Below are 57,671 nucleotides of genomic sequence, written 5' to 3' on the forward strand. Positions count from 1 at the left end.
CAGCGTACCGTTAAGCACTTGTGCGTTCACATTCAATGCGCTGGAAATTTGATTTTGGCTGTAAACCATAGATTCAACGTACTGCAATCTCGCTGGCAGTGTATGCGTGCCGGAATACTTCTCGCCCCAAGTCGATACAAGCTGATCTACGGCACTAGAAACATTTCCGTAATTTGGATTTTGAACGGTAATTGTATTCTCATTCTTCAACCCAGGCAGATCAATGCTAATATCTAACAGTTTTCTTGCCGCCATAACCAAATTAGGCTGATTATCTGCAAAATCCTGATTTGCAAGCTGTATTGCGCCTGGATAAGTGCGATTCGTGATTGAATCAATGATTGAAATATCTACGGGTGACGTTGTGAGTGATTTTTTGTCCCGTTCAACTACGATAAATTTACCATTGGACTGAATGCCTTCTTTGGGAACAAAACTACTGATTTGATCCCCTTGTACAGCCAAAACCTCATTGCGATTATAAGTCAGGCCTGCGATCCCAGTATCAATATCATTGGGGCCGTTTGTTGCAGCATAGGAAATACTCGAAAAGGCGAACACTTGTAAACTCATTAATAGACTTACGAGTACTTTTGCTCCCTTCACATGTTTTGAATTCCTCATACAGATCTACCCCTTTTTATGTATAGTATAGTGCTATAGTACTATACTGATTTTATCGGTATTTTAGCGCGAAATTATTAGATTTACATGACAAAGAACTCCGTAATTTTTATAACACAAGATATTTCTAGCATATTCCCCGATGGCTTTGCCCTATCGCTCAGGTAGGTTTCAATCCACTGACGTTTCTTTAAAAAACCGTCTTGTCAATTGATTGTCCACTAGGGCATAATGTTCACCTCCATACACTTTTTCTAAATTGTTACATAGGCTAACGGAAAGAAGCATCTTGGAGGGTTATTATGAGGTATCGTTGTCCCTTATGCGGCAATTGGCGATCTGACCATACAATCATCGCTGTATTGCGTCCATCTCTAAGATTAACAATTTATTGTCTGAAGCACGTGAGGTAGGTATGTTAGTCGTTTATAGTCTTACGCATGCAGGGAAAGCTTCCGATATAAATCATCAATTAAGCCCTTCCCTGATTGATCCAATTGTGAAATCGAACGTAGATAAATTCTACAAAACCGATTTAGAGAGCATTTTACAAAAGAATAATATTCAAACTGTCATTGTAACGGGTTACTCAGCTAATGGAGCGGTACTTCACACAGCTACTGCTGCCGCATTCCGTGGATATTATGTTGAGGTTCCTGTTGATGGAATATCTGCTGCGAACCCGTATGCAGAACAATATACAGCATGGCATATGCTTAATAGTCCGGGAACACGCAACCGAGCAGTATTAACGAATACTGCTTTCATAACACTTGTCCCAAGTTTATGTTAGATGGTACGACAAGAGCTTGGAACATAATTAAAAGCCGCGTTTTCCGCGCCAACAAAAATCCCCCTGCTGCAACACGCGCGGTGTTACCGACAGGGGGAACGACTGATTCTCCAATGGAACAAGATTAGAATTTCGTTGTTGGTTCCTTCACTTTATCGAAGACGATGATGCCGTCGAACTGCTCTTTCGGAACGAATCGCATTGACATAGGCATGATAATCTCAGAGGTCATGCCATCCTCCGCTGCATAGATCGGCTTAAACATCCATGAGTTGCTCTGGTTCGGGGATTTGTGCTTGGATAGATCGGTAAAAGCAATTTTATAGCCGCTGCGCATCATCAGCTCCTCCAGACTTCCTTTCGGCATCGGCTTGATATCGAAGTTCTTTTGCGTCGTAATGGTGCTGGCCTTGCCGCTGTTCATATATAGTCCGACCACATAAGCTTTATCCTTCAGCTTCTTATGGAGCAGTTCGCCCATGCTGGTAAAGCTGCCGATCCATTTCCCTTGCTCTTTCGTCTGAATCTTGGATGTATTCTTCGCCAGATGATCATTATGTGCCCATAAAATCACTTTCTTACCAGGGTACATCACCTTCATTAACCACTCGACGTTGTCGGCCATGATCCGGTCGCGGAATTCATAGCTTTCCTTCGTATCGTACATTCCCATCTCGATGAACTTGATCCGATCTTCGAGCGTCTTGACCGCAATATCCACCATATGCGGGTTGGCTGGGTAAGCTGCGGCGAGTTCTTTCTTATGCTTTTGGATGAATTGGATCAATGCCATATATTTCGGTTCGTACGCTTCCTTGACCTTCTTGATCTCCGCCTTCGCCTCCGGATGGCTATCGTCCATGCCGTATTGGTTTAGCACTTTATACAAATCCGTCATTGCTTGCATTTCGAAGTTGAAATACTGCTCGCCTTGCTCTTTGTCCACCTTGGCAATCCAACCGGCAATAAACTGCGTGAGATAACCCGAAGTGAATTGCATGTCATAACCCGCAAGATAGAGTGGATTTTTGGTTCCCTGCTGCTTCTTAATGTAATCGAATAAATTCAGCGTCTCCTTGGAATGCCAGATCGGGAAAATCGAACGCTGCATCATCTCTGCCGAGGTCAATGTGCCGGCATTCTCGCTCGTCATGAAGGCATCCCCAAGTCCTGATTCAAATGCGATCACGTCAAAACCGAGCTCTTCGTGCAAATACTTGATCAGTCTCGTCTTCATGCTGCTGTATTCCGCAACACGGTGGAAGTTCTCGCCGAGGCTCACGACCGTCTTATCCTTCAATATCGGCTTCAAGAACGCCAAATCCTTGTAGTCTGAAGACGTGAGCGATGTAATCTCTCGTACATTCTCATTCATTCCGGCGTTCTTTTGTGGTGCTGCTGCTGATGCGTTGACTGGGGATAGAATAAGCGTAAATGCCAGTCCCAGAGCTATCAATCCCTTTAATCGTTGTACTGCTTGCATGCTGAATATTTCCTCCTTAGAAGTCCATTAACGTTACTCTCTTATCTGCAGGAACATCGTAACAGGAATTTCTAAGGAAAGTATAAAGTTGGAGTAAAAATCTTCAATGGGAATGACAAAGACTTGACCAATCCGAAGAAGTAATAGGTATGGACTTTGGTTAGAGATGTTTTGCATACTATTTTATGATTAATAATTGTTGGGAGGAGCACTCAGTCTTGTCTCTGGTCTCTGGTCTATTGCTAATGATTTCATTAACAAGAAATTGTACAATATCTCTACCATATCCTCGTGATTGATGTTCTATCGAAACCGCAACGATGGAGTCCTCCACATAAGTAAACCAAAAGAGCTTCAACCCACTTCAGTGAAAAGTTGAAGCTCTCTCTAGATACTTCTACATGCTGAAGTTTTCATCAAACCGGCTGCATCACCTGCATAAACCTTCCCATCCGCTCCAGCGCTTTTTCCAAATCGACGAGCGAGGTTGCATATGAGCAGCGAATAAAGCCCTCACCGCCTGATCCGAATACATGTCCGGGTACGACCGCCACCTTCGCTTCCTTCAGCAGCCGAAGAGCAAACTGCTCAGAAGACATACCAGTAGAAGTAATTGAAGGGAAGGCATAGAAAGCTCCCTCAGGCTCGTGACAGGCCAGCCCTATTGCATTCAATCCGGCCACAAACAGCTTGCGGCGTTCATTGTAGCTCGCCATCATCTCATCTTTGGCTACCATGCCATGACGCAATGATTCGAGCGCAGCAATCTGTGCAATAGTAGGAGCACACATGGTCGTGTATTGGTGGATTTTCAGCATGCCGGTAATCAGCTCACGCGGACCGCACGCATAGCCTACCCGCCAGCCTGTCATTGCAAAAGCTTTGGAAAAACCGCTGATGACAATCGTGCGCTCCTTCATGCCCGGCATGGAGGCGATACTGACATGCTTTCTCCCATAAGTCAGTTCGGCATAAACTTCATCCGAAATGACAACCAGATTATGTTTGATAATGAGCTCAACAATCGGCAACCAATCCTGCTCTGTCATAACTGTTCCGGTCGGATTACACGGATAATTGATTATCAAAGCCTTTGAATGAGGCGAAATTGCCGCTTGCAGCGCTTGAGGAGTCAGCTTGAACTGCTCTTCAGCAGTAGCCATCACCTCCACAATTTCACCTCCGTGCAGATGGGTAATTGGTTCATAGGCAATATAGCTTGGCGCCGGAATTAGTACCTCGTCACCAGGATCGATCACTGCCCGCAGAGCTAGGTCGACAGCTTGACTGCTTCCCACTGTCACGACAATTTCTTGCTCGGGATCATAGGAAAGTGCGAAGCTGTTGGAAAAGTAAGTAGATAGCTCCTCACGCAGCTCCATCAAGCCGGCGTTCGAAGTGTATTTCGTCTTCCCTTCATGCAATGCCTGAATGCAAGCTCCACGTACCTGTTCCGGTGTAACGAAATCAGGCTCTCCTACCCCAAGGGCGATTGTATCTCCGCCTGCTGCATTCAGATCAAAAAAAGCGCGAATTCCCGATGGCCGAATATCCCTAACGCGTGAGGATAAAAATCGCCCCGTACCCTCTTCACTATACATATTGCACCATCCCCCATTCCAGTTTTCGCTCATGGAGCGAGCTGGCAATAATGCGGTCCAGCAGCTGTGAAAAGGTTATACCCACAGCAGCTGCACTTTTCGGAAGCAGGCTGCTCGCGGTCATTCCCGGCAATGTGTTCACTTCCAGCACGTAAGGCGTATCCTGACATAGAATCATATCGACCCTTGCATAGACTTTACATTGCAGCAGCCGGTAGCTAGCCAGTGCCGCCTCATGCACACGCTTCTCAATAACTGGAGGAAGAACGATCACATTCTCTTCAGCACCACCGGCTTCATATTTTGCTTTGTAGTCGAACCACTCCGAACGAGCGGAGCGAATGCCGATAATTGGCAATACCTCGCCATCCATTATCGAGCAGGTGAGTTCCTGTCCTTTAATATACGGCTCAATCAAGATCGCTTGATCCAAACTGCAAGCCTCCTGAACAGCCGGCAGCAGCTCCTTCTCATTTTGTACAAGCTGAATGCCGATACTTGATCCCCCTGTATTCGGTTTTACAATAACCGGGTAGCCCAGTCGCTCCACCATCTGTGGATCATAATCGTCCATGCCCTGCCAGCAAAGGCCAGCAGGCGTATGCACACCCGCTGCCTTCAGCAGCATCTTGCTCAGCTGCTTATTCATGCATAAGCTGCTTGCCAGGACACCGCTGCCTGTGTACGGAATGCCCAGCGTCTCCAGCGCTCCCTGTACCGTGCCGTCTTCGCCATATTGTCCATGCAGAGCCAAAAGTGCAAAATCGATGCTAGCCTGCTGGACCTGCAAGATTAAATCCACTCGCTGCTCGATCACAATTGGAACCACTTCATAGCGGCAGCGATCCAAATGATTGATCATCTCTTGACCTGTCTTCAGAGAAACCTCACGCTCAGAGGATATACCGCCCATAATAACGCCAATTTTCATCATAACACCTCTTTTTCTTAAAATCGTTGTGTGATACGGATTGTTCTTCGGACCACTGTAGCTCCAAGGGTACAGACTAACCGCTGGCGTTGGCCAGAACAATTCCGTCTTCAATTGACTCATTTCTAAATCGTTATGTTTTAAGAAAGCTACGCACCTGTTTGCCGATGATTTGAATACCCCGCTTGATATTTTCATCAGATACTCGTGAAAAACCAAGTCGCAATGTATTCGTCCCTTCGCCTTCTTGAATAAAAAACCTGTCTCCCGGTGTGAAAATTACACCTTGCTCTATGCAGGCATCAAGCAGCTGGTGTGTATCTATGCCAGGTGGAAAGGTGAGAAACAAATGCAAGCCCCCGTCGCCAGACAGCTGCGCCTCAGGAAGATGTGCTTCACAGCAAGCCTTTGTCAGCTCATATTTGCGCTTATACTCCGTACGTGCTTTTTTTACATACTTATCGAAATTTCCGTTAAACAAATATTGATATAAAATCGATTGATCGATTGTTGATGTATGAATAGTGCGTGCACGCTTAATGCTTACCAGAGTGTCGATCAGCTCTTGGTCTCCAAGCACCCAACCTACTCGCAAGCCAGGAAACAGCACCTTGGAGAAGCTGCCGATATAGATAACTCCGTTCCCTTGCCCTGCTGTCGCTATTAAAGGTGCAACATGCGCTCCCGAGTAGCGCAGCTCCTCATTGAATCCATCCTCGATCACCGGAATCTGATAACGCATCATTAGTTTCATAACGGTGCTGCGCTTTTCCGGCGACATGACGATGCCTGTCGGATTGTGATAGGAAGGAGTTAAATAGGCCAGATCAAAGCTCTTGGTCTGCAGTACCGCCTCTAGCTGCTTCACATCAATTCCGTCATGCTCCATCGGAATGCCGGTAATCTCAAATCCTTGCAGCTTCAAATTTTTGATCGCTGTATGATGTGTCGGATTTTCACAAATTGCCGCTCCGCGGCGTGCAGAAGGGCGTAATGCCGACAGTACAATGTCAAAGCCTTCTGTAAACCCGCTTGTAATCAGCATATCCTTGCCGCTTATATCGACGCCCTTGTTCTCCATATAATGCATCAGGTAATCGATCAGTGGCTTGTAGCCCTTGGCGTAGCCGTAGTTGAGCAGCACCTGCCCTTCGATTGCCATCCGGTCCATAAAGGCTCGCCTTACATTTCCGAGATCGAACAGTTGCTCATCCGGAGCGATGCTTGTGAACGAGATGCTTCTTTTTTTGGCACGAATGCCCTGTTTCATCATATCCAGCTCTACAGCCGATACAGCATATTCATTCATTCTTGACTTCCAGTCGATCTGCCCGGCAGCAGAGCTGTCAGTTTCTCCGTTATTTACAGCTGACTGGCCCACCATTGCAGCCACATAGTTGCCCTTGCCGGGAATAGCATACGTAAATCCGTCATCCTCCAAGCCTTCATAGGCTGCAATGACTGTATTGCGGCTCACCTTAAGCAGACCACTCATTTCTCGTGTGGAGGGCAGCTTCTGATCCGCTTGAAGCGCCCCTTTTATAATTAAACGTTTGACGAATTCTTTCACTTGTATCGCGACCGGACGGTCACTAACGAACTTGAAATCCTGGAACATTCTTCATCGCCCCCATATATAATGTGGCATAGAAAACGAGAGAAAAAAAGAACCACCCTACTTGATTTTTCATCCTTTGGTGGTTCTTCCACATTATTTCCTCTGTACGGCCTCATATCCTTACCTCGCATCATAAGTTCTTGTCCTCCGACATCAAAAGAAGAAGCGCCCCTAGGTTAATAAACCTGTTGGGGCGCTTCCTTATCCTGCAACCTTTTTTCTATCTTATTTTACCGGTCCGGCTTCATCAAATATTGCACTATTTTTTGCTCCTCCGGCCCTTGGCCGCTGAAAATGGCTTGATAACAAACCTTACCGTCAAACCAGAAGTAGCTGACTAGTCTAAGATCATTAGGTCCTTTAGGTTTGCCATCCAGATTGTAAGGTTCAGTACGAAGTACTTCTTTCCCCTGCAGAGTTAGGGCCGTGAGCTTAACATTATTACCTTCACCGTCAATTTTCGTAAAAGAAACCTGGCCTTTCTTTTTCATCTCCTGATACATATCCCCGTTTAACATCTGCTTAAATGAAACGTCTCGGATGCCGGAATCAGCTTTATTTTTCTGTTTGTGATCGCCTCGGCTATAAGTGACATTAAACAGTTTGCGCATGGAATCCTCATCATTCTCTACATGATTGAAATTCGCTTTACGGGAAACATAGGAACTGCTGGCGGCAAAATCCCCGGGCAGCTTGCGCGGAAAAGCGGCTTTAAAACCAACCAGCTTCTGAGCACGTCGGATATCCTCGGTATCATACAAATCGGTCAAGACTTTGCCATGATACTCATTGTCTTCATGAAGTTTGTTCAGCTCCGCATCGGGTAATTTCATGGAAGCGATCATTTGCTCCATTTCGTTGCTAGACAAGATGTAGGAGCTTAATTCATAGCTTATGCCTTGATCCTTCCAGATATAATAATATCTTTCAGGCTGTCCCTTCCAGGTGGTCATGCGAATCGTAATTTTATAGCCTTCATCTATGCCGGCTAAGGATAGGGATTCTTTCTCTATAACTTTCCCGCTATCCTTCTGATCGGTTCTGTCTTGCTCTCCCTTGAAAATTTGATCATATTGTTTCTGAAGATCAGTGCCTGGCTTGATTCTCAAGCTGAAGTTGCCACTACTTTTGCTTATTTTAGTCTCGTACGATAGGTGGACACTCGATGGCGAAGCATCGAACTGAATGCTCAAATCGCTAAAACCATAGCCCTCTGGCAGCAAGGATGGAACTTTAAATTTAAACGGTGCCACCTTCGCCCCTTTTTCAAGGTTATCATATACCCGAAATTCTTCATTCGGAAATAGCATTTCATTCCCGCCGTCTTCGGCATGAACCCAAGCGGAAGCTCCCGCTCCGGATGCTCGTGCATTGGTCAGCGTTGCCGTACCGATCAAGAGTACGAGAATGACCGCCATCATTGAAAATTTATAAGAACCCTTTTTAAAAGATTGGATCATTCTAATTCTCCTCATCATCTCTTTTTGATCGTTCGAACCCTTGAAATAAAGAAGATGCGCCTGGCTTCTTTCCGCAGCATACCGTCTCAGAAATCCGATAATCGTCATACCGTAAGGCACAGCCTCTTCTTCCCCAAGCGCCTCCAGGACACAGGCATCACAGGCCAGCTCCCGGTCGGCTTTCATCTGCCGCAGCATGAACCATACGAATGGATTCATCCAGTGAACACCAAACACCAGACCGCCGACCATATTCCAGATCGTATCCTTTCGTTTGTAGTGGGCCAGCTCATGCGCGATCACGTGCTTGAGCAGTTGTTCATTGATTGCTTCTGAAATAAGCGATTTCGGCAAATAGACCGCTGGACGGAAAACTCCAGTAATATACGGACTCTGAGCGGATGGATCCACGTAAATCCCCACAGGGCGTTTCATGGAAAATAAGTTTCGGCATTCTTCCGCAATCTTCAATATCGCAGTACTGTCAACAGGACTGAGATGTTTTTGTTTTCTTTGGAATCGCAGCCAGTAGGTCAGGTTATATCCGAGCAAGACGCCCGCACCCGTCAGCCAAACTACAGCCAGTACGCGAACAGCCGGATGGCTTTCTCTCTCTATGCCCGCTGTGATATGTTCTTCTGTATCTTTCATGGTCAAAAAAGGCTGCAAAACAGTATTCTTCTCAGCTTCATTCGTTGTATAATAGGGCTGATATGTGTTTTTTATTTGGCTGTGTTCGGATATCGCGTCAGGCTTGTTCAACTGATACGAAACCCCTAATACAGCATTTTTTATGTCTGTCCATGCCGGAACTGCATTGAACAAGCTTACCGGACTTTGCGGCAGTACCGGCAGCATGAGCCTCAACAATACAATTAGCCATAGTGCATGCCTCAAACGCGCATGGATGCGTCTGCGGAACAGATGCTGAACTGCCAGCACCACGACTGCAACTGCGCTTGCCATCAGCGTCGAGGCAACAAACCAATTGAAGAGATGTTCAGCTATATCCATGGTATAACCTCATTTGGTTAAATTTCACGCTTTTAGAGGTTGTTCAAAAAGTCCCCCTTTGATCACGAAGTAGCACTGAAAGTTTATTCGACATCGAATCTTGAATTCAGCCGGGCCTTCCGGTGCTCACGTACCAACTACGTACGCTCCGCTCCTCACGCCCTAGCTTAATCCAACCTTCTCGGTGCTGAAAGTCTGACTTTTTGAACACGTACTTTTAAGGCTGTGATTAGTCTTTTGAATCTTTTGTTTCTTTTCCTTGCTTCTCCAGCAAAATTTGCTGCAATCGCTCGATCTCCTGATCCGACAGCTGGGTCTCCTCCAAAAAATTGGTCATCATCAATCCGGCTGCGCCGTTAAAGACCCGGTTTAGAAAAGAACGGCTTTCCGCGCGCACGCACTCTTGCTCTGAAATTAACGGATAATACAGATAACTTCTGCCCGATTTCTGGTAGCCCAGCGCTTTTTTCTTCATTAACCGGTTAATAAAGGTTCTGACCGTCTGATCGCTCCAGTCCGTACCCTCCGGCAAATGCTGCACAATTTGCTCGGCTGTCATCGGGTTTTCCCGCCAAATGACCTTCATGATTTCCCACTCAGATTCCGAAATCTTGGGCATTTTCTCCATTGTTTGTCCCTCCCTTACTAACTTGGTGTTAAACTATTACAATTGTAAATATAACCTAATTGAAAACCTATTACAACTGTAAATTTAAGATGGAGTTCCATGCCTTCACCATAATTGCCTAATGGAATCTATTTTAATAATGTGAGTGTATTAGAGAGGAAGAAATAGAGGCCTTCGTAATCGAAAATATTAAAGAGTTTGTTCATTATTTTGATGAAAATGTAAGTTATTAGTTCTCACTGAAATTGAGGCTTTTGGGATGCGTTATTGTATCGTCAGCATATTAACTCAGACATCGCAGGATACCTAAAGGTGTAGCTGGATATAGAAAAAGAAATCCCGTCCTCCTGACGGGAGAACGGGATCTTCATCACTCCTCTTCCACCGATTAATCAACACGGACGCGCTGACCTGCCGGATTGATCCGTTCGGTGAAGAGGACTTTGACCACAAAATAGATTTTATTTTAATATTAATTCGCCATGGATTGTTCATAGTTTTGCGTCCACTTTTTAGGCAAATATTTATTGATCGTACGAATTCCCTCATCGTTGATTGCATAGTACATACATAATTCCCCGTTAGCATCCAGCTCGTAATGAACCTCGTCAATCAGTCCGTTTGCCTGCAACGACAGCATATGATCCAGAAAGTTTGCTCTTGTAAATTGACGTTCTCCACCATATTCGCTTTTCAAAGCGTCCATTGCATCATCAATATTAGCTTGCTGCACAGTGGACATGAAAAGCAGCACCCGGGAGCGAATCGGCAACAATGGCATTTGCTTACGCCTCCTTCTTTTTGAACAGATCCATTGGATTCATCGAAACTAAAAGCGCTCCAAGTGTAATAATAACTGCGCCGGCAATTATTGTAGGAGTCAACGAACTACCGAGGAAGATAGCGGCAAAGACAACCCCCCACAGTACATAGGTAATGTTGAGCGACATTCCGACTGCAACGCCAACCATACTATTGGCCATATACCATGTCAGGAAAGAGATTGCCGTAAACAGGGCCGCAGCCGTGATAATGAGCATAGGCGACACGGAGCCAAGTACGGAAGTAAAGAGATCTGTCGCGCTGAAGATAGGTATCAGCACAGCAATGTAAACGATTCCGGAAACGCCCTCGCGAATGGTAATGGCGATATTGGAATCAAGCATAGACATCCCGAAAGTAGCAAATACGCCTTCCAGTCCCCAGCCAAGTGCAGCCACCAGAGCAAAAATAATGCCTAGTGTGAAATTGTCCACGCCCCCATCAGGCTTGACATAGGAAATGAGCGCCGCCCCGATAACACAGATGAACATGCCGAGGGCCACCCGTTTATCAATCTTCTGCTTCAGGAACATTCGCGCGAAAATAGCACCAAACATCGGACAAAGCGCCGAAATGGGGATAGCCGCCGCTCCAGCCATATCAATCCCAACCAAATAGGCCCCGTTGGCGATTGGGCCGCCAAACACCGCGGCAATTGCGACCATCAACCCCGGTATTGTTACCAGGCTGCGGCCGATTTCTTTGATCTTCCCTTTCTTGAAGTTCCAGATCAAAAGCCAGATCGCCGCCAAAGCATCATTGATCGCCGATGCCACTATGGGCGCCGCAAACGCTCCTATGACCCCCAGAAAAGGCTCCTTCATCATGGCTAGGGCAACGACGGTACTGTAAAGGCCGAACGTTAACCCGGAAATCAGCCCGTAAGCGATTCCATTTCTTCGGAAACGACTGTTCATCTTTTGTTTCAGCATGCCGGCCGTAGCCATGGGAGCTGCCACTGTTTCCTTCATCATCCATACACCTCTGTTTAAGTAGATTTATCTTAGTAGATGTATCTTCATTGTATAACAAAGCGGCCATTGCGCCTTTTACTAACCGTACCTCTTGTTGGACTCCCTGAATTACTTTTTCTCCATTCTTGTACTATTCGTACTTTTAGGACGATAAAGCCAATAAAATAACCCCAAAAAACTTATAAATTCTATAATGTCAAAAAAGCCTCCCACCGTAATCGGGGGAGACTTCTGGAACTCTATTTCGTGTTTGTTTCTTTGACTAGGACGCTTTTTTTGTATTCCTTCGGCGTCATATCCATTTGCTTGTAGAATACCCGGTTGAAATAAGACGGATCGGTAAAGCCGCATTCTGTGGAGATGCGATAGGCGGGATACCCGGTAGTCTCAAGAAGCTTGCAGGCATGTGTAATCTTGAGCTTATTCACATAATCCGTATAAGTAACGCCGAGCTCCCTTTTGAATATGCGGCTAAAATATTGGGCATTCATGTACACATGACTCGCCACCATTTGCAGGGTCAGCTTATCTTTGTAATTCTGCTGAATATAATCGACTGCTTCTTTAATAAAGCGCTGACATTCTTGAGCCGATTCTATCTGATAAGTTTCTATTAAATAATTATCTTCTGATTGAGAGGCCTTCTCCAGCCCCTTACGAATCATTTGCCGCAATTTTTCCGGCTTGACCGGCTTAAGCAAATATTCGTGTACCTGCAGACTGATTGCCGCCTGTGCATAGAAGAAATCCGAGCTGGCAGACAATATCGTCACGCATGCGTCAGGGAGAAAACGGCGAATTTCCTGTAACGAGGATATTCCATCCATTTCAGGTAGCATGATATCCATAAAAATAATATCCGGCCGATATTGCTTGGCGAGCTTAATCGCTTGCATACCCGTATCACAAATTAGAAGCTTATCTTCAGCACCCAGGATTTCCTGCGCGATGGATTGAAGAAATTCCAGTTCTATCGGTTCATCTTCAACAAACATAACTACGCTCATTGCATCACCTCGCAATTGGTTGGGTGGGGATGCGGATGTTAACTGTGCTCCCGCTGTAATCGGATTTCACGATCGATAACCCATACTCTTCTCCGAAATAACGCTTCAAACGGCTATCGGTACTACGGAAGCCCACGCCGATCTTGCTGTCCGGCTGATGAATGAGCTTTAGTACCTCTGGCGAGAACCCGTTACCGTTGTCAATAACAGAAATGGTGATATCATTTCTGTACTTTTCGGCAATCAGACGAACGGTTCCCCCGTCCCGCTTAGGGGTAATTCCATGAATTACTGCATTTTCCACGATAGGCTGAATCACCATATTCGGAATGCGATAAGCCTTTATTTCATTAGGAACAATGATTTCATACTGCAGACGATTCTTGAAACGCGCCTTTTGTATATACAAATACTTCTCAATGTTATCCATTTCGGATGCGATGGTATGAAGCTGATCATCCTGTTTAACATTGTATCGGAGCAAGTCGGACAGGCAATAGATCAATTCCTCCGTTGTATGGGAGTGTTCGAAATAGGCGATGCGGGCAATGGAATTTAAAGTATTGAACAGAAAATGCGGATTGATGACTAGAGACATATTTTTTGCTTCTAAGTCAATCACTTTCTTCTCCAGTATTTCCTTTTCCGCAGATAGACGATTGATAATCCTTGTGTTGTCCTGCGAGCTTTCGGCGATGTCGAGCGCAATATTCCTTGCGATATGATGGCAAAGCTGCTCGTGAATATCTGCTTTTTCCTTGTCAATGGTTGGAAAAGCTGATATCGCCTTCGCGACAACTTCCAAATCTAGCCCCTTCATTTCGGCCAATTCCGCCGTGTTAATCAGATACTTCTGAAATTCCCTCTCCTGGGAGTACGCCTGCATCCCCGATATGAAGCCAACAACCTCATCTTTGACCATAATAGGTAGCAAAATATTCTCCAGGCCGTAACAGCAAACAAATCGCCCCTGTTCGCCGGAAATAAAGCGCTTCAAATAATCCGCGCAAGGTCGCGTAGGATTCTCCCAACAAAAATGCCTGCAGAAATCAGGGGACGGATTGAACTCCAGCAAAACGTCTCCATTGTGATCGTGCAGAAGCAGCGAGAACTTGGAAAGAGACAGGATGCCGCTGTATCGTGCGTATACTTTGGTTGCGATCGGACTATCGGTTTTCAGCATAATCTCGTTGCACCTTTCACCGAGAATGAACGGGAAAATAGACATTACATGCTAAATTTTTCACAATATATCATCTCTATTATAGCAATTTTCAACCTGTTTGGAAATAGTACTTCCCTCCTCCTCAAAGCCTTATTTATAGAAATACACCACTTCGACAAGCTTTCGAAAAGCGGATTCTTGCAGACAAAAATAAAAAGGCCAAAACCCGTTTTACTGAGTTTTGGCCTTTTTCAGAACATGAATAAAAATTATTGCTTAGCAGCGGGAAGAATGTTTTCCACTTCACTGTGAGGACGAGGAATCACATGTACAGATAACAGTTCCCCTACACGCTGTGCGGCTGCGGCACCAGCGTCCGTTGCCGCTTTCACTGCTCCTACATCGCCTCGTACCATTACGGTGACAAGTCCGCCGCCTACCATCTCTTTACCGATCAAGGTGACATTGGCCGCTTTGACCATAGCGTCCGCTGCTTCGATAGAACCTACCAAACCTTTTGTTTCAATTAAACCCAATGCTTCCGATTTCATGTTACATTCCTCCTAAAAGTTTTGTGAGACTAAAGCGCTAGCTCACCGAACAAAACTTGCTTCGGAAGCATAGCCTTATTTTAAGATTATAGAATTTATAAGTTTTAAGCGGAGCTTAAGTAATTCTATAATCGCAAGGAAAACATCCGCTAAATGCGGTCTGTCTTCTTAGAAAGTACATCGATAGACGTTTTTCTTATAATTTGTTGAATTATTGCTTAGCAGGCGGAAGGATGTTTTCCACTTCGCTGTGGGGACGTGGAATAACATGTACCGACACGAGTTCCCCAACATTCTTCGCGGCCGCGGCGCCGGCATCCGTCGCCGCCTTCACCGCTCCTACATCCCCCCGTACCATCACAGTAACAAGGCCGCCACCTGCCATCTCTTTGCCGATCAGGGTGACATTGGCCGCTTTGACCATAGCGTCCGCTGCTTCGATAGAACCTACCAAACCTTTTGTTTCAACCAAACCAAGAGCTTCCGATCTCATGTTCATTTCCTCCTAACAATTTTTTATGATTTTTATAACAGACGCCGACGTTAGATCCATCGCGTTGGCCTCTTCAACGTCGATATGACAGTCGAGAGCGGCGTCACTGCTAACTCTGATTGCGACCTGATTGTACCCTCCGCCCCGGAGACCATCAAATTGAATACTGACCATTTCTCCGTCGGTTACGCCAAAGAAAAGGGCATCATCAGGCGTCATATGAATGTGGCGCTGTGCAACCATCAAGCCGCAGGTAATATATACGCTTCCCTTAGGCCCGACCAACGTGACGCCCGGTGTGCCTTCAAGCTCCCCGGACAAACGCACTGGAGCTTTCACGCCCAACTTAAAACAGTCTCCCCGCATAATTTCTACCTGGGTCTGTTTCCGCACTGGGCCGAGAACCCGCACTTTTTCGATGGCCCCCTTGGGCCCGCAGACCGTAACGGTCTCATTACATGCATACTGTCCGGGTTGGGACAAATCACGCATTTTGGATAGCGTATATCCGGCTCCGAAGAGCGTATCCACATCAGCCTGGGAAAGATGCACATGGCGGTTTGAAACCCCTAAAGGGATGGAGCGCGGCACCTTTTCCGCCTTTCCAGCACCGGATACAACCTCCATTAACAATGAAAGTACTTGATCATAGTTCCCCACTAACAGTCACCGCTTTTCTGCAAAATAGACACCAGCTCATCGACCAGATTCAACAGCAGCGCATCCTCCTGTTGCTTCGGCGGCTGCGGAGTTGGAACAGAATAAGGGCTTTGTGCCGTACAGTCCTTAATGCCATAAGCCACACGCTTGATATTAATCAAGTGCTGTGGTCCCACATTATCTGAAGTGGCGCTGCCGCCCCAGGTTCCACATCCCAAAGTGAAGGCCGGTGCAAGCCCGGTGCTTGCACCCACACCGCCCTGCGTGGAGCCCGTATTCACCAAAATGCGGAATACAGGTTTTTGCGCAAACTCCATGACCATATCGTGATTCTGCGTATGGATGGAGAAGCTATGTCCTATGCCGCCGTTACGCAGCAGCCCCACACTTAGATCGCAAGCCTCACGCCAGTCCTGTACGGTGTAAAACGCCAATACGGTAGTTAGCTTTTCGTAGGACAGCGGGAATTTCTCTCCCACGCCCTGCTGTTCGCCTAACAGCACCTTGACACCTGTTGGAATTTGAATACCGGCCGCTTCCGCGATCACCTGAGGTGAACGTCCCACCAGTCTTGAATTCATGGCATGGCCTTTTACAAACAGCTTTGCCGCGACTTTAGCAGTTTCCTCCTGATTCATAAAGTAACCGCCCTGACGCTCAAACTCCGCGATCACCTGAGAACGGATGCATTCCTCCACGATAACAGCCTGTTCAGATGCACAGATTGTACCGTAATCGAAGGTTTTGCTGGCAATGATATTTGCCACCGCCTTTGGAATATCAGCGGTACGCTCAATATAGGCCGGTACATTGCCAGGTCCCACCCCCAGCGCCGGCTTACCCGCACTGTAGGCAGATTTCACCATCGCCGAGCCGCCCGTTGCGATAATCATGGCGATTTCATCGCACTTCATCAGTTCCTGCGTCGCCGGCATAGAAGGCTTGGTGACGCAGCCAATGATTCCTTCGGGAGCACCTGCCTCGACAGCAGCGGCATGCATCAATTCCGCGGCCCGCATGATGGATTTCTTTGCCGAAGGATGCGGCGAAAAGATAATTCCATTGCGAGCCTTTATCGCAATGATAGACTTGAAAATCGTAGTGGATGTCGGATTGGTTGATGGAATAATACCCATGAGCAGTCCGACAGGCTCGGCAATCTCTATTAATTGATTCGTCTTATCCTCACGGATAACCCCAATCGTTTTCGTATCCCGGATGGATTCATACAGCTCCGTGGAAGCCAGACGATTTTTGAAGATTTTATCCTCAATCTTGCCAAATCCGGTTTCCTCAACGGCCAGCGCAGCCAGTTCGGCAGCGTTGACCTCCGCAGTCCGCACCATGTTTTGTACAATTCTGTCAATCTGTTCAGCATCATACCCGGCAAGGATATCAGTGGCCGCTTTTCCTGCACGGGCCAAGTCCCGGGTTTCCTGAATCGATTGCAAGTCGTAATCATAATTTTCCAAGTGAAACATCCTCCTCTCGCTTACTGCTTACTGTTGATAATACTGGCGGAACCGCTTGAGCAGTTTCACTTTGTTTGCCTTGGAAATTGTCGTCATGCTCATCCCATACGCGGGACTGCACTCTCTGGCCAGTCCGCGCAGCTTCAAGACTGTCATCGTTTCCAGTAGCTCCATTGCTTTGTCAAGCCCAGATTCCTTTACCAGCACATCAATCTGGTGCTTGAATGGACTGTCTAGCTTTGCCGGATCTCCATTGTCCATTTCCGGACTGGCGTCTTCAGCCGCAAGATCCTGATCGGGATCGGCCGCCATTACAGGGAAGCCTTCTTCGCCACCGCGATTGATTGAGGCATTGGGCGCCGCGTCCATTGGAACATCAGACACTGTGTCCGGTTCCGGAGTCTGCTCCGGCATCTGTTCTGCCACCTGAGTATGCTGCACTTGCATCGCGAGCTCGTCCTTCTCCTTGGTAATGTTCGAAACGCTGCGCCGACCGATGATGCTCGCTATGTCGTTGTGGGGTCTTGGAATGACATGCCGGCTGATGAGCACATCACTGCCCAATTGTTGCGCCGCGGAGGCACCTGCTTCCACGGATGCTTGAACAGCGCCGACATCGCCGGTTACCGCGATCGTGACTAGCCCGCCACCCACATTGCACTTTTCTATCAGTTCTACCTGAGCCGATTTGAGCATGATGTCCAGACATTCAATCGCCGGAAGAAGTCCCCGCGTTTCAATTAATCCAAGCGCCTGCATGCTACCACCTCCTGTTACTGCAGCTTCCGATCAGGACCGCCCGCCGGAGAAGTCATATAAAACATTCTCGCGCAGTCCGTCGATCCCTTGGTCGCTTTTACCCCTTTGGGGATGAAGAGTACATCTCCCTCATGAGCAGTGAAGGTTCTCTTGTTCAAAGTGACATCGAGCGAACCTTCCAACACGATATAAGTTTCTTCGTGGTCCGTCTCCTGCTCGAAGCTATCGTGATCGACAGTCAGAAACCCTGCGCTCATCGGACAATCCGGTTTCCCGATTACCTCTTGACGATATACCTTGGCACCGTATGTTCCCGTTTCGTAAGCTTCCATTTTTACCGTTCGACCCCGCACAAGTTTCAAGCCAGTCGGATCCGTCTCCGCCTGATAAGGTGGCTCAAGAGTCGTTCCCAACAGCTTTTCAACCAGTCCTTTTTCCGATAAAATCTTGAAAAATGTAAAAATAGCATTCATGTCGAGATCATTCTGAGTTTCGCAGCCTGCGGCCTCGGAACTCATAGTCCCATAAGGCTCATTGGTAAACTCTAACCCCAGCTCTATTGCCCTATCTCGGGCCGCCGGTGTCACAATCGTGTTACTGTCAATGCAGCACCGCTTCTGTCCGGAAGCCACCCATTCTTCCACATCCGCAGCGCATATCAGTTTTTTCACAGTTCTCGCCCCCTCTCGCTGCATTCGATTTCTGTTCGAATATTTATTCGAACACGCAGTTCGCGTCGATGATGCCGACGACGACGGCATCCACAGGAACATCGTCTGTTTGCAGCATTTTTCGGGCCGAAGAGCCAGTGCAGACAATCACTCGATCGCCTATGCCAGCGCCGATCGTATCGACGACAATCAAACGGCGCCCGTCGTCGCTTCCGCCAATCACCTCGGCCAGCATCATTTTCATTCCCACAAGGGAATCTGCTTTACGGGTAGACCAGATATTGTGGATCAATTCAGCCGCAATCATCGCATTCCTTCCTCCCCGCTTTTCCGCTCCTCTGCTTAATCTCGGCGATGGCATCCTCTACGGAAGCCGTGTCACCAAAAATGGCGAGAAGAATCATGTTCTGCGGGCAGCTGCCGCGAATATCCTCCACTGTCACGCCCACCACTTTTTCAGCTACATCAGCGGCCCATATCATATCAATCAGTCTCCCCTGCACTAGTCCAACCGCGTCGCATTGGGGAACTTCCCGACTACTGGGCGCTCCTCTGCGACGAAGCAAAATGTCTAGCGTCCCCTTGGAAGGAGATTTGATAATCCGAAATTCCACTCACATCGCCTCCCGCGTACAATTCAGAGCAATGCCCAGCGGCGTGACAAACAGAGGGTTGCTAGGCTTATAGGTAGGAATACCAGTCTTCTGCTCAATGATCGTCTCCATACCGGACAGACAGCAGGTTCCGCCTACCAAGTACAATTCCTTGACCTCATGGCCCACAACATGGCGGTTGATGATGGAGGAAACCTTATCGATGACCGGACGGAGCAACGGCAGCAATTCTTGGTGATGGGCAGGGTCGCGCTTGAAGCAATCCGCCTCAGAAAAACTCATCTGGTATGCCCCGGCAACCACCAAAGAAAAGTGGGTACCTCCCGTTGCTTCGTCGGCGACATAGACAACCTTGCCATCCTTCAGAATCGTAATGCCGGTCGTTCCGCCACCAATGTCTACAATGGCTCCGTCGGATATTTGCAGCACGGCATTAGCCGCCGTAGGTTCATCCAGTAAAGCCGTAACTTCAAAACCCGCACCCTGAATCACATGCTTGATGGCGCCAGCATCCAGTAAATCGGTTCCCGGAGGAATCGCCGAAGCCGCATATTCTAGTTCTACACCTAATTGCTGCTCCAACTGCGCTTTAAGCTCCCTCACGATCTGAATTGCTCCTAAGTAGTCCACCACCATTCCATCGCGGACAACATCTGCGTAGCGGTAAGCTCCCGCCACCGGCTTCCGAGAGTCATTGAGCACCGTAAGCACCACACAGGCCGTTCCCAGATCCACACCGGTATAGTAGAACGAAGACCGTCCTGGAATCGGTTTCTGGATGACAGCTTCAAATTGCTTTACCAGTTGATCGCAGTATGCAAAGGGTTTTGTCTCAGGCATGTTCTACCTCCTGTAGTTTTGCAAATAAGTGAGCTCAATGTGTTAATCATATAGTTGATTTCAGGAATAATCGGTTCCTCCGGCTTTACTTGGGGCCTCCCTTCTGCGGCTTCCAACACCGCAAACCCAAGCTCGCGCAAAACGCTGCGCAGACGGTGGAGCAAAGCAATTTCTCTGCCCTTTTCCAATTGAATGTGAAACTCTGTTACCTCAAAGCAATCTCCCGCATCCTCAAAAAGAACATCGGCAGTAATGCCGGTACAACCCTGGAAAGATAAATCGGCAGTGGATGTGCCGCCTCCTTCCCCTTTCTGGAGGGCAGAAAACAGCCTTGACAGCTCTAGCACCTTCTGGGCCAGCAGCACATCCTGCTCCAGCAGCTCCTGCCCGGTTAACAAGAACAGGGCTGAGACGGACTGCATCTGACAGCGCAGCTTCCCACGCCGCCAATCCGGCTTTTCTGCCTGTCGCTCCGGATTCGGGAGTGACTCTTGCTTTTGTTCCTGATTTTGCTCTTGCGTCCCATAGGACACGGCGATCTGGCGATCCGTCAAAAATTGGCGCGCCTCCGGCGTCAATCGGCTTCCATGCTCCACCATGTATGATGTAAAAGGCTCTAGCCTGTACACATTGCGCAATTCCATTTCGGTAATAAATTTCATGGTATCAACTCCACTCTTATTACCCGAACAAATAACGTTTCAATTCCCCGATTCCCCTTCCCACGGGAAGACTAATGCGGAAAAAGGGTTCGGTTATCCCGCTACGTTTTAAAACTTGTACACAGTAATTCTCATTTTCCAGCGCAAGATCGGCTTTGGTTATTACACCGATAACCGGCTTCGTGAAAAAAGATGCAAAGCCGGGCGAGTATACTTCCTGATGCCGGGACTGGTCCATCATAATCAAAATTTGGCTCGCGTTCTGCGCCGTTGCAATCAAATGGCTGTACATCCAGGTATTCTCGACATACGCGCCCGGCGTATCGATCGTCTTCGGCCCGTAGATAACATCCTGCGTCCGCCGTAGCGGGCGATCCGTACCGTCAAGCGCATGGGCCAGCGTCGTTTTTCCACAACCTGTAGGGCCGATCAGCAAAATACGTTTTTTCATGTCCGTGTAATTTCCGCCGTCGCAAAGCCCAAACTATCGCCCAACGTCTTAATGATGGCTCGTAACGCCGTTTCCACACTGGCTATATCCCCAGTAAGAAGCACCGAACCGGTAAAGCGATCCAGAAAGCCGATTTCCACAACTGCCACCTTGGTGGCGATATCCGCGGCAATAATGGAGGTTTCAGTGGGCGACAGTGTTAAAATGCCGATAGCCCCCGCTTCATCGATGCCCAGTCTTTCATACATGTCAGGCACGGGTGAAGCAATGATATGGGCCAGCGTCACTTGTTTGCCCGGCACCGACTCCTGAATAATCCGCCCGAGATCAGGCCCAGCAGGCTGCTGCATAAGCGTCCTCCTAAAAATTTTGCGAGTTTGTAAAGCGCTGGCTTTACCCAAGCGTAAACGGCTTTGTCGTCTTTGACAGGTGAAGCATACGTTTCGCGGAGAAATCTAAGGTTAAAGTATGGTGACAAACTTATACTTTCTTAGATTTGAACAAAACTGGCTTCGGAAGCATAATCTTAATGTTTGATTACCCGAACCGGGAAATCGTATTGGCTTATTTGACGTTCAATACGCTCCAGATCGGCTTCATTAAGGCTTAAATCGCGTTCAACGGTGTAAACCATATCCAATTGCCTGTATTTGTTAATCCCCAGCTTGTGATAAGGGAGCAAATCGATGCCTTGAAAATTCCGGTATTCCTTAAAGGGAAGCAGAAACTCCACCGTTTTGCGGATCGTGTCCTCATCATCATTGAGCCCCTTCATTAGCGGCATCCGCACCTCTACGTTATGTTTGCGAGTGATCAGTTCCCGCAAGTTTTCGAGAATGCGCTCGTTGCGTACACCAGTCAGTTGATAATGGCGGTCTGAATCCATATGTTTCAAATCGTACAATATCAGATCGGTATATTCGGCCATGGCCAAAATCGCTTCCGGTTTGGTATGCCCAGAGGTTTCAATGGCCGTATGGATTCCGGCGCGCTTGCATTCCTTAAGCAAATTGACCGCAAATTCAGACTGCGCACATACTTCGCCGCCGCCCAACGTGACGCCGCCGCCGGACGTAGTGTAGAACAGCATATCTTGCTCTACAATTTCCACAATTTCCGATACCGTCATATTCATCCCGACGATAGAGAGTGCCCGTGCGGGGCAAACCTTCTCACATTCCCGGCAGCCAATGCACTCGATCTTCCGGTCAACCACATGCTGCGGCTTGGACGGATCCTGCGAGCCGGAAGTGGCAAAACGGTGGATTTCCCGGGGACACGCCGCAACACATGCGCCGCAATCGTTGCACAGATCCCGTTGGTACATCACCTGATATTTCTTTTCCAGACCCTCCGGGTTAGCACACCACTGACAGCGCAGGGGACATCCCTTGAAGAAAACAAGCGTCCGGATACCGGGTCCGTCGTATATGGAATATTTTTGAATGTTGAAAATACGTGCCTGCCTTTCCGGCATACCTGACTCCATAGCTGTGGCTCCTTCCTTTGCCGCATATCTAAATGCCTGAATGTCTCTTCCCCGGCGTACAGCACCGGAGAAGAGGCACGGGGCTATTTTAGAAATGCTCAATCATTGTTCTGCTGATGATCTCATCCTGTACTTCTTTACACAACTCCACAAAGTATGCGCTATAGCCAGCGACCCGAATGATTAAATCACGGTATTGATCAGGATTTTGCTGCGCTTTAATCAGCGTTTCATTATCCACATAACTGAACTGCATTTGGCCGTTTCCGAGAATGGAGGCTGTCCTGAGCAGATTAATCAGTCCGTTCTCTCCTTCAGGTGTTTCCAGCAAACCGCGCAAAAGCTTGAAGTTATGCACCATACCAATATTCATGGCCTCGACATCTATCTTGCTCACCGATTTGATGATAGCCGTCGGTCCTTTTTTGTCATGGCCCTGGGTAGGGCTGATACCGTCGGACAGCGGCAACCAAGCTTTGCGCCCATTGGCGGTAGCACCGGTCATCTCACCGAAAGGCGTATTGTTCGAAATAGAGAGCGTACCATGGCTGAAGGTAGAATACAGCGTTTTAAATTTGCGGTGATAGTTCTCAGTCCACCCGGTGATATCGGCGGCGATGCGATCGGCATAATCGTCGTCGTTGCCGAATTTTGGCGCGTCCAGACAATCCTTGTAGATCTGCTCATAACCTTCGAAATCGGCAAGCAACGCGTCACGGATTTGTTCGAGCGAATATTTTTTGTCATCGTAAACCAGCTTCTTGATGGCAGCCATCGAATCGGCGTAAGTTGCCAGACCGGACCAGATCAAACCAGGTCCCCAGTTATACATGGCGCCACCGGCGGATACGTCGCGACCACTATCCATCGTGCCTTCATACATAATCGACATAAGCGGCTTCGGCGCATAATCGCGGTGAACGCGCTGGCTGATTACAGTACCCACTGCGGAAAGCTCGGTGATGTATTCTACCTGCTTCTTAACCGCCGCTTCAAATTCCTCATAGGTCTTGAAGTTGCGCAAATCGCCCATGTCCAATCCTGGCTCGCTTCCGTGCCAAAGCATTTTGCCACGGTTAAGGACGAACTCAATGGCAATCGGCCACTGGGTGTATCCGGTGGAGGTCCACTGATACAAGCGTCCAGATTTTTGCGGCTCTACACAGCCCATCAGACAGTAATCGCGGGCATCTTCGATACTGCAGCCCTTCATCAGCATCATCTTGATGTGGGAATCGTCGAAATGGCAGGCCGGGAAGCCCAAACCCGCACGGACAACATCCACAATCTTCTTCAAGTATTTCTGAGGAGAACTATTGTGGATACGGCAAGCGAGCGAAGGCTGATAAACGCCGACATGACGTACTGCATCCATGAGCAGATAAGTCAAGTCGTTGGTGGCGTCGCCGCCCTCTCGTTTTTGCCCGCCAACACACATATTTACGAACGGTTGATAGCCGGCAAAAAACTTGGAGCCGCCCGCGCTAGAAACCCACATCATTTCCGAGCATTTGATCAGGAAACAACCTGCAATCTCGAATGCTTCAAACTCTGTCAGACGGCCGGCTTTTCTGTCCGCCTCATAGAAAGGATACATATATTGGTCCACACGACCGACAGACATGCCTGTCTGATTTTCTTCCACTACGAGCAAAGATTCTACGGTCCAGACCGATTGCATTGCCTCATGGAATGTAGTCGGCGCATGAGCCGGCACGCGAGCGTTGACCTCGCCGATTTTTTGCAACTCTGCCTTGCGCTTCGGAGTTGTTTCTTTAGCAGCCAGCTGGTATGCGTATTCAGACATCCGTTTGGCATACGCCATCACGCCTTCAGTCGTATCCAGCACGGATTTATAGTAATAGATTTTGTCGATGTCTTCAGGGTTTTGCATGGACAGCTTCGCAAGATGCTCCTTGGCTTCCCGCTGGATATCCAGCATCCCTTTCTTCATAAGAATGACATCGTAACCTGGGTTGGAGTCTCCGCCGCCGTTGATCTGATGATAGGAAAGATCGCTGACGAACGCTTCGCCGGAAAATTCCCAAAGACCGGCATCCCGGTATTGCTGTTCACATACTTCATCAACCGATTTGGCTTCCCAGAACGGGAACAGCTCCTCGTGCATGAGCCGTTTGTCTTCCTCGGAGATGTAGAACGGATCCTGAGGACGGTTGTGAATGGTGTCGAGCTCATCCCGGGTCCAGCGCCAAGCAATGTCAGGCGAGAAGGCGCCCGCGCGCGGCGCACCGCAAGGATGACCAACGATCAACTCGTTGTCCTGGATGAGCAGCGGAGCCTCTTCACACGCTTTACGGAAAGCCTTAGCACGCAGCATAATCGCTGGCAGACCTGAATTTTCCTTGTACACCTGAGTAAAGGCTCTGGCACGGTAGGTTGTAATACTTGGCGTAGCGGTCAAATAATGTTCTTTCAAAGCCCGCAAACGCTTGGTCATTCCTTCCGGGTATGCGCACTCTTCCTTACGAAGCTGGCCGGAGCCGTCTGCTGCCAGCGGCTGAGCTCCCTTATCCGAAAGTTCTTTTGATATTCCCTGGAACAGCTTCATGATGGCTTCTCGTTCTTGTGGAGCCATGGCCTTCGTTGCTTTGGCAAATTTGCTTGAAAACTCATGAATATCCAATATTTTTCCCTCGCAATCTTGTTAAATTTATATTATTTAAAGTGCGTGTTCAAAAAGGTCGTTTTTCAGCACCGAGAAAGTTGGATGAAGCTAGGGCCTGAGGAGCGGAGTGTACGTTTTGGGTACATGAGCACCGGAAGGCCCGGCTGAATTCAAGATTCGATGCCGAGTCCACTTCATGATTCACTTCGTGATCAAAAGCGGACTTTTTGAACTACCTCTTAAAAGCTTTTACGGTAAATGCGCTCCAACTCTTCTTCCGTTGGCTGACGAGGATTGGTTGGCGTACAGCGGTCAGCCATTGCGGTCCGCGCCATGCGGGACAGCGCCTCATCAAAAGCATCCTGATCAACGCCAAGCTCACGGATTCCGTGTTCGATACCGATGGATCGTTTCAACTTTCCAATTGCCTGGATCAGACATACGGTTCCTTCACGGGCGGTTCGGGCCGGCAAGTGCAGCAGCGAAGCGAGCCTAGCATAACGTTCACAAACCCTGTCTATGACTTTTCCGCCCAAGTTGGCGTTATACTCCATTACTGCCTCTAGAAGCAGTGAATTCACCCGTCCGTGAGCAATGTGAAACGTTCCGCCAAAGGCGTGGGACATACTATGAACGATACCAAGACCGGCGTTAGTAAACGCCATTCCCGCCATACAGGATGCATTCTGCACCCGATCCCGCGCCTCTGCATCTGCTGGATCATGGTAAAGCGTTTCCAGATGAGCAAATACCAATTGAACGGCCTTCTCGGCTAACGCATCGGTAAAGTCGGTCGCTTTGGTAGAGACATAAGCCTCCAGCGCATGGGTCAGAACATCCATTCCGGTGTCCACCACTATTTTGTTTGGCAATTGCTTGGTAAGGGTGGAATCGAGAATCGCTATGTCCGGTGCGATAAAATCGTCCACTATGACGATTTTGTCTCCGTCCACCGTAATCACCGAAAAGTCGGTCACTTCCGATCCGGTGCCGCTGGTGGAAGGAATGGCGACAAACAATGGTTTGATAAAAGGCGCGTCTTTCTCCTGTGCATATTGCCGGGCGAAGTACAGAACGCCCTTCGCTGTATCAATGACGGAGCCGCCTCCCAGCGCCAGTAACACATCAGCGCCGCTTTCCCAATACACTTGAAGCGCTTCGGCCACAATACTCACGCCCGGATCGGGCTTAACACCGGTAAACACTACAGTGGAGATTCCTCCGCTTTGCAGTAGATCAACCACCTGCCCTAGATAACCCAGCTTCTCCATCATCTGATCGGAAACGATACAGGCTTTCGTGCCTTGAATTTCCACCAGTCTCTTCAGTGATTGTTCGCCTGAATATACCTTCGATTTAATAACAAAGATGTCGTTTATCACGGTCACCTCCCTTGAATTTCTGTTGATAACCTGCCCCTAAGAAGGAAGGGCATAGCGGGCTATGATCTTTTCAATGTCTGGGTGTGGGTTAGGAATAACGTTTGAACTGTACACCTCTGCCCCCATCGCCTGTACAGCGGCGACGCCAGTATCTACTGCAGCCCTTACAGCCCCTACATCTCCGCGAACAAGGACAGATATATAACCGGACGCCACGTTTTCGTAACCGATCAAATCTACATCGGCCGCTTTGCACATGGCATCCGCCGCTTCCATGACGAATACAATTCCAAAGGTTTCAATGAAACCCAGTGCATCATGCTTGCTCATGACCTCTCTCCCTTCCCGGCAATTATGCGTGAATTGCATGCGCTTTCACAATTCCTGCAATAGAACTGAGCGGACGCGGCATCACATTATGGGCAGTGACTTTGCCAATCTTCGCTGCCGCTTCAGCGCCAGCCTCTACTGCCGAACGAACCGCCGCGACATCACCTTTTACCATTATCGTTACGAGCGTGGAACCAACATTCTCGTACGATACCAGAACAACATCTGCTGCTTTAAGCATAGCGTCCGCCGCTTGGATGGCAGGAACCATGCCCAATGTTTCCACAAGCCCGAGAGCTTCTTCTCCCCGGTATTCCATTCGAACCTCACCTCACCTGGGTATTTGTATTTGTGAATTTGCTGTAATACAGATACTCAACTCCTACTAGCAGGTTAACATAGGTTCTCCCCGTGATTATGGAGGATTCGGTAGCTGATTTTAGGATTCTAATGCCCCCTTTACCGACAATCTGGTACAAAAACGTCTTTCTTGCACGACAAGTACCAGAACGTCCTCAAGCTCGTCCATTTCATTGAATTTCTCCTCCTATCTTGCTATAATTGTGGAAAAATCTGTGCGGCGAGTGTATACATTGTTAAAGCATGTATATGGAATGCCGAGAAAAGGCCATCATGAAACCTCTAACCGACTTTTTATCCAAACAAATGAATATGGAAGACCTGGTGCAGCAAAAACTCCGTCTTTTTTTTGAAGATGAGAGTATTGTTTTTGACAAATCTCGTTTTGCGGGCGGGTTGACCAATTATAACTACATTATGAATATCCACGGAAAAGAGTATGTGATTCGCAAGCCCGGTAACCTGACTGATCAAATGATCGACCGCAGGATAGAGCGTGTGAACAACGGCATCGCTTCGGAGTTTGGCGTGAATTCGGAATGTATATATTTTGATGAGGAAAGCGGCATTAAGATCAGCAAATATATTCCCGATAGCACAACGCTTGCCGCGGCTGGCCCCTCGGCTTTGCAAAGTTTGCAGGCCGTTTCTTCTTTACTGAAGAAGATTCACGGTAGTCCCAAGCACTTCCCTAACAAGTTTGATTGGCTCAGTGAACTTGCCAAATATGAAACCATTGTCACGCAGATCAACGGTGAATTGTTTTTTGACTACGCATCCTTAAAAGAGCAATTGCTTCGTTTCATGCAAGACCATCTCAAAAATGTCATTTCCGTACCTTGCCATAATGATACGGTTCCGGAGAATTTTCTCGTAGATAGGGACGGCAGCGTATATTTGATAGATTGGGAATATTCCGGAATGAACGATCCGGCCTTTGATATTGCCGCGTATATCATTGAATCGCGTTTGACAGCAGAGGCGATTGACCAATTGTTTGAAGCATATTACGGAAATACATTTACACAGGATGATCTGATGAAGGTCAAATGTTACATGATGGCCCAGGATTTGTTATGGACGGTATGGGCCCTGCTGCGTCATTATACGGGGGATGATTACCTGGATTACTGTTCGCTGCGCTATAACCGCCTGCGTCGGAATATTCAAGTATTAAGCATGCGACCGGATTACCCTATTGCCAACATGGTGATGCCCTAGTACTAGCCGTCGCTTGCGCTGGAATGAGAAACTTTCGGATGTTTATCCAGTCCCTTTAAAAACGATTGACCGGTTAGATAATATACAAAAACCTGTACTTTCTTATCTAAAAGGATAAAAAAGTACAGGTTTTTTGTAAGCCTATAAACACGTTTATGGTTAACATGAAGCCCTTCGCGTTTCAGGGCCACTGGCATCAAAGTAAGGATGTAAGCCGGTTAGTTGCAATGATCTGAATCCCTCAGCCACTTGACTCGGAGTAACACCCATTTTTATAGCGACAGTATTTGTGGCTAGTGCATTAAAAATGTTGTGTGTACCAAGTAGCGGTATATAAAATTTCAGTTAAGTGATAAAACAAGATTCTATAGAGTTTTTCATATGATTAACGAGTGCTGTCACCTCGGAATCCAGTCCTTCCCACTTATCAACATACTCTCCTCGGTAGGCTTTTCTGGCTAAGTCGAGTAAAGTCGAATATTCTTTGGGTAACCGAGGTAAAGCCCATTTTGCAGCCACATCTTTTGGAGAAATTTCACCGATAGACACTGTCTGCCACATTCGAGCCAGGGTTAAAATTACATTACGCTCATCACCTTTGATACCCTCAATCAACCCAGGCAAAGACTCCTTAATCGCTCTTCGAATATCTGTCATCGGAACGGGGTCAAGTATATCTGAAGCATCAGGACCAAATAGAGAAATGCTATTCTTTCTCGCTTGTGCTAAAACAATAGCTAAATCAGGGTCATAGGTTGGTTCCTGGATTTGTCCTTTCTCAAACTCACTCCTGAGCCACTCACCATAGGTAAATTCATTTCTTGGTGGATATAGCCAAGGTACAACATCGCTATGGTTTATAACCGTGACTTCAAGTGGTCTCACAGAATCTGTATTTCCTATCTTTCCAGAAATAAGCATTAGTCTGTCTGTTAGTTGTTTTCGAGTTACTTCAGGTAAACTATGATTCACGACCACTAGGACATCTACATCACTGTTAATGCGTAAGCCACCATTTACTGCAGAACCAAATAGATAAACCCCGACTATCGAACTTCCAAGCAACCCCTCTACGATTTTTAATGCTTGCATCGCTTGTTTTGGTATTTTTTCGTTACTCAAATCGCTCATCAACTACAAACTCCTCTCCTCTGATTTTGTTCGCATAATGTACGTTTTTATTGGTTTCTTTGGAATTAATTAAATGACCGATTACTGAACAAAAGAAACATTTTTTACAGAACATTTTATCAAACGTTAATATAAATTATCGTTCTTTATTTCAAAACTACATCAGTTCCACCGCGTAGCGTTTCTCGTCCTGCCATATGCACCTCGCTGAAGTCGAACGGATCATAACCTCACTGCGACTTTTTGGCGGGCAAGCTCGCTGTCTACCTCATAGGTATTGCCGCACAGTTGGATGAAGCCGTCTTATTCGCCGTTCGCTACTCATATAGCTCGTTTAGCTCGGCAACGGGAGCCGCTTGTGAGGCCTGTCACTAGCTAAAGCATAATCATAAATCGAAGGTAAGTTAATCGAGATGTATTCAACTAACTAATCCCTTTCACAACCTCAATGCTCTGCGACATCGAATATTTAAGTTATAAGTAGCACAAAATCCTACATCAGGATGCTACATTTCACCCTGCTGCAGCGGCGCCAGTTCGCCAACAAAGTATAATGATTTAATTTTGAGTCGGACTCTCAGTCAGTAGAGTCGGGAGAAATCACATCCCATTTTCCAAACAGTGTTAGACCCGCCGCTTTTGCTAGCGACACAGACGCCAGTTTATCGAGCTGGCATCGGTACTGGGGTTCGTATCCCTGATCACACGCGTACTTGCTGATTGAACGCACCACTTTGCGGGCGTAGGCTTTTCCTCTAAAAGGCGTCAGAGTCAGTACGCCGAGATCGGCAATTTGCGCATCCTCCCAGGGATACATGTTGGCGGCGCAGATCAGGCGGTTTTGTTCAAATGAGCCGAACACCGCCCAGTGATCCAATTCCACATATGCGTCATCCAAATCTTGTTCCGAGGCGGAGGACTGGAACTCCGAGAAAACCGCATCATCTTGCTCTGTTAAGTGACGCAAGTCACCTTCCAGGTTTTCTTGCAGCAATTCGTTCTTATTGGCTTCTGAAAAATAAAAAAGATAATCTGCGCCATGCAGAGTGACTCCCGTTTCAATCAATTTCTGGCGAAAGATCGGCTCAGACAAGTCTTGTACTTGATACAGGCCTATCTTATCAGCCGGCGCAGGCGTCAGGACCGCCATAACCCGGCCGTCGGATGTTTCCAGCACTATGATCCAACTGTCTTCGCTCAGGTCAGGGTTGATGGCGACAGTGAAGACTTCGTCGCTATAGAGGACGTCTCCGTTAAAAAATTGCGTACGCCAAAAATCAGTTATCGTTTGTGAAAATAAAGACATATCCCTTACTCCCCCTATAATAAAAATTCTATCTAGTTTCATTTGGTTTAATATTTATATTTTAATAATCGCTAACATATCTTCATTTTCTTTATCCATACCGACTTCAACGAAACCAAAGCTGGCGTAAAAGTCTTTCGCTACAGGATTATTTGGATTGTAACAGATCTCGATCTCTTCTAATCCACCTGTCTGCTTAATTTCATCAAGGGCTAACAGCAGAGCTTTGCGCCCGATGCCATTATTTTGATAGTTCTGATCGACCATAAATCGCCAAATTGATATTCTCCGTTTTGTTTCAGGCCACCCACATGAAAAATCCGACAGGCTTACCGTCTAAACAAATTGCGCGTGTTTGATAGGAGGGGTTGAGCTTTTTCCCACAATAATTTCTGCTATTTTTTTAGCATATTCTTCTGTATCAAAATCCTCATAATTACTTAATACTGCAATAGTCAAACGTTCTTCTAGGAAGCGCATAAAGTGTGAACTGTAGCCAGCCCAGGATCCTGAATGTGCCAAGTAATGACAATCAAAATCTTCCCCAATAGACAAGCGAAAAGCATAGTCTTCATTGTCAATAATGATCTCACCAGTTGGAGTAGTTTTGGGGCCAATCTCTCCTATTTTTTTAAGAAGTTCTTTTCCACCAACAGTACCTGTAGTGAAGTTTTGTCCCCATTTTACTAAGTCTTCAACATTTGTATGAACTTGTCCATCTCCTGTATGTTCCCAAGGACTTTCCCGAATTTCTTCCGTAAAAAAACAATTTGTGAAATTTGGGGGCAACAGCGATTGGAGGAATGATTCGTACGTGAAGCGTCTCACAACAGACAACGGGGGCGTCCCAGGTCAATGGACCTTTTGGGACACCCCCTTTATTTTTTCGTGAACGTAACTGCCCGTTAGTTCAACGCCCTTGTACCGTTCTACATCTATTCTATTTCGGCTCTAGAAATAAACCATTTCCATAAAGCTTTATGGATTCCTCCTCATAAGTAAACAAAAGAGCTTCAACCCACTGCAGTGAAAAGTTGAAGCTCTCTCTAGTTTCTTCTATATGCTGAAGTTTTCATCACACCGGCTGCATCATCTGCATAAAGCTTCCCATCCGCTCCAGCGCTTTCTCCAAATCGACGAGAGAGGTTGCATATGAGCAGCGAATAAAGCCCTCTCCGCCTGATCCGAATACATGTCCGGGTACGACCGCCACCTTCGCTTCTTCCAGCAGCCGAAGAGCAAACTGCTCAGATGACATGCAGTAGAAGTAATTGAAAGGAAGGCATAGAAAGCCCCCTCAGGCTCGTGACAGTCCAGCCCGATTGCATTCAATCCGGCCACAAACAGCTTGCGGCGTTCATTGTAGCTCGCCATCATCTCATCCTCGGCAGACAAGCCTGCTCTATCATAACTGTTCCGGTCAGATTGCACGGATAATTGATCATCAAAACCTTTACAGGCAAGATGGTTTCTAATCCCTGCAAGGTATAGCGTTTAACTTCTTCAGCCGATGTTCCTAGAATCCTGTTCCTTAATTCTCCACGTTGAGCCGCCAAGTATGATGTAAAGTAAATAAAAAAACTAATAGACAAAGTGATATGATTATGGTTATTATAGATATATTATGTCTCTTATTGGAGGTGATTCACGTATTATGAAGTATTTAAAAGCTACAAATTATGCCTTTCACACAATGCATTTTCTTGCAATGGACACAAAAAATAAACTAATCGGTGTTGATCCACTCTTATTTTTAAATTAATTACGGATATAAAGAGTCTTTTAAATCTTCGATCATAGTAGAAAATAATTTTAATCCTATCCATTACAATAAAAAAAATAAATGGAGGCAAATTTATGCAAATCGCACTTTTTTTAATTATGGGGATAATTATGGGAATGCTTTTTCCTATTCAGGCATCTATAAGTGCTCGTTTAAGCTCTTATTCAAAAACACCTTTAACAGCTTCGTTCATCGCATTTTCTTTGGGATCGGTGATACTACTCATTATTAATTTAATAGTAAATCCTAGAGGAATCAGTGTTGGGATTGATTTTTCATACCCATTGTATGTTTTTATCGGTGGAGCAATAACTGGTATTGGCTTTCATGTTACTAATATCATTCTTTTTTCAAAACTAGGTGCTTCAGTAACAACAGTAATAACTGTAACTGGGCAAATGATTGTAGGAATTTTAATCGATCACTTTGAGTGGTTTGGTGTACCAGCTAAACATATTAGCATTACTAGAATAATCGGAACTATTATTATGATTTTGGCTATTTCATTGGTTCAATCTAAAAAGAAAAAAGGTTTAACTCAAGTGTTAGAAAGTAAGAAAAAGGATAGTAAATCAATCTGGATAATTATGGGTGTTTTAGCTGGGTTTTTACCACCATTGCAAACCGCTATTAATGGAAAACTTCGCGTTGCAACGGACTCTCTTTTAGGAGCTACTTTTATTTCTTTTTTTGTCGGCGCGATTATTTTGCTTATTTTGATATTGATTACTAAACGTCGCTTAGAGATTCCTTTGTATGACGCTCAGAAAAAACGCATTCCTATTTGGGTATATATGGCAGGTATATTTGGCATATTTATTGTAACAGGTAACATTGTCTTATTACCTGAACTTGGATCGGTTCTAACTACTATGATTTTTCTATTGGGACAAATGATTATGGCTGTAATAATCGATCAGTTTGGAATATTTAATTTACAAAAAAGGAAAATTGATAGTAGAAGAATTGCCGCTCTAGTATTGACTATTATTGGAATAATATTTGTTAAGTTCATATAATCTTATACGCCAGATATGTTTTGCCCACCAAGTAGCATTGAATAACCCTTATATCTGAACAAAAGAGCTTCAACCCACTGCAGTGAAGTTGAAGCTCTCTCTAGTTTTCTTCTAAATACTGAAATCAATTTAGATGAAGTCAATTTCAATCAATGGTGATAGTTCCATCACACCGGCTACATCATCTGGATAAACCTTCTCATCCTCTCCAGCGCTTTCTCCAAATCAACGAGCGAGGTTGCATACGAGCAGCGAGAAGAATAGCGATGGAATGACGGTGGAACAACAAAATCAAACTTGTAACATTGAGAACTGTACACAAAAAAGCATTACTCTAATCATCAAGTAATGCTTTTTTGTTTATTAATTTTGGCAAGGAAGAGGTTACTTCTTAACCCTCTTTCCACACAATTTTCCGATTACCCGATTTCCATAAACCCATTGACTCTCCCCTTAGGAGAAACTTTATATTGCTAGAATGCAGTTTTCTTGAGAAAGGAATTTCATTATGCACAAAAAACAAAATCTGACCTTAGCCATATTATTGCTGAACTTATTCATAGCCTTTTTGGGCATTGGTCTTGTTATTCCAGTAACCCCTACAATAATGAAAGAGTTAAATATATCGGGAACAGTTGTCGGCTATATGGTTGCATCTTTCGCGATTATGCAGCTGCTTACATCGCCAATTGCAGGCAGGTGGACAGATAGTTTTGGACGCAAGATCATGATCGTTATTGGTCTGCTTTTCTTTAGTTTTTCGGAGTTTTTGTTCGGAATCGGAAAAAGTGTTGAGGTGCTCTTTATCTCGCGTATGATTGGCGGTGTCAGTGCAGCATTCATCATGCCGGCTGTGACAGCCTTTATCGCCGATATTACAACAATGGAAACACGTCCGAAAGCACTGGGCTATATGTCCGCATCCATTTCAACAGGCTTCATTATCGGTCCTGGTATTGGCGGTTTCCTGGCGGAAATCAGTACTCGCTTGCCGTTCTACTTTGCGGCAGTCTTTGGATTATTAGCAGCTATTATATCGATCAGCGCACTTCGTGAACCAGAGAGAAATCCTAAAAATAAAAAAGAAACAGGTCAAAAGACAGGGTTTAAACGTATTTTTACACCCATTTATTTCATCGCCTTTATGATTATTTTAATTTCAGCATTTGGTTTGGCCTCGTTTGAATCGTTATTTTCTTTATTTGCGGATCATAAATTTGGCTTCACACCGAAGGATATTGCCATCATGATTACTGGTGGTGCCGTCCTCGGAGCCATTGCCCAAGTCATCTTTTTTGACCGCTTAACCAAATGGTTTGGAGAAATTCGCGTCATTCGTTACAGCTTAATTTTCTCGACAACTCTTGTACTATTACTAACCTTTGTGAACTCCTATTATGCAATTATGCTCGTAACCTTTACCGTTTTCATTGGATTTGATTTAGTACGGCCTGCTGCGACGACGTATTTATCTAAAATTGCCGGCGATGAACAAGGATTTGTTGGAGGAATGAACTCCATGTTTACTAGTATCGGCAACGTATTTGGCCCAATTATTGGCGGGATGTTATTCGATATCGATTTAAACTACCCTTTCTATTTTGCAACAGTCTTCTTGGCAATCGGTATTGGATTAACCTATGCTTGGAAGATGCCAGCACATCTTAAAACCAGCGTCAACAAGTCGTAGCGACTTTGTAGTCCATTGAGCGTATTCTTTATTTTGGGTATTCGGATTTTTCTGTGGAAACTCATTTTATTTAATTAATGTTCATATAGGGGTATCGTCGGGAAAATCGGATTTACAACGCTAAGCCCATTTTTAAGACGATTCCCCCGATTTTAACAACGCTAAGACAATTTCAGTGGTCTTAGAAAGTGCTCCCTGTCAAGTAGATAGTATAAAAAAACAAAAGATCGTTTAGTTCCCTCAGTTCTATTTAAATTGAACTGAGGTTTTGTTTTCTCCTATTTATGCAGCTCGTCGAAATTCGTTAGGTGACAAGCCATTTAAACGTTCTGTAAAACGGTAATTGTTGTAGTAGCGGATATAATTTCTCACGTCTTTGAGGACATCTGCATAGGTATCGTGTTTCGTCAGATAAAAGCTTTCTACCTTAAATGTTCCATCAAAAGCGTTCAATGGGGTGGTTATCCAGGCATCGGCTCACACGAAATATACTCCATTTGACTTCTTCATGTTTATTATCAAAAATATGAATTTTACTTATTCATTTTATCATAATACAATGATTTCAGAAAAAAGAGGAGGAGATATCAATGAAGAAAAAGATAAAAGTTTTCTATGTAGATGCTTTCACAACGGATACTTTTGGCGGAAATCCTGCTGGCGTAATACCGAATGCAGAAAATTTAACAGACGTAGAAATGCAAAAGATATCTAATGAATTAAACCTCTCAGAAACAGCCTTTCTTTTACCGTCAACAAATACAAATGCAGATTATAGAATAAGATATTTTACACCAACCGAAGAAGTTGATTTTTGCGGTCACGCCACTTTAGGTACAGCATGGTTAATGGCTACTAAGAACAATTGGATCAATAAGGAAGAAAAAATAATCTTTGAATCTAACATAGGACTAATTCCCGTTAAATGGATTATGGAAAATAATCAATTAACTAGAGTGTCCATGACTCAAGTACGTCCTCAAATAAAAAGTATAGACATTAACCCCAAAATAATCGCTGATCTTGTTGGCATACATGATACAGATATTGATAATAGATATCCAATAAAAATAGGGAATACTGGGGTCTCACATCTTATGGTTCCAGTTAAAACACGACAAGCAATTGACCGAGCAGAACCTAAATTAAATGAACTTAAAAAGATGAACAATGACTTTAACATATCCACCACACATCTCTTTACCTTTGATACAAATGGGGAATTTGATATTTATACAAGAGATTTTTGTCCAAATATAGGAATTGATGAAGATCCCGTTACAGGAGCTGCAAACGGTGCGTTAGGCGGTTATTTATATTTAGAAAACATCCTAACTAATGGAGAAAGACATCAATTAATTATAGGTCAAGGACATGCTATCAATAGACCTGGGATTCTTTACGTAACGATTACCCCTGATGGGGAGAATCCTATTATTGAAGTAGCAGGATCAGCAGTTGTTTCAATAGAGGGAGAAATATTAGTATAGAGACCATTTTACCTTTACAGAACTTTTTACTTAAATTACATTTTAATCCCAATTTTAAATTCTGGTAGATTCTTTATTAAAAGTAATATAGTTGAGAATTATCACTAAGAGGAAGAAATAGAGAATGAATAAACGGAAAAACATTATTATGAGATGGGTAAAAGCCACAATCATTTTTAAATAAGCACATAAATATAAAACAAACTTCTCTAAATTCCTCAATTAAGAGGAGCAGTTTCAACTAACCTGCCTGTTAACCAAAGTATCATTTTTTTACACCGTTTAAGCATAAGAACCTAATAAGGTGTTTATTCCACAATATTACGATTGCTTAATAATAAAACCTCATATAAACATAAAATGTACCCTATAAGACAAAACTTAAAAAGTCTCTCTTATAGGGTACTTTTATTTATAATGAACCTAGCAACTAGATGGAGCAGAGCTTATGTTTCAAAGAAATCATTTACTAATCAAGAACTAAAATTACTTAAGAAACATCCTTATGTAAAGGCTGTTAGTGAAAAAGGGATAACTTACACAGATGAATTTAAGGCAATAGCGATTGCAGAATATGAAAAGGAAAATGTTCAAGTGAAATTTTTGAAGATGCAGGTTTCGATATCGACCTGGTAGGGATACATTGAGGTTATCGCTTTTCCTGGGTCTGGCTAAAACAAGATTCTATAGAGTTTTTCATATGATTAACGAGTGCTGTCACCTCGGAATCCAGTCCTTCCCACTTATCAACATACTCTCCTCGGTAGGCTTTTCTGGCTAAGTTGAGTAAAGTCGAATATTCTTTGGGCAACCGAGGTAAAGCCCATTTTGCAGCCACATCTTTTGGAGATATTTCACCGATAGACACTGTCTGCCACATTCGAGCCAGGGTTAAAATTACATTACGCTCATCACCTTTGATACCCTCAATCAACCCAGGCAAAGACTCCTTAATCGCTCTTCGAATATCTGTCATCGGAACGGGGTCAAGTATATCTGAAACAACAGGACCAAATAGAGAAATGCTATTCTTTCTAGCTTGTGCTAAAACAATAGCCAAATCAGGGTCATAGGTTGGTTCCTGGATTTGTCCTTTCTCAAACTCACTCCTGAGCCACTCACCATAGGTAAATTCATTTCTTGGTGGATATAGCCAAGGTACAACATCGCTATGGTTTATAACCGTGACTTCAAGTGGTCTCACAGAATCTGTATTTCCTATCTTTCCAGAAATAAGCATTAGTCTGTCTGTTAGTTGTTTTCGAGTTACTTCAGGTAAACTATGATTCACGACCACTAGGACATCTACATCACTGTTAATGCGTAAGCCACCATTTACTGCAGAACCAAATAGATAAACCCCGACTATCGAACTTCCAAGCAACCCCTCTACGATTTTTAATGCTTGCATCGCTTGTTTTGGTATTTTTTCGTTACTCAAATCTCTCATCAACTACAAACTCCTCTCCTCTGATTTTGTTCGCATATATTCCTTCACAAACTTGGTTGATTTTACATAATGAATCTTATCAATTACTAGAATGCTCATTAAAGAAAAGATGAAAATATTCATTCATATTTTTGTCAAAAAAATAATAGGAAATCACTTTAGAGATTAGGTATACTTTGAAATCTAATCCATTCAAAAAAGGAGATTATTTATGAATAATCAAGAACTAAATGAATTGAAAAAAAATCGAACGATCCCTATCGTTTCGCAAGTGTAAAAAATGAATTTACTGAATTAAGCTTCTATGGAGAAAAGAATTTTGATTTAGAACAAAAACAGGGCGGGTGCTACATTGTAGTTTCCGATATTGAAACAGTGTATAACAGGTTGAAGTCAAACTTGAAGACATTTTATGGAAAGATACCCGTCAAAGGGCTACCTAGGTTTTCTAGACTAAATTTAACCGCAGAGGACCGAAGATTTAATATCACTGATCCAAGTGGAAATACCCTAATCGTAGGAGAACCGTTAGGCGATTCTACAACTGTAATGGATAGGTATACAGAGGATACTAAGAATGCTTCTAAATTTGAGAAAGCTTACAAATGGGCTTTTAGATACGCCTACTCCAAAGAAGACTTCCTTGGAGCTAGTAACTTATTAGAATCTGCTTTTAGTAAACAAAGTGATCCTCTTTCTAATGAACTCTATTTCAAAGCCAAAGTGCTCCAAATAGATGTATTAGTTGCTCTAGGAAGAACTGAAAACGCTATAGAAATAGCTCAAGAATTAGAATCCTTCGTATTATCATCAAATGAAGAAACAATCTTACAAAATGAGATTCAACGTTTTTCGGAACTAAAAGAAGAACTATTTCTTTAGCGGCTTATTTAGTAATTATATAACCCCATTAATGGCTGGAACGGTATTAAGAAGAAAACCCGCAGAGTGGATTTCATGATCCAACTACGGTTTTTTTGCTATATTATGGACTTACAACAACTTTAATGACCTTATCTGTACGTTGTTCGAACATTTTAAATCCTTTTTCGATATCATCGAGTGGAATTCGATGCGTAATCATCGGAGTTAAATCGATTTTTCCCATTTGAATCAGCCTGATTAATTTCTTAAGGTTACCCAGATATGACAGTCCCATCTCAATCCGTACATTCTTCATAAATGCTTCCTGAAGTGGAATGGTGACCGGCTTCCCGAAAATGCCGACAAGTGATACCCGGCCGCATAGTCCTACACATTTCAGTGCCTGCTCTAGCGTAATCTCGGCGCCCGCTGCTTCAATGGCTGCATCTGCGCCCTTCCCTTCCGTTAATTCCGCAATGACAGCAAGCGGGTCCACTTCCTTGGCGTTGATCGTATGGGTTGCTCCCATCCGGGAGCCGACTTCCAAACGGTATGGATCAATGTCGACCAGAATGACTTGTTTAGGGAGAAATAGCTGAGCTGCTTGAACTGCACATAATCCGACGGGGCCGGCACCAAATACAACAACGCTATCCCCGTGCTCGATCGCTGCCTTTTCCGCTGCAAAATATCCGGTTGACAGAATATCGCCTACAAATAATACCTGATCATCCTCTAAATCATCAGGTACATGAACCAGATTCACATCAGCATAAGGAATCCGCATAAATTCACTTTGAGATCCGGATAGGCGCCTTCAAATCAAACCCTCCTAAATGACTAATAATCGATTCGCTCCAAATAAAGCGTTTGCAAGCCGATTATATCAAATATTATTAATCACAAGTTGTGTAGATCATTATTTAATTGTTTGAATTGTGACGATTTGGTTAAAAATCCCTGTTATTATCTAGTCATCAGAAGGAACAGCGGCAGCCATGGATATATCGTATCCGGGCTGCCGCTGCAACATTGGAATGATCCTCTTAAATTTTAAACTTCTTAACGAGCTGCTCCAGCTCATTACTTGATTGACTTAATTCCTCTGCAGATTGCGAAACTGTATCGATCGCCTGCAATTGGTCTTGTGTAGAAGCACTTACCTCTTCGGCCGAAGCTGCGGATTCTTCAGAAATTGCGGATAGACTTTCAATGGATTGAACAACATCATCCTTCAAGGTTGACATCCTTTGCACTTCATTCGACATTTGACTAATCGAGTGTATTACTTGATACATCAATTCCTGAATGGTTGTAAACGCCGTCTCTGTATCTTTTACAGCACTATTCTGCTCTATGGTAATTTCTTTCGTTCTGCTCATCGCTTCTGTGGCACGTTCAGCCTCTTCAGTAATACCTAGAATAGTTTCACGAATTTCATCGGAATGTTCGGCTGATTTCTCGGCAAGCTTGCGAATTTCTGTGGCGACTACAGAGAAGCCTTTTCCAGCCTCTCCGGCTCTCGCTGCTTCAATCGACGCATTCAGAGCAAGCAGATTAGTTTGGCCAGAAATCGCATTCATCGTTGCGACGACTTCTTTGATATCATTGATTTTCTCTACAAGAATATGTAACACATTTTCAATCGATTGAATTTCACGGTAGGATTCGTCTGAACGGGTTTGTAGAACAGCCAGCTTCTCCGTGCCATCAACACTCGCCTTCTGTGTCTCGTTCGATTTAAACTGCATATCACCCATTGTTTCTTCAATTAATGTAAACTGTGAATCCAGATCACCTGTCACGCGCTGCATATTATCAAGATTGCTCGCACTTTCTACCGATCCTTCGGCCACGTCCGACATCGCATGAGCAATTTCTTCACTTGTTGCCTTCGTTTCCTCTGATACTGCACTCAGACTCACCGCCGAATCCGACAATTTCTGGGAGGAATCGATAACTTTAGATAGAACCTCGCGCATTTTTTGCACCATCTCATTAAAGTGACCTGTTAATTGGCCGACTTCGTCCTTGGATCGTACCTCCCCTTGAACGGTTAAATCTCCTTCGGCCATTAGCTGTACCTGTTTCGTTAACTGCACAATTGGTTTTGTGAAATAACGAGCAATTACATAAACAACGACACTAACTATCACAATTGCAATAAGGGTAATCAGCGTATTCAATTGTAGAATTTGATTAATGAGTTTTGATAACTCTGCTTCTTTATAAACTACCCCTATTTTCCAATTCGTGTTTTCCATCGTTTCATAATAGATGATTATCTCTGTATTTCCCTCTGTATATAACACTTTGCCAACGTCTTTCTGATACATTTTATCTATATACGGCTTTTCTCTCACATTCTTTCCTGCATCTGTTGGATGAACGACCGCATTTCCTTCAGCATCCACAATAAAGCCATATCCATTGTATCCTAAATTTAATTCATTGATTTGGTTGGTCACCGTATCCAAAGGTAAATCAAGTCCGATCACACCTATCACTTGACCATTTTCCACAATTGCTTTTGAGGCAGCTACTTTCATTTGATTGGAGCTATCTAAATATACTTTCGTAAACTGCACTTCTTCCGGATTTTTGCTAGCTATTTGATACCAAGGTCTTTCGGTTGGATCATAGCTTTTATCATATTTCTTAGAAGTATCGGGATCATACATACGCTTCGATGAACTTGCCATATAAATAGAGGAAACTTCCGGCTTCACCTTTATATAATTGACCATTTCATCTCGTATTTCAGGGGTTAAAGTCTCTTCATTGTTTTGTATCAGTGCTTTAATACGTGGATCTTCACTGAAAACTAAAAGATCTATCCCGTAATTGGTTATGCGTAATTCCGTCATTTTAGTTAACGTTTCAGCGTGTCCCGCTCCTTCTATGTCTAATTTTGCTTTAATGTTTTTAGACATTTCGTTTCCTGTTACTAACTGCGAGATGACCATTACAATAATAAGTAATGACGCAAAGATGAGAATAAGTTTGTTCTGCAATTTGTTTAACATGATGTTTCCTCCCAGATGTTATAAGTGTTGTTGCTAAAAAAGTTTATTCTAGAGCTGAACACTAAGTAAAACTCTCCATTACTATTTATCGTCTACTAACAAAAATAATTAAATAACCTGAGCAAATATTTCTCGCTCAGGTTATTCATTATAATCGGTATAGTAGATTTTAAATTTTTTAACGAACTGCTCCAGTTCATTACTTGATTGACTTAATTCCTCTGCAGATTGCGAAACCGTATCGATCGCTTGCAATTGGTCTTGTGTAGAAGCACTTACCTCTTCGGCCCCAGCTGCTATTCCTCCTATGTAATGTAAGCCTTACAAAACCATTACTGAATATGTAGAGATATGTTTAAAATGTTTTTATTTCGAAAAAAAGCCCCTCCAAGTGAAACTTTAGCGCCTTTTAAGCACTTGTTCACTCAGAGAGGATTAATCCGCCGCTACAGCACCTTTTCCAGGAAGCTGATCGTACGCTCATTCTTCGGGTTACCGAATACTTCCTCCGGCAAGCCTTCCTCGATAATATAGCCACCGTCCATAAATACGACCCGGTCCGCCACTTCCCGGGCAAAGCCCATCTCATGCGTAACGATAACCATCGTCATCCCTTCACGCGCCAGGTCCTTCATGACGCCGAGCACCTCGCCGACCATTTCGGGGTCAAGCGCAGAAGTCGGCTCATCGAACAGCATTACGTCCGGATTCATCGCCAGCGCGCGGGCAATTGCTACCCGTTGCTTCTGTCCGCCCGACAGTTGGCTCGGGAACGCCTCGGCTTTATCCGCCAGGCCAACCCGCTCCAGAAGCCGCAGCGCCGTGGCGCTCGCTTGCTCCGCATTCATTTTGCCCAGCTCCATAGGGGCGAACATGATGTTCTTCAGCACGTTGAAATGCGGAAACAAGTTAAAATGCTGGAACACCATGCCGATATTTTCGCGTGCCTTGTTAATGTCCGTTTTTGGATCGTTTAGGTCTTGATCATCGACGATGACCCGGCCAGCAGTGATCTCCTCCAGCTGGTTGATGCAGCGCAGGAACGTACTTTTCCCTGAACCGGAAGGGCCGATGAGACAGACAACCTCCCCTTCCTTGACCTGCATATCGATTCCTTTCAGCACCTGATTTGCGCCAAAGCTTTTCTGTAATCCCTCAACCTGGATTTTACCCACGACGCACCTTCCCTTCCAGATAACCTGAAATTTTCGTCAAAATCGTGATGACAATCAGATACATGATAGCAACGACAAGCCAAATATCGAACGACGAGAACGTTCTGGCGATAATAATTTTGCCGGATTGCGTCAGCTCGACGAGACCGATGGCCGACAGAATCGACGTATCTTTAAGCGTAATGACGAGCTGATTGATGAATGCCGGAATCATGACGCGAACCGCCTGCGGGATAATGATTTTTATCATCGCTTTGCGGTAAGGCAAGCCGAGCGAACGCGCCGCTTCCATTTGTCCCCGGTCGACCGACTGAATGCCGCCCCGGATAATTTCCGTCACATAAGCGCCTGCATTCAGACTGAGCGTCAGAATCGCCGCCAGGAACAGAGGCATCGTGAAGCCGAATGCCTGCGGGATCCCGAAGTAAATAAAGAAGGCGAGGACAATCAGCGGAATGCCGCGGAATACATCGACGAACACGGTCGCAACGCCGCGCAAGAACCGATTCTGTCCCACTTTCATAAATCCGAAAACAAGCCCAAAAATAAAAGCTAAAAACAGTGAAGCAATCGTGTACAACAGCGTCTTGCCAAGACCTTTCAGCAGGGACGGCAGAGACTCCTGAATTAGCTCCCAGCGGCTTTGGTTCGCCGGTCCGGATGCATTCTCACCAAGATATTTCTCAAGAATCCGGTCATACTCACCGCTTGCGCGAAGATTGATCAGGCCGGTATTGAATTTCTCCATAAGCTCCTGATTCATTCCCTTGTTCACCGCAAAGCCATAGGAGCCGCCTTTTTCCTTCTCAGTCACGATTTTCAGACCATTATTCTGGGTTACCCCATAAGCCAGTACTGGATAATCGTCGAAGCAGGCGATGGAATTGCCTGTCTTAACATCATCATACATCTGCGAGGATTCATCGAATGGGACGATCTTGAAGCCGTACTTTGAGGCAATCGATTCAGCGAATCTATAGCCTTCTGTACCGGTCTTTACTGCAACCTTCTTCCCTTTCAAATCTTCGTAGCTCTTGACAGTGTCATTGTTCTTGCTAATCGCCATGACCACGCCGGAATCAAAATACGGATCCGATAGATCGAATTTTTGCTTCCGCTCATCAGTGATGCTCATCCCTGCGATCACGCCGTCTACCTGTCCTGACTCGAGCGCCTGAACGGCTGCGTTAAAACCCAGCGGCTTGATTTGATACTTAAAATTCTGATCCTTAGCGATGGCCTCCATTAGGTCCATATCAATGCCGACGAAATTGCCGTTCGCATCCTGAAATTCAAACGGCGCAAACGTAATGTCGGTACCAATCACATAGGTTTTGCCGGGTTCCGGCTCCGCCGCAGCGCCTCCTGCCCAACCGGACAAACCGGTCACCATGAGTAGCAGCAGCGACATAATAAATAATGATAATTTTGTTGATTTCATGTGCCCTCTCCTTCTTAGTCAACTCCGAAGTTAATTCCATTTACTTTTTCCTTGTGAGGTTTTCTACCACCAGTTATCCTATTTTAACAAAAAATACACCATTTCTAAAAATACAATTTCTAACAGAGAACTAGAAAGCTATTTTACGCCTATGGAATGAAGCTCAGCAGCAAGCCGGCTCGCTGTTATTCATTACCCAAATAAGCGCTCATCTGCACTAGAATCAAGGGTAGAATTTTCCGCCCCCCTCATCAAACCGGATGTCAGAATTTCCCACATAAGAAAATTGACTGACTTCTAGTAAGTGGGTCTGTCCCCGCGGGAGTCAATTTAAAAAAGTGGATTCCCTTTACTATACATGGTTCATCCTCTTATCGCTTCTTAGTTTTTATAAACCTAGAATCCATCAGGATCAAATTGATCAAGTGAACTATTTTTGTAAATGGGTAGTCATCATCATGAAACATTAGTTACCCGGGTACAGTTCATGGATTTTGGAGACCAGGTCTTCTGAATTGGTGTGGAACACTTGGTTCGAATCCGCCCAGACCGATTTCAGAAAATACGAGGCATGAAACCGCCATCCCTGATAATCCGGATTAAATTCCATTTGAATTTCGCGCCCCGGCTTTCCTCGGTACACCCTAGAACCTGGCTTGCGCCAGCTGCCAATTTGGGTGATCCTGTCCGGATTCTGGCCAGTGATATATGTAAATCTGTCATTGTATGAAATGTCCTTCAAATAAAACTTTGGACAGCCTACAGCAAATACCTGAACTCGTTGAAAGCCGTACTTCTCCTCCAAATAAAGCCCTGCCGATAGGCAATCACGCCTCCGGCGCTGTGCCCGATAAGGATCAGGTGATCCGCACCTAATATATGCTCGCGGATGATTTGCGACGCGTAAGTAACCCGTCGGGACTGGTCACGGGCCAGGTCGTAGCCGACTTGAGTAAGTTGCCGGGCCAGCAAACCGATTAAATCGGTGTCAGTACTATACGATATCCCGTTCTTTTCAATCGCGTTTATAAGCAAATCTTGCATTAAGATCGACTTATTCGTCGGGGATGCATGGTGTGCTTTTTTATATGTACGCAGCGAATCACGGCTCTTGTATAAAGTCCTTATGTATAACCCGGTGGCAATCTGTTACGCGTGGATTAATGCTAGTTCGTCCTTTACCGTAGTGCCCCGATTATTTTTTCTACCGTTCTTGTCAAAAAGAACTATACGAAGATCGTTAGTCATTCACTTGAATTCCCTACAATACACAATATCAACTCAACAAGCCTGGGCTAACATTAACCAATGCGGCGTAGTTACATAAAAAGGAGCCTCTAGGGCTCCTCTCTTAACTAATACAGTCCAAGCTCATCATGGACATGGAAAACGGAAAATATCTACGATGATTCCAATTGGAATTCGAATCGTTATGAACACTCTGTCAATCCCACTAAAAATACGTAAACGAATGGTATTTCTTCCAACACTTAGTAAACATCCAGTAAAAGTATTAAATAGTGTTCGAACAACTACAACATTACCAACTAAACTCGAGGATACATTTCTAATCCTGCTTTGTGTTTTCAAAGGTACTCTTCTAGCTGTAGTTAATTTAAATTCTTTAGACATTCATCTCTCTCCTTTTACTTATTGGTACTTAGGTAAAGCGTTGTTTCAGTTCGCGATTCCAATCTCATCCAATTTTTTCAAGATGTCGAATATAAATGCTGTGGTTATCGAATACATATGCATTGCCTGATGAGTGAAAGTTTGCTATTGAATTGGAGATTTGATCTACAACAACAGTTTACGGAGAAGTATCTAAGGTGCGCACGGCAAGTGCCTAATCAACAGCAATAATGCACTGGAAATAAACGATTACAATAAAACAAGGTGAATCTATGAAAAGTTTGTAGGATCTCGTTAAAACAAAAAAGCCGCCAATTTGGCGACTTCTTTGTTCAGTACTTTAATTGTTAACATGGTTAATCTTGTTGAGTAAAGGTTTCGTTAGAATCTTATCAATCCACACCATTTCATAAGTATAGGTAGAAAAAGTAAAAAAGCGGGATTCCATTCGAACGTGGGCATGCCTGACTAAGTTCAACATAGTACCTTTCATGTTGGCAGGATATTTACATAACTAGGGAATGGTCCACAGTTTCATATATGGACAAAAGCAGCCGAAGGATCGGCTGCTTTTGAAGTGTATAACTATTAAGTTTCAGCTGACATGGCATCTGCCTTAGTTTCATGAACCGTACCGTATGGATGATGAGGGGGAGCATAGATCACGTAAACTTTAAGCGGTGTATTCCCCGTATTGGTTACATTGTGCCAAGTTCCCGAAGGTATCATTATGGCATATCCGTCACGGGCCATTGCTTGGAAATTTAGATTATCTTTACTATCCCCCATTTGGACTAGACCTTGCCCCTCTTCAATCCGTATGAATTGATCCGTTGTGGGATGAACCTCTAAACCAATATCATCACCAGCATCAATGCTCATAAGGGTAACTTGAAAGTATTTTCCTGTCCATAAAGCGGTTCGGTAAGTATTGTTTTGCTCCGCAGCTTCTTCTATATTCACTACTAAAGGTTTTGGACCGTAGTCCATTAATTTAATGTTTTCATTATAAGAACTCCGGCAGTAATTATGCCAACGGTGATAGTAAGGATTTGAATTAGGATCCAAATTGTTAGTCCAGTAGTAATGCACAGGATTATGCCAATGACAGCATGAATTACGATACATGTTCATTCTCCTTTTCATGTTTCAGTATGCATTTTTTATCCTATGCAGATGCCTAGTCAACGGATTGAAAAATGGGCAGCAGCCCATCATCCTTAAGTACGCCCGATCTCCCCAAAACTTATCTTTTAAGTGCGTGTTCAAAAAGGTCGGTTTTCAGCAAAGGAAAAACGGGAATCAACTCCAATTGGCTTGGAGAAGATTCCCGTTGTTTTAATATTTATTATTCCAAATAGCCTTCGGCAATTTTCATCAAAGTTTCTTTGCTTACTTTATTTATGTCTCCACGTAAAGTATAGGCGTATTTCACCTTTTTGTCTGGGCTCTCGTATACCCATTTCAGCTCGTGCCTCTGCGAAGGACCAAATTCTGTATGCAGCATTTCTACTCCCTTCACTTGAACCTTCTCCTGCTTAAATTCAACGTTCTCGTCAATATACATTCCAGCGTTCATGCCCTTTCCACTCACATTAGTGATATCAACCGCGATTTCATCTTCGCCATTTTGATACTTAGCAAAGAGAAGGAAAAACTGATCTGTCATTTCAACCGGCATCATGGCATATCCCTGATTGGATGCCTCCGCCTGTTTTCTCAGTTTTTCCGCCAGCGCCTTTTGTTCTTCCGGAGAAGGTGGATTTACTTCCTGAGCATTTCTAAACATCACTTCCGCTTGTTTGAATGTATAATTTCCATTGACACTGTCTGGAATCTTAACGGATTTATCCGTAATCTTATCTCGCAATTGAGTGAGATTTTGGAATGGAGTCATCTTCGTTCCAAGATCCGTTTGATGATTCGGGTTATTGGCAACCAGATAGAACAGTCCAGCTTCACCGCTCTTTAGCACCTTCTCCTTAAGAGCATAAAATTCTTCGCCATGCTTCCTATCCTCTTTCGATTCTGGTCCCATCTCTTTCGCCGATTTAGTCTCATACACGACCTCGCCATCCTTATTCGACAAAGAATGATATTGAACTGCCGCATAACCTGTGGAGCCCATTAACATCATCCCTACAAACGCAGTCAAAGCAACTTTATATTTCACAAAAAACCTCTCCTTTTCTTTTGGCTTAGCATTTAGTATTCTCATTACTTTTCCTGTCAAGTCGGCGTCGGGAATGCGCGGGTCATCAAACAGTTTTTTCAAATCCCGATTTTTGTCCATATTCATACACTCCCACTCCCTTCACTTGAGCATAATACTTTCGAAATTTTGCAGATGTACGTTCGTATTTTTTACGAAGGCTTGCGCTGTTTTTGCCGAGAATCAAACCGATCTCCTGGTAGCTTTTATCCTCTACACAACGCAAGATTAACAAATTACGCTCTTCCGCCGATAATTTCGCCATAGCTTGATGTACGGATTCATCAAAATAGTTGGCTTCAATATGCATATCGACTTCATTATTTTCTTTCTCATCCTGGTAAAAGAAAGGCATATATTTCACCAACTTTCGCTTACGGATGATGTCGATGCATTGATGGTAGGCAATCTTGTATACCCAGGCGCCAAAATCTATCTCATATTGGGTATATTTCTTCAAGGTGCGGAATGTCTTCAAAAATACTTCCTGTGCGTTATCCTCGGCTTCGGCATAATTGCCCAGCATATGATAACAGTAGAGAAAAATCGGTTTTTGATAAACCTCCATGATTTTCTCGAATTTTTCTGTGTTCCCATCCAACACATCTGCAATGATCTGACTTAACTCCGCATCATTCAAGCCGTCTCACCCCCTTCACTCTATACAACGAACAGCTCGGCCCAAAATGTGACAGCACCAAAAATCACTACAATCTAAAACGAGCTTCGAAAGGATTGTTCGGTCCGATTCCCTATACCCAATTCCGTTTTACTCATAAGGGTTCATTGAATAATTTATCGGATACTTTTCAGTATATATTTGGCATATGCAAAAAAAGAGACTACCAAATGGCAGCCTCTAACGGAAAACTTGTATCCTATTCATTTAGACAACGACCGTAACCGCCTTGCCTGCTTCGAACACCTTGCAATCGCCGACCTGACGCTCCGTATGAAACATCAACTGGCTGCGTTCAAAGAGTTGCTCCAGCTCCTGTCTGTTGTGCCATGTCCATCCTGCCGTGGTCGCGAGATATGATACATAGCTATCGTTGTATAAAAACACAACTTTCTTACTGATCCGATAAAGCTCCTTCAGCATGATACCAATGAGCGGCTCGCTAAACATTCTGAAGTAATCCGTTACAATGATGACATCAAAGTGCTTGGACGGATAAAGGGTATCCAACCCTAGCAAATAGACAAATTCCTTCTCTGGCCAGGTGCTTTGGTAACGCTGGAGTAATCCTTTATTTTGCAAAAAGACGTGAGACACATTCAACGTAGAAAGGACAGCATGACTGTCTGCCCCGATGACCGCTGTTCGCTCTGCTCCCTGCACATACTCACGGTTCAAAAGCTCAATCAAGGAATCGCTGTACGCAGGTACATAATAGTGGGTCACCAGCCGATTAAACTTCGCCATGATCAGATCAAAGTGCAAATCCGCTGAATAGGGATAAATCTCCGTGTCAAAAGTACGGTGCTTCATATGCATTTTCTTGCGGTTCAAGTAGCTGGACTTTATCTTCTGATCGATATTATCGTCGGAAGGATGAGGCAGATGCAGCGTGCAAATGTCATCCGTTGCATACATCGACGCCCCATGTTTATGTAGCTGATACGCAAAATCAGTATCCTCCGCTCCCCAGCCCTTCAGCGTCTCATCAAAGCCTCCTGCTAGAAGGACGATATCACGAGATGCCGTAACCGCGCCGCCCCATCCCATCGACCATGGTACATCCATCCGATTCAGGTCATGGTCCACCAGCTCAAAATGCGAGGTTCGCATGTCCTCCCAATCGGGATGATACCTGAGCTGCTCGCAAATATCAGCAAGATTAGATGGTTTAATATTTTCGATGACTAACAAATCCTCTTTGTTCGGCTCCGTAAACGCACCCATGACATAATGGTACAGCACCATGTTCGTACAATCACCGATCCGGTTCACGACGCGCTCGATGAAAAAGTCAGGGATGACAATGCCGCAGTCGAGAAAAACAAGAATGTTGCCACTGCTCTCGCTAATGCCTATGTTGCGAGTCCGTGAACGGCAGGAGTGCTTATCCCGTTCTAGATACAAATATTTTAGATTTTTGATTTGATCTGTATAACAATTGATAATGTCCTTTACTGGCTCTGTTGATCCATCATCGATAACGACGACCTCAAGCGATATTCCTGTATCGATCTGGTTCGCAATGAAATAGAGTGAACGCTCTAACTGCTCCATTTTATTGTACACAGGAATAATGATTGATACGTCCAACATACTCACTCCCTCTTATCTCTTTTTACTTACGAAGCTCCTCAATTAACTGCGTAATCAATGCTTTTTCTGCAATCAGCATCTCCTCGAGCGAGTGTACAAGCGGCTGTAGTATGTTTCTATTGTTACTCATAAAGCCTTTCAACATGAGATTACGGTGGGTATAGGCTTGCTTCTCAAGACGCTCAGCTTCGGATAACAGTGAAGTCTCTTCTTGGAGATAGCCTAACTGCTGCAGGTATTTAATCCTTGCAACCATCATCTTCTTATGCTCCCATAGGATATGAAGCTGACGAACGTCGAAATTTTGCACGCCTTCGATCACGCGCGTAACGAATTCCTGGAGGTAAGGATAAATCTCAACACCGAAATAGCCTTCCATCGGCTGCTGCTGAATGCGAAGCCGTTCCGTAGAGTTTCGTCCTTCCAAATAGTCAGTAAGCACATCAATCATTAGCTGCAAGTCAAAATCAAATCTCCCTACGCCAGAGCCGTATTTGCTGCCTTCATAATCCAAGGGCTCCATCCTTTTGCATGAGCTAATCAACGAATGAGTTGTTTTATCTTGTGATGCATAGGCTTGGCCAAATTGCTCAAAGGTAACCTCCTGCATCGTAAACTGACGATTCTTATCAAAGATCGCAACATGATAAATCTGCCGATCCAGATCATAACCATAGATGAAAATATCATGAACAAAATGGTTCTGCTGATAGCAGATCGAATTGTGAATATAGAATTCATCTACGTACGTTACGACATAATATTCACGTTCTAGCTGCGTAATCAGATATCGATGAATATCTACCCCAAGCTGATCGAGCAGGACTTTATCGGAGTGCTTATACATCAACCATGGCATATTGTTATAAGCAATCATCAAGTCTGGATAGAAATCCAGCCGATATTCCTGCAGATCATTCAAATAATGCTTGGCTATAAACAATTGAATATAACTCGTATGAATCCACGGCTGAGCGTACTCAAATGGCTGAAGAATGCCGAGTACATAAGCATGGCCCAAAAAGCCATATACCTGCGGCATCTCAAATGGCAGCTTGACGCTTCTCATGGTCTTATCCGTAAGCACGGATTCCATTTCCACGATGTTCATGCGACTGACCTCCATAATCTTGATTACATTTTTTGGGTACTAATAGGATTCTGGATCAGCAAACATCCGTGTACAGCGATTGCACATCATCAGATTGCTCGTCTTCATGTAGTCACGGAACTTGGTCGCACGTTCGCCCTCCCACATTTCCGCAAAGCTGTTCTCATAGATACTGCCATACTTAAAATCAGGCAAATCCACACACGGGTATACATCGCCTGTACGGCGGATAATCATCTCATGCCATGGTGCTACGCATTTAGAGCGACCAAACACATTCTCGATGTCAGCATAATAATCGTGAATATCAATATAATGAGAGGAATCTATGCCTTCAGAAGCCCACAACTCCTCTAGCTCCTTTTTCAAAAGCTGGGTATCCATCGGGATCGACTCTTCAACGAAGCCCTGCCAAGCTGGAGAAACATCGCAATCCAGATCATGCTTCATCTGAGTCGCGTAAGCACGGCCTCGTTCAGGTGTGGTGAACAAGAGCGGTGCCAGATTCACAGACAAGTCACGACGTTTTGACCACGGATTGCGAGGATCATGCAGCATAACCTCTGCGCCTTTGAAGCGTTCGCGAAGCGCGCTCATAAATTGCTTAATGCTGAGATAATTAGACGGAGAAAGCACCATCGTAATATTAATGAAAGGGAACATCTTCTTGCGTCTACGCTTCTCTTCGATCAGTGCGTCAATGTTCTCGCAAATCTTCTGGAAGCTGCCTTTTCCACGAATGGCGTCGTGGAACTCTTCCGGTCCATCAATGGAAATATTCATGGCCACGATATTTTCCATAATGAACTCAACACGGTTTTTAATTAACGAACCATTGGTCAGCAGGTAAATGTTCGCCTTGCGCTTCCGCAAATGCTCGACCAGCTCTGTAAAGTGCTTATACAGCATCGGCTCGCCGCCTGTAATGATGACACCGAGATTTTTGTTTACTGCGGTTACATCATCTAGAAACTTCTTCAGGACATCGATATCGAGCTGTTCACGGATCGCACGTTGCGGCTCTTTCAGCGCCCAGCCAGTCTCCCCCCATATATGGCAGAAATTACAGCGATAATTACAAAGCTCTGACGGGAATAACGTAAGCTGCTTAATCTCTGGTACTAAATTGTGAACGTGCTCTTCTAGAGCCACCCCTCCGAGTTTACCTGCCCTGGTTAGCATAAGTCGTCATCCCCCTCTTATTGTTCTTCGTTCTGGTTCAGGCTGATATAGTTCATAATTTGATTGATCGTGCTAAAATTACGGAAATCGAGGTCCTCATCGCTCCATGACACCCCAAACTCCATCTCAGTTGCAATAACAAGTTTGATGAAGGTTAAGGAATTAATGCCAAGCGATGACAAATCATCATCAGGATCGCATTGTTCTAGCAGGTTTGGATCATCAACGTTGTCTTTCAGCAACTCCATTACTCTCTTTTTCAGTTCGTCCTTCGTTTCTATTGTCATCTTCGTTTCCTCCTAAATGGTTGGTTCGTATATGGATTAAATAAGTTGTAGCTCGTGAAATAGTTGGGATAGGAACTGCTGCTCCGTGGCGAGCAATCGCTCCAATCTCGCTTGAATAGCCTCGATTCGTGCCCCCTGATACACAGGGGCATAGAAGAAGCGGACGATTCCTTTTCGAATTGTTTCCCAATACTCTACGCATTCGCGATGAGTCGCAAGAAGCGAAGCATCCTCCCCATATAGAGCCGTTAATCGATATCCCTCCACCTGCTTCGCATTGAGAATTTGATTAAGCGTCTCAATCATTGACTCGGCATGCTGCTTCAAGCTGGCTTCGTTAGAGCTGGCATCGATGAACCACGCTGCAAATTGTTGAAGCACATCCATGCTTTCTTGCAGACGATGACGGTTATACGTCAGATTACTCTCGAATCGCTGCTTCAATTCGTTAAGCTCAGGCTCCCGGTGTGGAGCATTCGGATAGTGTTGAATGATATAATAAGCAGCCCGGTGCTCTAGCGGTTGATAGTACGTCTCATAGCCTATGCAGGCACGGACGAGATCATCAAATACGATCAAGCAAGGCTTGTATGATAGATTTTCTCGTCTGTCATGCTCGATGATATGGAACATTTGAGTCCCCTCATCAAATCCGTACACCAGTAAGGTGTGATCTACATGCTGCTTCTGATATGCATCGCTGCGGGATGGAATCTCGTAGCAGTCGACCCACACGATAGCGGGATTTCCTTGGCTGATGCTTTGGATGAGCTTACTTTTGATATCTCCAAAATCATACTCGGTTTGGACGGACAGATTCATTTCTGTAAAGAGCGTTTCCTGCGGTTCTACCTCTTCATAACGCAGCTCATAACCCTGAGCTTCCTCCGTATCGGTACGGTGATATAGGAGTAAATCGTTGACGAGATACGGTAGTATGCTGCCCCCAAAGTGCTTGACCACTGGGAAAAAGGAGTTGTAGAAGCAATTTCGATAATAGAGATCGTTAAATGGCTCGATATTTGGAAGAATGACCGATTCACCTGCTTCATGAAGATCATACTCCGCTCCCTCGCTACTTCGGATGCCTTGTTCCAGCTTTAGAGTTACAGCTGCTTGATCTATGTCGTTGCCCTCTGAAGCGGCTTCCTCTAGCGGTCCCGTTACTACAGTAGAATCACTAAAACTGCTAGTTTCATGAGAGTTTCCAGATTCACTAGACTGCTGCTCTAGATAAACGGCTGCCTCGCGAATCGTCGAGTACCGATACAATAGCTCGGAAGTAAACAGAATCCCGGCCTGCTCCAGCTCAACCTCAACACGTATCGTGAGAATTGAGTTCCCGCCAAGCTCAAAGAAATCATCATCAATATTGATTTCTTTGACACCAAGCAAATCTCCCCAGAGTGCCGCCAATCGTATTTCGGTTGACGTAAAGTTTTCGTCTGCTCTGCCTTTTAGAATTGGCACATGCTCTGCAGCACTACTTTTCAGGCTTGCTGAAAGCTTCATGTCCGTTTCTTTGTTTGATTCAACTACAGTCGGCATCGACCGAGCCATATAAGTATCAGCCGATGGATCAATCCAGCAACGCGACGGTTCAAAGCTATACACTGGAAGATGAAGCTTCGAGTATGGCTGCCCCTTGTATAATACCTCCCAATTCACGTCCGCTCCTTGGACATAGAACTGGGCGAGCTGTTCAAGCAGGTGCTTGTCCAAACCTCCATCTGAATCAGCTTGATGAATCAGCTCATTTGCCGCCTCACTCCGGGCTTTGAGTTCATCCAATGTCCATTCCCCGCGCTGTCGCTTCTCTCTTCGGCCACTTGCAATTCGATACTCGTTGTAAAAAACTCCTTTTTCTGCTGTTTCTTCAACCTGCTGCTCTAAGCCCACTTCTAATAATGCGTACAGCTTATCCATTAGGCTCGGAATACCGCTCGCAATGATTGCTAATCTGCAGCTATAATGTCCTCGCCCAGTATGAGCTGTGTAGCATAGGTCGGAAAAGCTTCCTTCAAGCTCAGGCAACTCGCGGACATAAGCTTGTATTTGCCGCTCTAATGCTGACCTGCTTTTAGCTGACAGGACCATTAGCTGATCATCACGATTCGTATCCGCTTGGGACGCATTTGGCATCCCAATTGGGGCTTCCTCCAGCACAAGATGACAGTTCGTACCGCTAAAGCCGAATGAGCTTACGCCGCATCTCCTTGGATGCTCTCCGTTTGTCTCCCAAGGCTCCAATCGATCATTGACATAGAGCGGGGAGTTCTCAAAAGGAATATTTCGATTCGGTCTCGTAAAATGCAGGGTCGGCGGCAGCTTCTTATACTTGAGTGATGCGATTGCCTTCGCAAGTCCGGCAACTCCTGAAGCTGCGTCCAAGTGCCCTACATTGGTCTTTACCGATCCGATGGCACAGAACTGTTTGCGATTCGTGTAGTGGCGGAATGCCCGACGAATTCCGTCAACCTCAATCGGATCGCCAAGTTTCGTTCCTGTGCCGTGGGCCTCGATGTAGCCGATCGTCTCCGGATGAATGCCCGCATCCTTCCAAGCTCGCATGAGCAGTTTCTCCTGCGAGGCTGCATTTGGTGCGGTCAGTCCTACGGATGTACCGTCCTGGTTGATGGCGCTACCCCGAATGACCGCATGTATAGGGTCTTTGTCTCGAATAGCTTGGCTAAGCGGCTTCAGCAGCAATGCGACCGTTCCTTCCCCCCAGACGGTGCCATCAGAGCTATCGTCGAATGCACTCGTTCTACGATTGGAGGATTCGATACCTATCTCGAACAATCCGTCCACTGGCATAAGACATACCTTCACTCCACCCGCAATGGCCATCTCGCATTCCGCATTTCTGAGAGCCATACAGGCGAGATGGACTGCAACCAGCGAGGAGGAGCATGCAGTATCTACCAGCAATGCAGGACCTTGCAAATCCAGCAAATAAGCAATCCGACCAGCGATGATGGAAGGCGTGTTCCCTGTGCTTGCCATCGGAATCTGCGATGGCTGATTCTTTGTAATGTACTGGCCATATACAGGCCAATCAGCATACCCGATATAGACGCCTGTTTTACTGCCTTGGATACGTCTGCCTCCATAACCCGCATCCTCAATAGCCTCCCAGGCGGTCTGTAAAAATAGCCGCTGATTCGGGTCCATTAAGGCTGCTTCTTTTGGAGATAGATTAAAAAAGGCATAATCAAACTTGTCGATATCCTGCATGAATCCGCCATGACTAAAGTGAATGCTGTCCTCTTGAAGCTGGGTAAATGTACGGATAAAGCCTAAGCTATCCTGCTGTCGGTTTTCAGAAAGAGGTCCGATGAAGTCACAGCCTTGCTCGAGGTTGTCCCAGAACTGCTGGATGTTATCTGCACCAGGCATTTTTAATGAAAGCCCAATGATCGCAATATCCTTACTCTCATTCGGCTGCTGTTCCTTAAGCGTTCGAAGCAGCTGCAGGGCTGCCTTCTCGTCCAATTGGCCCTTGGCGACCTGCTCAAAGATTTGACTCACTAGTTTATCCATTTGCTACCTCCATCCCGCGATAAAGATCAACCGCATTCTCGATGGATAATTCGCCTCGCTTTACTCGCTCAAACATCGCAAATATAGCTTCATTAAAGGAGTCAGCCTCGATCGATTCCAACAGAGAGGTGTCCTCATCTTCCTTATTGGTAACAACAGCATATAGATAGTCGGTTATCCGAGCGATGGTTGGATAGGAGAACATATCTGCTACCGTAGTCAGTCCAGGAAACTCCTCATCGATATAGTGATGCACTCTCGTGATAAGGATGGAATCTCCGCCAATCTCGAAGAAATTTGCATGAACGTCCAATTCCTCATAGCCAAGCACTTGCTTCCATACCTCGGTTACT

At 45.0% G+C, this 57,671-nt stretch carries 54 protein-coding genes and 3 pseudogenes (2 of these 57 running past the window's edge); 7 read left to right on the forward strand and 50 right to left on the reverse strand.

The genetic code is table 11. The annotated features are described in order from the left end of the window. Positions 1-624: the 5' portion of a thiol-activated cytolysin family protein gene (locus tag MNQ98_RS15315; protein ID WP_241929036.1), read on the reverse strand. The gene continues 879 nt to the left of window position 1, outside the view; 624 of the gene's 1,503 nt are visible here — the first part of the coding sequence; it begins with the start codon at positions 622-624; its stop codon lies beyond the left edge, outside the window. A gap of 391 nt (positions 625-1,015) precedes the next feature. On the opposite strand from MNQ98_RS15315, the gene MNQ98_RS15320 reads away from it, so the two are divergent. Beyond that, positions 1,016-1,417, forward strand: a complete 402-nt coding sequence (locus MNQ98_RS15320; RefSeq protein WP_241929037.1) for an isochorismatase family protein — start codon at positions 1,016-1,018, stop codon at positions 1,415-1,417. Between the two features lie 124 nt (positions 1,418-1,541). On the opposite strand, the gene MNQ98_RS15325 is transcribed toward MNQ98_RS15320, so the two are convergent. The 27 genes from MNQ98_RS15325 to MNQ98_RS15455 form a co-directional block, all read right to left on the reverse strand. Beyond that, complete coding sequence (locus MNQ98_RS15325) at positions 1,542-2,900, reverse strand: erythromycin esterase family protein (RefSeq protein WP_241929038.1); 1,359 nt, start codon at positions 2,898-2,900, stop codon at positions 1,542-1,544. Between the two features lie 416 nt (positions 2,901-3,316). Further along, entirely contained in the window at positions 3,317-4,501 is a 1,185-nt protein-coding gene (locus MNQ98_RS15330; RefSeq protein WP_241929039.1) for an aminotransferase class I/II-fold pyridoxal phosphate-dependent enzyme, read from the reverse strand. Beyond that, positions 4,494-5,432, reverse strand: coding sequence for a D-alanine--D-alanine ligase (locus MNQ98_RS15335; RefSeq protein ID WP_241933934.1), 939 nt, complete (start codon positions 5,430-5,432; stop codon positions 4,494-4,496). The genes MNQ98_RS15330 and MNQ98_RS15335 overlap by 8 nt, the downstream gene beginning before the upstream one ends. Before the next feature lie 133 nt (positions 5,433-5,565). Then, positions 5,566-7,050 carry an aminotransferase-like domain-containing protein gene (locus tag MNQ98_RS15340; protein WP_241929040.1) on the reverse strand — a complete coding sequence of 495 codons (1,485 nt, stop codon included), beginning with the start codon at positions 7,048-7,050 and terminating at the stop codon, positions 5,566-5,568. 230 nt (positions 7,051-7,280) lie between these two features. Then, positions 7,281-9,524 carry a M56 family metallopeptidase gene (locus MNQ98_RS15345; RefSeq protein ID WP_241929041.1) on the reverse strand — a complete coding sequence of 748 codons (2,244 nt, stop codon included), beginning with the start codon at positions 9,522-9,524 and terminating at the stop codon, positions 7,281-7,283. 229 nt (positions 9,525-9,753) lie between these two features. Continuing rightward, positions 9,754-10,152, reverse strand: a complete 399-nt coding sequence (locus MNQ98_RS15350) for a BlaI/MecI/CopY family transcriptional regulator (RefSeq protein ID WP_241929042.1) — start codon at positions 10,150-10,152, stop codon at positions 9,754-9,756. A 472-nt stretch (positions 10,153-10,624) separates the two neighbouring features. Next, on the reverse strand, positions 10,625-10,933 hold the full coding sequence (locus MNQ98_RS15355) for a hypothetical protein (protein ID WP_208919827.1): 309 nt from the start codon (positions 10,931-10,933) through the stop codon (positions 10,625-10,627). 4 nt (positions 10,934-10,937) lie between these two features. Further along, positions 10,938-11,945, reverse strand: a complete 1,008-nt coding sequence (locus tag MNQ98_RS15360; protein WP_241929043.1) for a DMT family transporter — start codon at positions 11,943-11,945, stop codon at positions 10,938-10,940. Positions 11,946-12,187: 242 nt separating this feature from the next. Then, positions 12,188-12,955 carry a response regulator transcription factor gene (locus tag MNQ98_RS15365; RefSeq protein WP_241929044.1) on the reverse strand — a complete coding sequence of 256 codons (768 nt, stop codon included), beginning with the start codon at positions 12,953-12,955 and terminating at the stop codon, positions 12,188-12,190. 4 nt (positions 12,956-12,959) lie between these two features. Beyond that, positions 12,960-14,138 (reverse strand): histidine kinase, encoded by a 1,179-nt coding sequence (locus MNQ98_RS15370; RefSeq protein WP_241929045.1) that lies wholly within the window; start codon positions 14,136-14,138, stop codon positions 12,960-12,962. A 251-nt stretch (positions 14,139-14,389) separates the two neighbouring features. Next, positions 14,390-14,671 carry an ethanolamine utilization microcompartment protein EutM gene (gene eutM, locus MNQ98_RS15375; RefSeq protein WP_208919824.1) on the reverse strand — a complete coding sequence of 94 codons (282 nt, stop codon included), beginning with the start codon at positions 14,669-14,671 and terminating at the stop codon, positions 14,390-14,392. 211 nt (positions 14,672-14,882) lie between these two features. Continuing rightward, positions 14,883-15,164 (reverse strand): BMC domain-containing protein, encoded by a 282-nt coding sequence (locus MNQ98_RS15380; RefSeq protein WP_208920378.1) that lies wholly within the window; start codon positions 15,162-15,164, stop codon positions 14,883-14,885. Positions 15,165-15,176: 12 nt separating this feature from the next. Then, complete coding sequence (locus MNQ98_RS15385) at positions 15,177-15,824, reverse strand: phosphate propanoyltransferase (protein WP_241929046.1); 648 nt, start codon at positions 15,822-15,824, stop codon at positions 15,177-15,179. After that, a complete protein-coding gene (locus MNQ98_RS15390) occupies positions 15,824-17,296 on the reverse strand; it encodes an acetaldehyde dehydrogenase (acetylating) (protein WP_241929047.1) in 1,473 nt (490 codons plus the stop codon). The genes MNQ98_RS15385 and MNQ98_RS15390 overlap by 1 nt, the downstream gene beginning before the upstream one ends. A 27-nt stretch (positions 17,297-17,323) precedes the next feature. Beyond that, a complete protein-coding gene (locus MNQ98_RS29635; RefSeq protein WP_277883661.1) occupies positions 17,324-18,055 on the reverse strand; it encodes a BMC domain-containing protein in 732 nt (243 codons plus the stop codon). 14 nt (positions 18,056-18,069) lie between these two features. Further along, a complete protein-coding gene (locus MNQ98_RS15400) occupies positions 18,070-18,726 on the reverse strand; it encodes a cupin domain-containing protein (RefSeq protein ID WP_241929048.1) in 657 nt (218 codons plus the stop codon). Between the two features lie 43 nt (positions 18,727-18,769). Continuing rightward, positions 18,770-19,033, reverse strand: a complete 264-nt coding sequence (locus MNQ98_RS15405; protein ID WP_241929049.1) for a EutN/CcmL family microcompartment protein — start codon at positions 19,031-19,033, stop codon at positions 18,770-18,772. Then, on the reverse strand, positions 19,020-19,340 hold the full coding sequence (locus MNQ98_RS15410) for a BMC domain protein (protein ID WP_241929050.1): 321 nt from the start codon (positions 19,338-19,340) through the stop codon (positions 19,020-19,022). The genes MNQ98_RS15405 and MNQ98_RS15410 overlap by 14 nt, the downstream gene beginning before the upstream one ends. Next, positions 19,341-20,180, reverse strand: coding sequence for an ethanolamine utilization protein EutJ (eutJ, locus tag MNQ98_RS15415; RefSeq protein ID WP_241929051.1), 840 nt, complete (start codon positions 20,178-20,180; stop codon positions 19,341-19,343). Next, positions 20,138-20,842: a cobalamin adenosyltransferase gene (locus MNQ98_RS15420; RefSeq protein WP_241929052.1), complete on the reverse strand. Its 705-nt coding sequence runs from the start codon at positions 20,840-20,842 to the stop codon at positions 20,138-20,140. The genes eutJ and MNQ98_RS15420 overlap by 43 nt, the downstream gene beginning before the upstream one ends. Before the next feature lie 19 nt (positions 20,843-20,861). Continuing rightward, positions 20,862-21,293 carry a EutP/PduV family microcompartment system protein gene (locus tag MNQ98_RS15425; RefSeq protein ID WP_241929053.1) on the reverse strand — a complete coding sequence of 144 codons (432 nt, stop codon included), beginning with the start codon at positions 21,291-21,293 and terminating at the stop codon, positions 20,862-20,864. Next, the gene (locus MNQ98_RS15430) at positions 21,290-21,643 is read right to left on the reverse strand and encodes a BMC domain-containing protein (RefSeq protein WP_241929054.1); all 354 of its coding nucleotides are present in this window, start codon (positions 21,641-21,643) and stop codon (positions 21,290-21,292) included. Before MNQ98_RS15430 ends, MNQ98_RS15425 begins: the two co-directional genes overlap by 4 nt. A 176-nt stretch (positions 21,644-21,819) precedes the next feature. Continuing rightward, a complete protein-coding gene (gene cutD, locus MNQ98_RS15435; RefSeq protein WP_241929055.1) occupies positions 21,820-22,884 on the reverse strand; it encodes a choline TMA-lyase-activating enzyme in 1,065 nt (354 codons plus the stop codon). Then, on the reverse strand, positions 22,871-25,426 hold the full coding sequence (cutC, locus tag MNQ98_RS15440; RefSeq protein WP_241929056.1) for a choline trimethylamine-lyase: 2,556 nt from the start codon (positions 25,424-25,426) through the stop codon (positions 22,871-22,873). The genes cutD and cutC overlap by 14 nt, the downstream gene beginning before the upstream one ends. Before the next feature lie 221 nt (positions 25,427-25,647). Further along, positions 25,648-26,790 (reverse strand): 1-propanol dehydrogenase PduQ, encoded by a 1,143-nt coding sequence (locus MNQ98_RS15445; protein WP_241929057.1) that lies wholly within the window; start codon positions 26,788-26,790, stop codon positions 25,648-25,650. Between the two features lie 36 nt (positions 26,791-26,826). Further along, positions 26,827-27,120 carry a BMC domain-containing protein gene (locus MNQ98_RS15450; protein ID WP_241929058.1) on the reverse strand — a complete coding sequence of 98 codons (294 nt, stop codon included), beginning with the start codon at positions 27,118-27,120 and terminating at the stop codon, positions 26,827-26,829. Positions 27,121-27,142: 22 nt separating this feature from the next. Beyond that, positions 27,143-27,439 carry a BMC domain-containing protein gene (locus tag MNQ98_RS15455; protein WP_208919810.1) on the reverse strand — a complete coding sequence of 99 codons (297 nt, stop codon included), beginning with the start codon at positions 27,437-27,439 and terminating at the stop codon, positions 27,143-27,145. 314 nt (positions 27,440-27,753) lie between these two features. On the opposite strand from MNQ98_RS15455, the gene MNQ98_RS15460 reads away from it, so the two are divergent. Then, positions 27,754-28,701 (forward strand): choline kinase family protein, encoded by a 948-nt coding sequence (locus MNQ98_RS15460; RefSeq protein ID WP_241929059.1) that lies wholly within the window; start codon positions 27,754-27,756, stop codon positions 28,699-28,701. Positions 28,702-29,046: 345 nt separating this feature from the next. Here the strand turns inward: MNQ98_RS15460 and ant(9) (MNQ98_RS15465) are convergent, their stop codons facing one another. The 5 genes and pseudogenes from ant(9) (MNQ98_RS15465) to MNQ98_RS15485 all read right to left on the reverse strand — a co-directional run. Further along, a complete protein-coding gene (gene ant(9), locus MNQ98_RS15465) occupies positions 29,047-29,832 on the reverse strand; it encodes an aminoglycoside nucleotidyltransferase ANT(9) (RefSeq protein ID WP_241929060.1) in 786 nt (261 codons plus the stop codon). 577 nt (positions 29,833-30,409) lie between these two features. Then, positions 30,410-31,138 carry a GNAT family N-acetyltransferase gene (locus MNQ98_RS15470; protein WP_241929061.1) on the reverse strand — a complete coding sequence of 243 codons (729 nt, stop codon included), beginning with the start codon at positions 31,136-31,138 and terminating at the stop codon, positions 30,410-30,412. 54 nt (positions 31,139-31,192) lie between these two features. Then, positions 31,193-31,405: a GNAT family N-acetyltransferase gene (locus MNQ98_RS15475; protein ID WP_241929062.1), complete on the reverse strand. Its 213-nt coding sequence runs from the start codon at positions 31,403-31,405 to the stop codon at positions 31,193-31,195. A 69-nt stretch (positions 31,406-31,474) separates the two neighbouring features. Beyond that, positions 31,475-31,891: pseudogene (locus tag MNQ98_RS15480) on the reverse strand (hypothetical protein); the annotation flags it as partial. A gap of 322 nt (positions 31,892-32,213) precedes the next feature. Next, positions 32,214-32,542, reverse strand: a pseudogene (locus MNQ98_RS15485) (aminotransferase class I/II-fold pyridoxal phosphate-dependent enzyme); the annotation flags it as partial. A 453-nt stretch (positions 32,543-32,995) separates the two neighbouring features. On the opposite strand from MNQ98_RS15485, the gene MNQ98_RS15495 reads away from it, so the two are divergent. Together MNQ98_RS15495 and norA are read left to right on the forward strand one after the other, a co-directional pair. Continuing rightward, complete coding sequence (locus MNQ98_RS15495; RefSeq protein WP_241929063.1) at positions 32,996-33,940, forward strand: DMT family transporter; 945 nt, start codon at positions 32,996-32,998, stop codon at positions 33,938-33,940. Between the two features lie 508 nt (positions 33,941-34,448). Continuing rightward, positions 34,449-35,630, forward strand: coding sequence for a multidrug efflux MFS transporter NorA (gene norA / locus MNQ98_RS15500; protein WP_241929064.1), 1,182 nt, complete (start codon positions 34,449-34,451; stop codon positions 35,628-35,630). A gap of 282 nt (positions 35,631-35,912) precedes the next feature. Here norA and MNQ98_RS29905 read toward each other — a convergent pair whose 3' ends face one another. Continuing rightward, a complete protein-coding gene (locus tag MNQ98_RS29905; protein ID WP_481856640.1) occupies positions 35,913-36,083 on the reverse strand; it encodes an IS3 family transposase in 171 nt (56 codons plus the stop codon). A 137-nt stretch (positions 36,084-36,220) separates the two neighbouring features. On the opposite strand from MNQ98_RS29905, the gene MNQ98_RS15505 reads away from it, so the two are divergent. Continuing rightward, entirely contained in the window at positions 36,221-37,120 is a 900-nt protein-coding gene (locus MNQ98_RS15505; RefSeq protein WP_241929065.1) for a PhzF family phenazine biosynthesis protein, read from the forward strand. 417 nt (positions 37,121-37,537) lie between these two features. Continuing rightward, positions 37,538-37,761: pseudogene (locus tag MNQ98_RS15510) on the forward strand (HTH domain-containing protein); the annotation flags it as partial. A gap of 8 nt (positions 37,762-37,769) precedes the next feature. Here the strand turns inward: MNQ98_RS15510 and ant(9) (MNQ98_RS15515) are convergent. Beyond that, positions 37,770-38,570, reverse strand: coding sequence for an aminoglycoside nucleotidyltransferase ANT(9) (gene ant(9), locus MNQ98_RS15515; RefSeq protein WP_241929066.1), 801 nt, complete (start codon positions 38,568-38,570; stop codon positions 37,770-37,772). Between the two features lie 399 nt (positions 38,571-38,969). Between ant(9) (MNQ98_RS15515) and MNQ98_RS15520 the strand changes: the two genes are divergently transcribed. Beyond that, positions 38,970-39,452, forward strand: coding sequence for a hypothetical protein (locus MNQ98_RS15520; protein WP_241929067.1), 483 nt, complete (start codon positions 38,970-38,972; stop codon positions 39,450-39,452). A gap of 103 nt (positions 39,453-39,555) precedes the next feature. On the opposite strand, the gene MNQ98_RS15525 is transcribed toward MNQ98_RS15520, so the two are convergent. From MNQ98_RS15525 to MNQ98_RS15595, 15 genes are all read right to left on the reverse strand, one after another. Next, a complete protein-coding gene (locus MNQ98_RS15525; RefSeq protein WP_241929068.1) occupies positions 39,556-40,221 on the reverse strand; it encodes a zinc-binding dehydrogenase in 666 nt (221 codons plus the stop codon). 259 nt (positions 40,222-40,480) lie between these two features. Then, positions 40,481-42,460, reverse strand: a complete 1,980-nt coding sequence (locus MNQ98_RS15530; protein WP_241929069.1) for a methyl-accepting chemotaxis protein — start codon at positions 42,458-42,460, stop codon at positions 40,481-40,483. Positions 42,461-42,906: 446 nt separating this feature from the next. Further along, positions 42,907-43,635 carry an amino acid ABC transporter ATP-binding protein gene (locus MNQ98_RS15535; protein ID WP_241929070.1) on the reverse strand — a complete coding sequence of 243 codons (729 nt, stop codon included), beginning with the start codon at positions 43,633-43,635 and terminating at the stop codon, positions 42,907-42,909. Further along, positions 43,628-45,076 (reverse strand): amino acid ABC transporter substrate-binding protein/permease, encoded by a 1,449-nt coding sequence (locus tag MNQ98_RS15540; RefSeq protein ID WP_481856641.1) that lies wholly within the window; start codon positions 45,074-45,076, stop codon positions 43,628-43,630. Before MNQ98_RS15540 ends, MNQ98_RS15535 begins: the two co-directional genes overlap by 8 nt. 466 nt (positions 45,077-45,542) lie before the next feature. Then, a complete protein-coding gene (locus MNQ98_RS15545; RefSeq protein ID WP_241929071.1) occupies positions 45,543-45,881 on the reverse strand; it encodes a hypothetical protein in 339 nt (112 codons plus the stop codon). Positions 45,882-46,450: 569 nt separating this feature from the next. Next, on the reverse strand, positions 46,451-46,708 hold the full coding sequence (locus MNQ98_RS15550; protein WP_241929072.1) for a hypothetical protein: 258 nt from the start codon (positions 46,706-46,708) through the stop codon (positions 46,451-46,453). A 588-nt stretch (positions 46,709-47,296) separates the two neighbouring features. After that, positions 47,297-47,836: a cupin domain-containing protein gene (locus tag MNQ98_RS15555; RefSeq protein ID WP_241929073.1), complete on the reverse strand. Its 540-nt coding sequence runs from the start codon at positions 47,834-47,836 to the stop codon at positions 47,297-47,299. Between the two features lie 220 nt (positions 47,837-48,056). Beyond that, positions 48,057-49,001, reverse strand: coding sequence for a hypothetical protein (locus MNQ98_RS15560; RefSeq protein WP_241929074.1), 945 nt, complete (start codon positions 48,999-49,001; stop codon positions 48,057-48,059). Further along, the gene (locus MNQ98_RS15565) at positions 48,967-49,560 is read right to left on the reverse strand and encodes an RNA polymerase sigma factor (RefSeq protein ID WP_241929075.1); all 594 of its coding nucleotides are present in this window, start codon (positions 49,558-49,560) and stop codon (positions 48,967-48,969) included. Before MNQ98_RS15565 ends, MNQ98_RS15560 begins: the two co-directional genes overlap by 35 nt. A gap of 246 nt (positions 49,561-49,806) precedes the next feature. Continuing rightward, positions 49,807-51,195, reverse strand: coding sequence for a glycosyltransferase family 2 protein (locus tag MNQ98_RS15570; protein ID WP_241929076.1), 1,389 nt, complete (start codon positions 51,193-51,195; stop codon positions 49,807-49,809). A 22-nt stretch (positions 51,196-51,217) separates the two neighbouring features. Next, positions 51,218-52,306, reverse strand: coding sequence for a BtrH N-terminal domain-containing protein (locus MNQ98_RS15575; protein ID WP_241929077.1), 1,089 nt, complete (start codon positions 52,304-52,306; stop codon positions 51,218-51,220). A 39-nt stretch (positions 52,307-52,345) separates the two neighbouring features. Then, the gene (locus MNQ98_RS15580) at positions 52,346-53,488 is read right to left on the reverse strand and encodes a radical SAM/SPASM domain-containing protein (RefSeq protein WP_241929078.1); all 1,143 of its coding nucleotides are present in this window, start codon (positions 53,486-53,488) and stop codon (positions 52,346-52,348) included. A 17-nt stretch (positions 53,489-53,505) separates the two neighbouring features. Further along, positions 53,506-53,775 carry an acyl carrier protein gene (locus MNQ98_RS15585; protein ID WP_241929079.1) on the reverse strand — a complete coding sequence of 90 codons (270 nt, stop codon included), beginning with the start codon at positions 53,773-53,775 and terminating at the stop codon, positions 53,506-53,508. A 36-nt stretch (positions 53,776-53,811) separates the two neighbouring features. Then, positions 53,812-57,318, reverse strand: a complete 3,507-nt coding sequence (locus MNQ98_RS15590) for a beta-ketoacyl synthase N-terminal-like domain-containing protein (protein ID WP_241929080.1) — start codon at positions 57,316-57,318, stop codon at positions 53,812-53,814. Beyond that, positions 57,311-57,671: the final stretch of a type I polyketide synthase gene (locus MNQ98_RS15595; RefSeq protein WP_241929081.1), read on the reverse strand. The gene runs 3,674 nt beyond the window's last position; 361 of the gene's 4,035 nt are visible here — the last part of the coding sequence; its start codon lies off the right edge, out of view; the stop codon is at positions 57,311-57,313. Before MNQ98_RS15595 ends, MNQ98_RS15590 begins: the two co-directional genes overlap by 8 nt.

The organism is Paenibacillus sp. N3/727 (genome assembly GCF_022637315.1).
Classification (GTDB): domain Bacteria; phylum Bacillota; class Bacilli; order Paenibacillales; family Paenibacillaceae; genus Paenibacillus_AQ; species Paenibacillus_AQ uliginis.

Bases quoted from the DNA above. Each gene is read 5' to 3' on its own strand.
- MNQ98_RS15325 (WP_241929038.1), bottom strand. From the start codon at position 2,900: ATGCAAGCAGTACAACGATTAAAGGGATTGATAGCTCTGGGACTGGCA.
- MNQ98_RS15330 (WP_241929039.1), bottom strand. From the start codon at position 4,501: ATGTATAGTGAAGAGGGTACGGGGCGATTTTTATCCTCACGCGTTAGG.
- MNQ98_RS15335 (WP_241933934.1), bottom strand. From the start codon at position 5,432: ATGAAAATTGGCGTTATTATGGGCGGTATATCCTCTGAGCGTGAGGTT.
- MNQ98_RS15340 (WP_241929040.1), bottom strand. From the start codon at position 7,050: ATGTTCCAGGATTTCAAGTTCGTTAGTGACCGTCCGGTCGCGATACAA.
- MNQ98_RS15345 (WP_241929041.1), bottom strand. From the start codon at position 9,524: ATGGATATAGCTGAACATCTCTTCAATTGGTTTGTTGCCTCGACGCTG.
- MNQ98_RS15350 (WP_241929042.1), bottom strand. From the start codon at position 10,152: ATGGAGAAAATGCCCAAGATTTCGGAATCTGAGTGGGAAATCATGAAG.
- MNQ98_RS15355 (WP_208919827.1), bottom strand. From the start codon at position 10,933: ATGCCATTGTTGCCGATTCGCTCCCGGGTGCTGCTTTTCATGTCCACT.
- MNQ98_RS15360 (WP_241929043.1), bottom strand. From the start codon at position 11,945: ATGAAGGAAACAGTGGCAGCTCCCATGGCTACGGCCGGCATGCTGAAA.
- MNQ98_RS15365 (WP_241929044.1), bottom strand. From the start codon at position 12,955: ATGAGCGTAGTTATGTTTGTTGAAGATGAACCGATAGAACTGGAATTT.
- MNQ98_RS15370 (WP_241929045.1), bottom strand. From the start codon at position 14,138: ATGCTGAAAACCGATAGTCCGATCGCAACCAAAGTATACGCACGATAC.
- eutM (WP_208919824.1), bottom strand. From the start codon at position 14,671: ATGAAATCGGAAGCATTGGGTTTAATTGAAACAAAAGGTTTGGTAGGT.
- MNQ98_RS15380 (WP_208920378.1), bottom strand. From the start codon at position 15,164: ATGAGATCGGAAGCTCTTGGTTTGGTTGAAACAAAAGGTTTGGTAGGT.
- MNQ98_RS29635 (WP_277883661.1), bottom strand. From the start codon at position 18,055: ATGCAGGCGCTTGGATTAATTGAAACGCGGGGACTTCTTCCGGCGATT.
- MNQ98_RS15405 (WP_241929049.1), bottom strand. From the start codon at position 19,033: ATGATTGCGGCTGAATTGATCCACAATATCTGGTCTACCCGTAAAGCA.
- eutJ (WP_241929051.1), bottom strand. From the start codon at position 20,180: ATGCCTGAGACAAAACCCTTTGCATACTGCGATCAACTGGTAAAGCAA.
- MNQ98_RS15420 (WP_241929052.1), bottom strand. From the start codon at position 20,842: ATGAAATTTATTACCGAAATGGAATTGCGCAATGTGTACAGGCTAGAG.
- MNQ98_RS15425 (WP_241929053.1), bottom strand. From the start codon at position 21,293: ATGAAAAAACGTATTTTGCTGATCGGCCCTACAGGTTGTGGAAAAACG.
- MNQ98_RS15430 (WP_241929054.1), bottom strand. From the start codon at position 21,643: ATGCAGCAGCCTGCTGGGCCTGATCTCGGGCGGATTATTCAGGAGTCG.
- MNQ98_RS15450 (WP_241929058.1), bottom strand. From the start codon at position 27,120: ATGAGCAAGCATGATGCACTGGGTTTCATTGAAACCTTTGGAATTGTA.
- MNQ98_RS15455 (WP_208919810.1), bottom strand. From the start codon at position 27,439: ATGGAATACCGGGGAGAAGAAGCTCTCGGGCTTGTGGAAACATTGGGC.
- MNQ98_RS15460 (WP_241929059.1), top strand. From the start codon at position 27,754: ATGAAACCTCTAACCGACTTTTTATCCAAACAAATGAATATGGAAGAC.
- MNQ98_RS15470 (WP_241929061.1), bottom strand. From the start codon at position 31,138: ATGTCTTTATTTTCACAAACGATAACTGATTTTTGGCGTACGCAATTT.
- MNQ98_RS15475 (WP_241929062.1), bottom strand. From the start codon at position 31,405: ATGGTCGATCAGAACTATCAAAATAATGGCATCGGGCGCAAAGCTCTG.
- MNQ98_RS15495 (WP_241929063.1), top strand. From the start codon at position 32,996: ATGCAAATCGCACTTTTTTTAATTATGGGGATAATTATGGGAATGCTT.
- norA (WP_241929064.1), top strand. From the start codon at position 34,449: ATGCACAAAAAACAAAATCTGACCTTAGCCATATTATTGCTGAACTTA.
- MNQ98_RS15505 (WP_241929065.1), top strand. From the start codon at position 36,221: ATGAAGAAAAAGATAAAAGTTTTCTATGTAGATGCTTTCACAACGGAT.
- MNQ98_RS15525 (WP_241929068.1), bottom strand. From the start codon at position 40,221: ATGCGGATTCCTTATGCTGATGTGAATCTGGTTCATGTACCTGATGAT.
- MNQ98_RS15530 (WP_241929069.1), bottom strand. From the start codon at position 42,460: ATGTTAAACAAATTGCAGAACAAACTTATTCTCATCTTTGCGTCATTA.
- MNQ98_RS15540 (WP_481856641.1), bottom strand. From the start codon at position 45,076: ATGAAATCAACAAAATTATCATTATTTATTATGTCGCTGCTGCTACTC.
- MNQ98_RS15550 (WP_241929072.1), bottom strand. From the start codon at position 46,708: ATGTCTAAAGAATTTAAATTAACTACAGCTAGAAGAGTACCTTTGAAA.
- MNQ98_RS15555 (WP_241929073.1), bottom strand. From the start codon at position 47,836: ATGTATCGTAATTCATGCTGTCATTGGCATAATCCTGTGCATTACTAC.
- MNQ98_RS15560 (WP_241929074.1), bottom strand. From the start codon at position 49,001: ATGGACAAAAATCGGGATTTGAAAAAACTGTTTGATGACCCGCGCATT.
- MNQ98_RS15570 (WP_241929076.1), bottom strand. From the start codon at position 51,195: ATGTTGGACGTATCAATCATTATTCCTGTGTACAATAAAATGGAGCAG.
- MNQ98_RS15575 (WP_241929077.1), bottom strand. From the start codon at position 52,306: ATGAACATCGTGGAAATGGAATCCGTGCTTACGGATAAGACCATGAGA.
- MNQ98_RS15580 (WP_241929078.1), bottom strand. From the start codon at position 53,488: ATGCTAACCAGGGCAGGTAAACTCGGAGGGGTGGCTCTAGAAGAGCAC.
- MNQ98_RS15585 (WP_241929079.1), bottom strand. From the start codon at position 53,775: ATGACAATAGAAACGAAGGACGAACTGAAAAAGAGAGTAATGGAGTTG.
- MNQ98_RS15590 (WP_241929080.1), bottom strand. From the start codon at position 57,318: ATGGATAAACTAGTGAGTCAAATCTTTGAGCAGGTCGCCAAGGGCCAA.